This window comes from Kitasatospora sp. NPDC056446 (genome assembly GCF_042796115.1).
Lineage (GTDB): Bacteria > Actinomycetota > Actinomycetes > Streptomycetales > Streptomycetaceae > Kitasatospora.
The window spans coordinates 1-53,173 of record NZ_JBHTRF010000061.1; the positions used below are offsets into that span (position 1 = coordinate 1).

Genomic DNA, 53,173 nt, shown 5'->3' on the forward strand with positions numbered 1-53,173 from the left:
GGCCAGCGCCGGGCCGGGCGCGGCGGCCCGCGGCCGGGCGGCGACGGGCGGCCGGGCCCGGCCGCCCGTCACACCGCGCTCCCCTGGAGCAGCGCGGGGATGTCCTGCGGCAGCAGCAGGCTCAGCTCCGACACGTCGCCGATGTCGAGCCGGGCCAGCCGCCCGGCCTGCCGGGTGACCATCGCCTCCAGGGTCTGGCGGGCGAAGCGGCCGTTGCCGAAGTTGCGGTCGCGCGGGACGGCCTCGCACAGCTGCGCCAGGGCGGCGAGGGTCTCGGGGGCGCAGACGTAGCCGGCCTCCTCGGCCTGCATCCGCACGATGGTGACGAGTTCCTCCGCGCTGTAGTGGCCGAAGGCGATCTGCTGGGAGAAGCGGGAGGCCAGGCCCGGGTTGGAGGCGAGGAAGCCCTGCATCTCCTCCTGGTAGCCGGCCACGATCACCACGACCTCGTCGCGGTGGTCCTCCATCAGCTTCATCAGGGTGTCGACGGCCTCCTGGCCGAAGTCGCCGCCGGCCGAGCCGCCGCGCGGGGTGAGGGTGTAGGCCTCGTCGATGAACAGCACGCCGCCCCGGGCGCGTTCGAAGGCGTCGCGGGTGAGCTGGGCGGTGTGGCCGATGTAGCGGCCGACCAGGTCGGCGCGGGCGGTCTCGACGAGCTGGCCGCCGGGCAGGACGCCGAGTTCGGCGAGCAGGGCGCCGTAGAGGCGGGCGACGGTGGTCTTGCCGGTGCCGGGCGGCCCGGCGAAGACCAGGTGGTGGCTGATCTTCGCGGTGGGCAGGCCGGCCTCCTCGCGGCGGCGGACCTGGGTGATCAGGTTGACCAGGTTCTCGACCTGCTCCTTGGCGGCGGACAGGCCCACCATCGAGCGCAGCTGCTCCAGCAGTTCGCTGCTGCCGGAGCCGTCCGCGCCGGCCTCCGCCCGGGCCGCGGCGGCGGCCTCGGCGCCGAGGTCCTCGGGCAGCAGCAGCGGCAGGTCCGCGTCGGTGACCTCGGCGAGTTCGGCCAGCCGGGACGCCTGGCGGTCCACCATCTCCTCGAACACCTTGCGGGCGGAGCGGCCGTTGCCGAAGTCCGCGCCCCTGGGCATGCGGGTGAAGTGCGTCCCGAGGGCCTCGACGGTGGCGTCGGCGAGCTCGTAGCCGTGCGCGCCGGCGGCCCGCTCGACGATGGTGACCAGTTCCTCGGGCGAGTAGTTGCGGAAATCCACGGTGCGGCTGAACCGGGAGGCCAGGCCCGGGTTGGAGGCGAGGAAGTCGCGCATCTCGTCCGAGTACCCGGCGACGATCACCACCACGTCGTCGCGGTGGTCCTCCATCAGCTTCACCAGGGTGTCGATCGCCTCGCGGCCGAAGTCGGGCCCGGTGCCGCCGGATCCGGCGGACAGCGCGTACGCCTCGTCGACGAACAGCACGCCGCCGAGCGCCGACTGGAACACCTCGGTGGTCTTGATGGCCGTGCCGCCGACGATCGAGGCCACCAGGTCGGCGCGGGCGACCTCGACCAGGTGGCCGCTGCGCAGCACGCCCAGTTCGGCCAGGATGGCGCCGTAGAGGCGGGCGACGGTGGTCTTTCCGGTGCCGGGCGGCCCGGCGAAGATCAGGTGGCGGCCCATCGGCAGGGCGGGCATCCCGGCCTGTTCGCGGCGCCGGGCCAGCTTGTTGAGGTTGACCAGGGTGGCCACCTGGTCCTTGACGCCCTCCAGGCCGACCAGGGCCTGGAGGGCCGCCTGCGGCCCCTCGGGCTCGGGCGGCGGCAGGGCGGCGTCCGGGTGCCGGTCCGCTCCGGCGTCCTCGGCGCGGCCGTCGGGGCCGGTGCCGTCGGCGCCGGGCGCGCCGGCCGGGCGCAGGGCCGCGGGGCCGTCCTCGGCGCCGGCGCTGGCGCTGCCGTGGCTGTCGGCGCGGCCGTTGTCCCGGCTGGTCAGGTCCTGGACGGCCAGCCGGCTGCCGGCCCTGGTCTGGCGCAGTCCGGAGCCGCGGTTGCCGGCGGTGGTGCACCCGGTGACCCGGACCGGTTCGTCGGAGTCGACGCGCAGTCCGTCACCGGCGTTGTCGTTGAGTTCGCAGCCGGTCAGCGCGGCCCGGCCGCCCGCTGCCAGCAGGACGCCGTGGCGGCGGTTGCCGTGCACCCGGACGCGGGCCATGGTGAGTTCGCCGCCGTCCTCGACCAGGACGCCCTCGCCGCTCCATTCGGCGACGTCGCAGTCGCGCAGCGAGGCGACGCCGCCGGGGCCGATCTCGACCCCGGTGACGGGGGCGGCCTTGGCGGGGCCGGCGGCCGGGGCGGTGCCGCGCAGGGTGGTGCCGCCGACCTGGGTGTTGCCGCCGTCGGCGACGTGCAGCGCGGCCCGGCCGGTGGCGGACAGCACGCAGGACTCCAGCCGCCCGCGGCCCTCCCGCAGCACCTCGACGCCGTGGCCGCGCACCTCGGCGACGTCCAGGCGGCGCAGCAGCGGGTTGGCGCCGTCGCGCACGCTCACCCCGGCGCCGGCCGCGCCGCGTACTTCCAGCCGGTCGAACTCGGCGGCGCTCTCGCCGGTCAGTTCCACCGCGGTGCCGGCGCTGTCGCCGACGGCGGTGCGGGTCAGGACGGGGCTGGAGGACTCGTCCACCAGGATGGCGGTGGCTTCGGCGCCGGCCACCTCGCACTCCTCGAAGCGGCCCCGGGAGCGGCCGGTGACGTGGATGCCGTGGCCCTTGGTGCGCAGGGTGCGGCAGCGCCGGACCAGGGGGTCGGTGCCGCCGGCCAGGACCACGCCGTGGCCGCGGGTGGCGCTGACGGTGCAGTCCTCCAGCAGGACCTGGGCGGCGGAGCTGACGTAGATGCCGATCGAGGCGTCGCGCACGGTGGTGCGCAGCACCCGGGTGGAGCTGTTCTCCTCCAGGGCGATGCCGGGCTTGTCGGTGGCGGAGATCTCGCAGTCCTCGATGGAGCCGCGGCCTTCGCCGTTGGCGCACACGCCGTTGCCCCGGGCGTCGCGCAGCACGCAGCCGCGCACGACGGGGTTGGAGCGTTCGCCGATCACCACGGCGGAGCTGCCGAGGTGTTCGATGACGCAGTCCTCGATGACGCTGGTGCCGGTGGAGGTCTCGACGATGCCGGCTCCGGCGGGGTTGACGACGCGGCAGCCGCGCATCGCCAGCGAGCCCTGCTGGCGGGTCAGGACGGCCGTCCAGGAGCTGCCGGCGACCTCGCAGTCCTCCAGGGCGGCCTGGCCGCGGGGGACGTCGACGGTGGGCAGTTCCTCGTCCTGGCCCTGGAGGACCAGTCCGGTGAGCTGGACGGCCTCGGCCACGACCTGCACGACGGCGCCGCGCCGGGGGGAGATGCGGACGCTGCCGCGGGCCTCCTCGGCGGTGATGGTCACCATCTTGGTGATCACCAGGTTCTCCTCGTAACGGCCCGGGCGGACGCTGATCACCGCTCCGCTGCGGGCCGCCTCCAGGGCGGCGCCGATCGTGCGGTAGCCGCCGTCACGCGGCTCCGCACAGACCGTCAGCACATGGCGGGTCATGGGGCGTTCTCCTCCGTCGTTCGTTGCTGTGGTGCTGGTGGGGCTGTGCTGCTGGTGGGGCTGTGCTGCTGGTGGGGCCGCGGGGCGGGTCGGGGCGGGGTCGGGCTGCCGGACGGTTCGGGGTCCGGCAGCCGGGCCGGGGTGGTCGGGGCGGGGTCAGCCGGTGCAGTTGGCCTTGACGGCGGAGGCGGCGTGGTGGGCGAAGGTCTTGGTGCCGCCGTTCCAGTCCTCGCCGCGGCTGTGCATCACCACGGAGATCCTGCCGCCGCTGAGCGGGAAGGTGCCGGCCGCGGTGACCCACTGGCCCCGGCTGGCGACCTGGTTCACCACGAAGGACTTGTTCTGCACGGTGTAGTAGGTCGGGGCGCCGCCGACGGCCTTGAGGTCGCCGTTGGGCACGTACACCGACAGGGTGCAGGTGCCGGTGGCGAGCGAGCCGGTGTTGAACGTCCACACCACGGAGTTGCTGGTGTCGTCCGCGTTGGCGCCGCCGGACATCGGCACCGAGGTGAAGCCGCCGCCGCAGCCGTCGCCGGTGTAGCCGCCGGAGTTCTTGCGCCAGCCCTCCTGGCCCTTGTCGTACCAGCCGATCTGCTGCATCGACGTGGAGCCGCCGCAGCCCGGGCCCGCCACGCCGTTGTAGGTGGGCTTGGGCGGCGGCGGGGGCGGCGGGGCCGGCTGGGTGGGCTTGGTCACGGGCGGGGCCGGCTGCTGGGCGGGCGGGGGCTGCTGGGCGGCGGGCGGCTGCGGCTGGGTCTGCGGCGCGCCCGCGCCCTGGCCGCCGCCCTGGCCGGTGCCCTGCCCGCCGCCCTGGGGCGCGCCGGCGGTGCCCGGACCGGCCGGGGTGCCGCCGCCGCTGCGGCTGGTGCCCTGGCCGCTGCCCTGGCCGCCCTGGTCCTGGACGGGCAGGGCGGCGGCGGCCCCGGCGGCAGCGGCGGGGACGATGCCCTCGCCGGGCGCGCCGCCGGCCGGCTGGCCCGGCTCGACGGGCTGGCCGGGCTGGCCCGGCTGCTGGGGCTGGCCCGCGGGCGGGTTGCCGGGCCCGTCGGCGCCCGGGACGTAGCCGTCGCCGCCGCCGTCCGGCTGGGAGTACCCGGCGGGCGGCGGGCCGTCGGCACCGGGGGTGCCGGGGCCGTCCCCGCCGAACCCGGAGATGCCCAGCGGCACGCCGACCAGCACCAGGCCGGTGATCACCGCGGCGGCCACCATCGGCTTGGGGATGCGGCGCCGGGCGGCCTCCTCCTCGGCCGCTGCCGCCGGGGCGGGCACGGCACTCACCCCGGCGCGGGCCTGCTGCGCGGTGGCGGCGGCCTGCCCGGCCGCCGGATTCCCGATCGCGGGCACCGCACCGGCGGCGCCCACCCCGGCGGGCGCCGTCACGGCGGCACCGGCCGCGGCCGTGCCCGTGCCGGACTGCCCGGCGGTTCCCGACTCCTGAGCGCGCTCGGGGACGGCCCAGGCCACGGCGGGCAGCTGGATGCCCCCGCCCGACGGCCGACTCTCCCGCGCGCTGCGTTCCTTGCCCACCCAGGCTCCCTGGCCCTCGACGACGACGCCCGACGGGGACGGCCCGCACCGACCTCACCGGTCGCGCGACGGAACAGCCCCTCCCCTACTCACGGACGGCGGGGCTCGCCGGGTTCAGCCGGCCGCGCGCAGGAGGTCGGGTTCCAGCCGCATCGCCACCGGCGCGCCCGGGTTCAGCACGATCCGGTGGCCCGGCGGGAGCAGGTCCGCCAGCTCGGCGGCGCCCAGGACGAGATGCAGCGGGTCGCCCGCCGCCGCCAGCCAGGACCGGTCGGAGAAGACCGGCACCACCCACTGCCCGTCCGGCAGTCCCACGCTCCCCGGGCCGCCGTCCCCGTCCGCCGCCACCGCGAGCGGCCCGGCCGCCAGCGCCCGGTAGACGTCCTCGGGCGGCCCGTACCCGGTCGCCGACAGCTGCACCGCGGCGTCGACCGGGTCGGTCGGCGGCGGCCAGCCGTGCGCGGTCGGCGACGGCCGGTACTCCTCGTTCGGCTCGAACTCCTCGACGACGCCCGCCTCGCCCGCACGCCACGATCCGACCACCGCCCACGGCGGCGGCGCGCCCTCGCCCGCCCAGTGCGGGTCCACCAGGGAGATCCACTGCCCCGGCGCCGCCGCGGCGGCCGCCCGTACCTGCTCGGGCACCTGCGCCGCGCCGACCGGCGCGGGCACGGGGCCGCCGGTCACGGGGCCGCCGGTCCGGCGACGGTGGGGATGGCGAACGCGGAGGCCACCGCGGCCTCGACCGGCGGCGGCACGTCCGCTGCCTCGGCGGGAGCGGGGTCGGCGGCTTCGGCGGGCTCGGCGGGCTCGGCAGCGGGAGCCGGGTCCGGGTCCGCACCGTCCGCCTCGGCATCGGCGTCGGTCTCGGCCTCGGTCTCGGCCTCGGCGGCTTCGACGGCGGGAGCGGGAACTTCGGGAGCGGCCGGGGTGGCTTCGACGGTCGCGCGCAGGGCGTCGGGGTCGACGGTCAGCATGGCCTCGGCGGTGGGGTTGAGCAGGATGCCGTGCCCCTCGGGCAGGCGCTCCAGCAGTTCGCGGGCGTCGAGGACGAGGTGGCCCAGGCGGCCTCCGGCGGCCCAGTGGCCGCCGGCGGTGAAGGCCAGGACGACGGGCCCGCCGGCGGGGTCGACGGCGGCCAGCGGCTCGCCGCCGGGGGTGACGGGCACGGCCACCCGGGCGGTGGCCAGGCGGTCGAGCACGTCCTGGCCCGGGCCGTAGCCGGTCGCGGCGAGCTGGACGGCCTCGTCGACCGGGTCGGTCGGCTCGGCCCAGCCGAGGGCCCTCGGGGAGGGCCGGTAGTCGGGGTTGGGGCGGAACTCCTCCGTCGCGCCGGCCTCGTCCGAGCGCCAGTGGCCGGCCACCGCCCACTCCGGCGGCGCGCTGCCGTCCGCCCAGGCCGGGTCGACCACGCCGATCCAGTGGTCGGGGGCCAGCCGGGCCGTCTCGCGGACGTGCTCGGGCACGGGGACGTCCGCTGCGGCGGCGGGCCCGGCGGTGTCAGCTGTCATGGTCGTTTCCCCCAGGGGGTGGTGACGGTGCGGTGAGGTGGTCGGCGGGCCGGGGTGCCCGTCCTCCCTTGGGTCCACGGAGGGCCGCACCGGCGGCGTTCACTCACGGCTGCACCACCGGCTTCCGAGGCCGCCGGGGGGCGGGGTTCAGGACGTCCAGGATGTCGTCGGCGATCGGGCGGGGGGCGGTGGGCCGGGGGGCTTCGACGTCGGTGTCGGTGTCGCCGTCGGTTCCGGTGTCGGTGTCGGTGTCGACGATGGTGTCGCCGTCGACGATGGTCGGGGTGTCGGGTGCGGGGGTGATCTCGTCGCCGCCGACGCCGGCGTACGGATGCGGCACGGGGACGGGAGCGGGGGCGGGGACGGGCGCAGGAACAGGAGCAGGGGCGGGGGCCGGGTGGGGAGCCGGGTGGGCGGCGAAGACCCCGGCCAGGCGGCGCAGGACCGGCGGCGCGTCGGCCCGGCGCAGTTCCACCGTGAAGGTGTGCCCCTTCTCCTGGGCGAACGCGCGCAGCCGGTCCGCGATCTGCTCGGCCTGCTGCCGGGTGGGCAGCGGGTCCTGGCCCGTCGGGGCGGGCTGGATCTCGCCGTCCGGGGCCGGGTCCTCGTGGCTGATGACGACGCGGGCGAGGTCGGACCAGGCCAGCGGGCCGTGGATCTGGGTCTCGAAGTAGCTCTCGGTGGTCATGCCCCGGGTCCGCAGACCCTCGACCGCTCCCGGGTCGTACCGGAACCCGGTCGCCTCGCCGAAGACCCGCTCGGTGAGGGCCGAGTCGCCCCACAGCAGCAGCGGCAGCAGGTGGGAGTCGGAGGTCACCGATCGCGCCCCCGCGGCCCCCGTGGTCCAGGAGTCGCTGGGCGTGTGGGAGGCACGGCCGCGGACCGCGGCGGACCACTGCAGCGAGAACGCGCCGTAGCGCGGTGCCACGCCGAAGGGCTGGAGCTCCGAGACCAGGGCCCCGTACTTGGGCAGCAGGGCGCGGTTGTCCTCGGTCGGCTCGATCCTGCTCCCACTGGTGAGGGTGTCCTGGTAGAGGTCGCGGCTCTCGTGGGCGCGGCCCACGGCGGGCGCGTAGCCGAAGTGCTCCTCCACTCCGCCGCGGCGTGACGGGATGATCGCGGCCTGCGAGGCGCCCGTCTCCCAGACGTTGCGGAAGAGGCCGTCCGGGTCGGCGAGCAGCCGGTCCAGGAGGGTCTCCACCTGCTGCTGGGTGCCGGCTTCGTGGTGCTCGCCGGGCGTGCCGACGCTGGTCTGGCGGTTGGCGTTGAGCGCCTTGTCGAGGTGGAGGTTGGTGGCGATGAACATGGTGTCGCGCATGTGCCGCTCGACGGCGGTGATCAGCTCACCGACCTGCTCGGGGGTGTCCCGGGGGTAGGCCGCCGCCCACGCCCACTTGTCGGTGGCGGCGGTCAGCTTCTCGGTGAGCAGGTCGCGGTGGCGCTGCTCGAAGAACATGCCCTTGCGTTCGACCATGACCAGGGCGGCTGCCTGGACCGGGGCCAGGGAGTCCCAGCGCACGTCCTTGGCTTCGAGACGCTCCAGCAGTTGTCGGTAGTCGTCCGTCAGTATCGGCAGCCGTGTGTCGAGTTCCCGCAGAGCCTGGGCCCGCTCCTCCTGTGTTCCCTCGTGCTCTGCGACGAGGGCGGCCCTCTTCCCGAGGTGGTCCACGACTTCGAGGTCCTTGAGGCCGGGGACCATCTGCTGGGTGGCCTCGGCGGCGAGGGTGCGGCGTTCGATCTCGTTGCGCAGTTCCCGGGTCTCGTACTCCAGGGCGTCCCGGTGGGCCCGGCGGTGCTCGGCCTGCCAGTCCTGGGCGGCGGGCGAGGACTCGTCCTGTCGAACGAGCCGCTCGATCTCCCGCTCACGCTGCCGCAGCGAGGCGCCGAGGTCGCTGTCCTCGCCGCCGAGGTAGCGCTGGAAGTCCGGGCGCAGGTTGTCCTGCCGGCGCTGGATGCGCCGCTCCAGCTCCTGGCGGGCCGGGGTCCCGGGCGGCAGGGCGGCCGCGTCGCGTCGCAGGTCCGCCAGGTCCTGCCACTTCTCCCTCGCCGGGAACGGGTCCTCGGCCCTGGACCCGGGGATGCGCAGCGGATCGTCCGACGGGTGGCCGACCAGCCGCATCTCGCCGGCATTCGTGACCGCCTGCCGGCTGTTGCTGTTCCCGTCGAGGACGTCGGTGCCGCCGTCCTGGGTGACGACGCGGGTGTCCGTGGTCTCGGTGGCGGTGGCGGGTTCGTGCTTGGGGGTGGGGTGGACGGTGACGAACTCCGGGCGTTCCTGGCCCGCTTCGTGGAGCAGGACGAGCCTGGAGCTGCCGTCGGCTTCCTTGGCGACGTACGTCTTGCCGGTGGTGGCGTGCACGGTGCGGCCGGTGGCGTCGGCGATCTGCCGCAGACCGTCCTGGGACAGCCCGGCGTTGCACGCCTCCAGGACGATCGGCGACTCCTCGGAGCGCGCGATCAGGCTGGGGCGGCGGCTCAGCACACGAGCGAACGTGTCGTAGGAGAGCGGCTTGTGGCCCTCCTTGCCGTCGGGGGTGCGCACGGCGACCTTCAGCTGGTCGCCGGTGCCGTGCAGGTTGGCGAAGTACGGCTTGGACTTCGGGTCCCAGGGGACCAGGACGTCCGCGTCGGCGCCGTCCCGTACGCCCGGCTTGTTCTCGCCGCGCCCGTAGGCCTCCCAGTCGAAGCCGCCGTCGGCGCGCACGGCCTTCTTCGGCACGAAGTCCGGGTTGACGACCTGGTGTTCGGCCGTCGCCCGCTGCGACGGGAAGTTCAGGTGCGTCTCCCGGCGCAGGGTGAAATCGGCGGTGGTGTGGAAGGCGCGGCCGACGTTCGCGCCGTCCTCCCCCACGATCGCGTGGCTGACCAACTCGCCGCCGGTGGAGTGCTGGTGGCCGCCGCCGTTGTCCTCGATAGTGGCGTTGGCCAGCGTCAGGCCGAGCCCGCCGACGCCGCCGTCACCCTCGTGGTCCTGGTCGTGTCCGTACTGGTCGTACTGGTCCCAGTGCTGGTCGTACTGCTCGTGCTGCTCGTGCTGCTCGTGCTGTTCCTGGGCAACGGGGCGGTGGTCCGGGCGGTAGCCGGGGTTGGGGATGAAGGTCACCGTGTGCTCGTACACCCCGGTGTCGCCGTCCAGGTGCGTGTGGTTGACCAGTTCGACGCCGACGATGAACTCGGGCCGGATGCCGCCGGGGAAGGACACCTCCTGCTCGATGTCGGCGAGTTGGCGGTTCGGGAACGTGGCACGGACGTCGATTCCGCCGGGGGCGTCGATCAGGTAGCGGTGGACGGTGCCCCAGCCGGGGCTCTGGTGGGTCGCCGAGCGCGTGGTGCTGACGAAGACGGAGTCGGGGTTGTCGTAGAGGTAGGTCTCCAGGTTCGGGTAGTACTCCTCGTTGCGGGGCCGGAACCCGTACTCGAACACGTGGAGGTAGTCCCGGGCGCCGTTGTCCCAGCGGAACAGCAGGCTGGTGTCCCAGCGCCAGTGCAGCGGGGTCACCTGGGCCCCGGCGCCCCCGGCGTCGGAGTCCGAGTCGGAGTCGTACCCGTGGGCGGCCTCCTCGGCGGCCAGCTGCGAGTGGAGGTCGGCGAAGATCCGGTCGCGGTCGAACCCGTTGATCGACGCGTCCCAGTACTCCCCCGCCTCGGGGTGCCAGGGACCGGCCGCCAGCAGGGGCTGCTCCGACTCGGGCACGAACCAACGGCCCGCCCAACCGGCCTGGTAGTCGACCGCGACGTTGCGCTCTCCGAGCACGGCGAGGGCGTGGTCGTCCAGCCAGAAGCCCTGCGGCTGCTCCTGCTCCTCGTTGTGCGAGACCTCGTCGTGCCAGGTCTCGCCGTGCTGGTCGCCGACGGGGCCGGCACCGCCCGCGTCGGAGTCGGAGTCGCTCCAGTAGTCGTTGCCGCTGTCGATGATGTTCGGGACGTTCTCGTGCTGCTGCGGCTGCTGGGCGGGGGGCAGGACGTCCGCCAGGCGGTCGAGCACCGGCGGCGCGTCGGCCCGGCGCAGTTCCACCGTGAAGGGGTGGCCCTTGTCCTGGGCGAACGCGCGCAGCCGGTCCGCGATCAGCTCGGCCTGCTGCCGGGTGGGCAGCGGGTTCTCGTCGGGCGCGGCGGGCCGGATCTCGCTGCCCGGGGCCGGGTCCTCGTGGCTGATGACGACGCGGGCGAGGTCGGACCAGGCCAGCGGGCCGTGGATCTGGGTCTCGAAGTAGCTCTCGGTGGTCATGCCCCGGGTCCGCAGGCCCTCGACCGCTCCCGGGTCGTACTGGAACCCGGTGGCCTCGCCGAAGATCCGCTGGACCAGGTCCGGTTCGCCCCACAGCAGCAGCGGCAGCGGGTGGGAGTCGGAGGTCACCGAGCGGGCCCCGGCCGCGCCCAGGGACCAGGAGTCGTTGGGGGTGTGGGAGGAGCGGTCGCGGACGGCGTCGGACCAGTGCAGCGAGAACGCGCCGTAGCGGCGTGCCACGCCGAAGGGCTGGAGTTCCGAGACCAGGGCCCCGTACTTGGGCAGCAGGCCGCGGTTGTCCTCGGACGGCTCGATCCGGCTGCGCTCGGTGACGGTGTCCTGGAAGAGGTCGCGGCTCTCATGGGCGCGGCCCACGGCGGGCGCGTAGCCGAAGTGCTCCTCCACGCCGCCGCGGCGCGAGGGGACGATCGCGGCCTGCGAGGCGCCCGTCTCCCAGACGTTGCGGAAGAGGCCGTCCGGGTCGGCGAGCAGCCGGTCCAGGAGGGTCTCCACCTGCTGCTGGGTGCCGGCCTCCTGGTGTTCGCCTGCCGTGCCGACGCTGGTCTGCCGGTTGGCGTTGAGCGCCTTGTCGAAGTGGAGGTTGGTGGCGACGAACATGGTGTCGCGCATGTGCCGCTCGACGGCGGTGATCAGCTCACCGACCTGCTCGGGGGTGTCCCGGGGGTAGGCCGCCGCCCACGCCCACTTGTCGGTGGCGGCGGTCAGCTTCTGCGTGAGCAGGTCGCGGTGGCGCTGGTCGAAGAACATGCCCTTGCGTTCGACCATGACCAGGGCAGCCGCCTGGACCGGGGCCAGGGACGACCAGTCCACCCGCTTGTCGGCGAGACGGTCCAGCAGTGTGGTCTGTTCGGGTGTCAGGTTCTCGCGCTGGGCGGCGTGCCTGGCCGGGTCCTGGAGGTGCGCCACGACTTCGAGGTCCTTGGGGCCGGCGACCATCTGCTGGGTGGCCTCGGCGTCCAGGGTGCGGCGTTCGATCTCGTCGCGCAGCTCCCGGGCCTCGTACTCCAGGGCGTCCCGGTGGGCCCGGCGGTGCTCGGCCTGCCAGTCCTGGGCAGCGGGCGAGGACTCGTCCTGGCTGCGGAGCCGCTCGATCTCCTGCTCCCGCTGCCGGAGCGAGGCGGCGAGGTCGCTGCCCTCGCTGCCGAGGTAACGCTGGAAGTCCGGGCGCAGGTTGTCCTGCCTGCGCTGGATCTGCCGTTCCAGCGCCTGGCGGTTGGGGTCGCCGGGCGGCAGGGCGGCCGCGTCGCGCCGCAGGTCCGCGAGGCCCTGCCACTTCTCCTTCGCCGGGAACGGGTCCTCGGCCTTGGCGCCGGGGGCGCGCAGCGGGTCGTCGAGCGGGTGGTCGACCAGCCGCATCACGGTGGCGTCGGTGGCCGCCGGCCGGCTGTGGCGGTTGCCGTCGAGGACGGAGGTGTCGTGCGGGGGCGTGTCGGAGGACCGGTTGCCGCCGGTCGTGGTGTCGGTGACGGTGGCGGGGTCGTGCTTGGGGGTGGGGTGGACGGTGACGAACTCCGGGCGTTCCCGGCCCGCTTCGTGCAGCAGGACGAGCTTGGAACTGCCGTCGGCCTCCTTGGCGACGTAGGTCTTGCCGGTGGTGGCGTGCACGGTACGGCCGGTGGCGTCGGCGATCTGCCGCAGGCCCTCGTGGGACAGGCCGGCGTTGCACGCCTCCAGCACGATCGGCGACTCCTCCGACAGCGCGCTCAGGCTCGGCCGGCGGCGCAGCACACCGCCGAACTCGCCATAGGAGACGGCCTTGTGCCCCTCCTTGCCGTCCGGGGTGCGCACGGCGACCTTCAACTGCTCGCCGGTGCCGTGCAGGTTCGCGAAGTACGGCTTGGACTTCGGGTCCCACGGGACCAGGACGTCCGCGTCGGCGCCGTCGCGTACGCCCGGCTTGTTCTCGCCCCGCCCGTAGGCCTCCCAGTCGAAGCCGCCGTCGGCGCGCACGGCCTTCTTCGGCGCGAAGTCCGGGTTGACGACCTGGTGTTCGGCCGTCGCCCGCTCGGAGGGGAAGTTCAGGTGCGTCTCGCGGCGCAGGGCGAAGTCGGCGGTGGTGTGGAAGGCGCGGCCGACCTTGGCGCCGTCCTCGCCGACGAGCTCGTGGCTGACCAACTCGCCGTCGGTGAGGGGCTGGTGGCCGCCGCCGCCGTTGTCCTCGATGGTGGCGTTGGCCAGGGTCAGGCCGAGCCCGCCGACACCGCCGTCGTGGTCCTGGTCGTGCTGGTCCCACTGGTCCCAGTGCTGCTCGTGCTGGTCGAACTGCCCCTGGTGTTCCTGTGCTTCGGCGAAGCGGTGGGCGGGCTGGTAGCCGGGGTTGGGGACGAAGGTCACCGGGTGCTCGTACCAGGTGACGTCCGGGTTCTGCTCGTCGTGCATCAGCGTGATGTCGTTGACGATCTCGACGCCGACGATGAACTCGGGGCGGATGCCGCCGGGGAAGGCCACTTCCTGCTCGATGTCGGCGAGTTGGCGGTGCGGGAGGGTGGCGCGGACGTCGATGCCGCCGGGGGCGTCGATCAGGTAGCGGTGGACGGTGCCCCAGCCGGGGCTCTGGTGGGTCGCCGAGCGCGTGGTGCTGACGAACACCGACGCGGGGTTGTCGAAGACGTACCTCTCCAGGTCCGGGTAGCGTTCGGCGTCGCGGGGCGGGAAGCCCTGGTCGAACACGTCCAGGTAGTGCCGGGTGCCGTGGTCCCAGCGGTACAGCAGGCCGGTGTCCCCGCGCCAGGTGACCCCGTTCTCGTCCGGGTCGGCGAAGATCCGGTCGCGGTCGTATCCGGTGGCCGACGCGTCCCAGCCGGGGAAGCCTTCGAGCTCCCACGGCCCGGCCAGCAGCTCGGGCTCCTCCCGGCCGGGCACGAACTCCTGGCCGGCGGGCCCGGCCTGGTAGTCGACCACCACGTTCCGGTGCTCGAACGCGGCAACGGTGTGGCCGTTGAGCGCGAAGCCCTGCGGCTGCTGCTCCTGCTGCTCGCCGTGCCAGGCCTGGACGGGCGCCTCGTCCCCGTGGCCGGCCCCGCCCCCGTCGGAGCCGGAGCCCGTGTCGGAGTCGGAGTCGGAGTCGGAGTCGGAGTCGCTCCAGTGGTCGTAGGCGCCGCTGTCGATGATGCTCGGGACGTTCTCGTGCTGCTGCCCCGGGTGCGGCTGCTGCGACTGGGCGGGGGTCAGGACGTCGGCCAGGCGGTTGAGCACCGGCGGCGCGTCGGCCCGGCGCAGCTCGACCGTGAACTCGTGGCCCTTCTTGGCGGCGAACGCGCGGAGCTCGGCGGCGATCTCCTCGGCCCGTTCCAGGGTGGGCAGCGGGTCCTCGCGCCGGGTGCCGGACCGGGTGCCCGGCCCCTGCGGCTGCGCCGGGGCGTCCGGGTTCTTGTGGCTGATGACGACGCGTCGCAGGTCGGACCAGGTCAGCGGGCCGTGGATCTGGGTCTCGAAGTAGCTCTCGGTGGCCATGCCGCGGGTGAGCATCTCGTCGCCGAGGTGCGAGTCGTGTTCGAACCCGGTCACCTCGCCGAAGACCCGGCGGACCATGTGCGGGTCGCCCCAGATGAGCAGCGGCAGCAGGTGGGAGTCGGAGGTCACCGAGCGGGCCCCGGCCGCCCCCATCGACCAGGAGTCGTTGGGCGTGTGGGTGACCCGGCCGCGGATGTCGTCGGACCAGTGCAGCGCGTACGCGCCGTAGCGCAGTGCCACGCCGAAGGGCTGGAGTTCCGAGACCAGCGCCCCGTACTTGGGCAGCAGGGCGCGGTCCTCCTTCGAGGGCGCGACCCGGCTGTCGTCGGTCTCGGTGTCCTGGAAGAGCTTGCGGCTCTCGAACTTGCGGCCCAGGGCGGGCGCGTAGCCCATGTGCTCCTCGATGCCGGCGCGGCGCGAGGGCTGGACGGCGGCCTGGGAGGCCCCGGTCTCCCAGGTGTTCCTGAAGCTCCCGTCCTTGTCCGCCACCAGCCGGTCCAGGAGGGTCTTGGGCTTCCTGCCCCAGGTGCCCGGGCTCCAGGCGGCCTTGCCGAAGGTGGTCTGGCGGTTGGCGTTGAGCGGCTTGTCGAGGTGGAAGTTGGTGGCGATGCTCATCGTCGTGGCCATGTGGCGCTCGACGGCGGTGATCAGCTCACCGACCTGCTCGGGGGTGTCCCGGGGGTAGCGCGCGGCCCAGGCCCATTCGCCGGTGGCGGCGGTCAGCTTCTCGGTGAGCAGGTCGCGGTGGCGCTGGTCGAAGAGCATGCCCTTGCGCTCGGCGAGGACCAGGGCGGCGGCCTGGACCGGGGCCAGGGAGTCCCAGCGCACGTCCTTGGCTTCGAGCCGGTCCAGCAGGGTGGTCTGTTCGGGTGTCAGGTTCTCGCGCTCGGCGGCGTGCCTGGCCGGGTCCTGGAGGTGCGCCACCACTTCGAGGTCCTTCGGGCCGGCGATCATCCGCTGCTTGAACTCGGCGTCGAGCTCGCGGCGGTGGAGTTCGGCCTGGAGCTCCCGGGTCTCGTACGCCAGGACGTCCTGGCGGGTGCGGCGGTGCTCGGCCTCCCATTCGTGGGTGTCGGGCGCGGCCTCGTGCTCCTCGCGGAGTCGGACGCTCTCCTGTTCCCGGTGCCGCAGTGAGGCGGCGAGGTTGCCGTTCTCGCTGCCGAGGTAGCGCTGGAAGCCCGTGCGCAGGGCGTCCTGACCCTGCCGGATCTGCCGTTCCAGTCGGGTGCGGGCGGGGTCGCCGGGCGGCAGGGCGGCCGCGTCGCGTCGCAGGTCGGCGAGGTTCTGCCAGCGGTCGGCGGCGGGGAAGGGGTCCTCGGCGGTGACGCCGGGGAAGCGCAGCGGGGCGTCGTCGGGGTGGTCGACCAGGCGGATCTCCTGGACGGTGGGCGGCTCTCCCCCGGTGTTCTCCCCGTTGTTCGCCTCGGTGTTCACCTCGGTGAGCGCCTGGGTGTGGTCCTGGACCGGTGCCTCGGTGATCTCGTCGCCGTTGTCGAGGATGGTCGGGACGTGCCCGTCCGTCACCTCGCCGGGGTGCTCGGTGACGGAGGGGTGCGGGACGATCCGCTCCAGCACCGGCGCGTGGTCGTGCCGGCGCAGGTGAACGGTGAAGTCGTAACCGCCCGCCTGCTGGTGGGCGAGGAGGCGGTCGTGCATCTGCCGGGCGGCCTCCGCCGTGGGCAGCGGCCCGGTGCGCAGGTCGGCCCGGCGGCCTTCGGGGAGGTGGACGATGGTGACGCTGCTCAGGTCGCGCCAGTGCAGGTCTCCGTGGATCTGGGTCTCGAAGTAGTCGAAGCTCTCCATGCCCTCGGCCAGCATCTTGCGGCCGAAGTCGGCGTCGTGCTCGAAGCCGGTGGCCTCGCCGAAGACCCGGCGCACCAGGGCGGCGTTGCCGTGGTTGAGCAGTGGCAGCAGGTGGGAGTCGGAGGTCACCGAGCGGGCGCCCATCGCGTCCCCGGCGAAGGAGTCCTTGGGGGTGTGGGTGGCGCGGGCGCGGACGTCGTCCTTCCAGCGCATGATGCCGCTGCCGTAGCGCACGGCCACGCCGCGCGGCTGGAGTTCGGAGACCAGGGCCCCGTACTTGGGCAGCCGGGCCGCCGCCTTCTCGTCCGGGCGGAAGACGCTCTCCTCGGTGCGGGTGTCCTGGAAGCGGTCCCGGGTGGAGGGGTCGCGGCGCAGTGTGGCGGAGTAGCTGAGGTGTTCCTCGGTGCCGCCCCGCAGCGAGGTGTTGCCGTCGCCCTGGGAGGTGCCGGTCTGCCAGGAGTTCTTGAACGTCTGCTTGGGGTCGGTCTCCTGGATCAGCAGGTCCAGGAGGGTCCTGGGCGCGGGCCCGGTCCGGGGGGCGTCGCCGCCCGTGGTGCCGAAGGCGTGCTCGCGCGGGCCGGTGCCGGGCGCTCGCTCCAGGGGCAGGTTGGTGACGACGAACATGCTGTCGCGCATGTGGTTCTCGACGGCGGTGATCAGGGTGTCGAGGGCCTGTTCGGTGTCGCGGGGGTAGCTTTGCGCCCACGCCCAGTCGCCCTGGGCGTCGCGCAGGTTCTGCTTGAGTTCGGCGCGTTCGCGGGCGTCGAACTCCAGGCCCTTGCGTTCGGCGAGGACGAGGGCGGCCGCCTGGTCCTCGCCGAGCTTCTTCCAGAAGTCGAAGGGGCGGCGGGGGTCGGCCGTGAGCTGGTCGTACAGGGCGTGGTCGCGCTCGCTCCACTCGCTCGGCCGGTCGTCGCGCAGCACGGCGTTGCGGCGCAGGTGCTCGATCATCTCCAGGTCGCGGGCGCCGGGCACCATGTCCTGGCGGGCGGTCGGCGCCAGCGGGTCGGCGGCGCCGTCGGTGTCGCGGGGGTGGCGCACCAGCGGCATCGGGGCGCCGGTGACCGGTCCCTCGCCGACGTCGAGGACGTGGGCGTCGTCCTCCTGGGTGACGACGCGGGTGTCCTTGGCCTCGGTCTCGGTGACGGTGACGGTGGCGGGGTCGTGCTTGCCGGTGGGGTGGACGGTGACGAACTCCGGCCGCTCCTGGCCCGCTTCGTGGAGCAGGACGAGCTTGGAGCTGCCGTCCGCCTCCTTGGCGACGTACGTCTTGCCCGTCATCGCGTGCACGGTACGGCCGGTGGCGTCCGCGATCTGCCGCAGGCCCTCGTGGGACAGGCCGGCGTTGCACGCCTCCAGCACGATCGGCGACTTCTCCGGCAGCGCAATCACGCTGTCGCGCCGGCGCAGCATCCCGCCGAACTCCCCGTAGGAGACGGCCTTGTAGCCCTCCTTGCCGCCGGGGGTGCGGACGGCGACCTTCAGCTGTTCGCCGGTGCCGTGCAGGTTCGCGAAGTATGGCTTGGACTTCGGGTCCCAGGACACCAGGACGTCCGCGTCGGCGCCGTCGCGTACGCCCGGCTTGTTCTCCCCGCGCCCGTAGGCCTCCCAGTCGAAGCCGCCGTCGGCGCGCACGGCCTTCTTCGGCGCGAAGTCCGGGTTGACGACCTGGTGTTCGGCCGTCGACCGCTCGGAGGGGAAGTTCTGGTGCGTCTCGCGGCGCAGGGCGAAGTCCGTCTCCGTATGGAAGGACCGCCCGACCTTCTCCCCGTTCTCTCCCACCAGGGCGTGCGTCACCAACTCGCCGTCGGTGAGGGGCTGGTGGCCGCCGTTGTCGTGGATGGTGGCGTTGGCCAGGGTCAGGCCGAGCGCGCCGACGCCGCCGTCGCCCTCGTGGTCCTGGTCGTGCTGGTCCCACTGGTCCCAGTGCTGCTCGTGCTGCTCGTGCTGCTCGTGCTGTTCCTGGGCAACGACGCGGTGGTCCGGGCGGTAGCCGGGGTTGGGGACGAAGGTCACCGTGTGCTCGTACACTCCGGTACCGCCGTCCAGCGGGGTGTGGTTGACGATCTCGACGCCGACGATGAACTCCGGGCGGATGCCGCCGGGGAAGGACACTTCCTGCTCGATGTCGGCGAGTTGCCGGTGCGGGAACGTCTCGCGCACGTCGATGCCGCCGGGGGCGTCGATCAGGTAGCGGTGGACGGTGCCCCAGCCGGGGCTCTGGTGGGTCGCCGAGCGCGTGGTGCTCACGAAGATGGAGTCGGGGTTGTCGAAGAGGTACCTCTCCAGGTTCGGGTAGTACTCCTCGTTGCGGGGCCGGAACCCGTGCTCGAACACGTCCAGGTAGTCCCGGGCGCCGTTGTCCCAGCGGAACAGCAGGCTGGTGTCCCAGCGCCAGCGCAGCGGGGTCGCCTGGGCCCCGGCGCCCTCGCCGTCGGAGTCGGAGTCCGAGGCGTTGGCGGCCTCCTCGGCGGCCAGCTGCGAGTCGAGGTCGGCGAAGATCCGGTCACGGTCGAACCCGGTGACCGACGCGTCCCAGTACTCCCCCGTCTCGGGGTGCCAGGGGCCGGCCCCGTGCTCGGGGTGCTCCGGGCCGGGCACGAACCACTGGCCCGCCCCACCGGCCCGGTAGTCGACCACGACGTTGCGCGCCCAGAGCATGTCGTGGAATTCCTGGCCGAGTTCGAAGCCCTGCGGCTCGTCGACGACCTCGCCGCCCTGCTCCTCGTGTTCCTCCCCGTGCTGCGACCAGGAGCTGTCCGAGTCGCTGTCACTGCCGCTGTCGATGATGTTCGGGACGTTCTCGTGCTGCTGCTGCGGGTGCGGCTGCTGCGCGACGGGCACGGGGGCCAGGCCGTCCTGCGGGCGGTTGCGCGACGGCAGGGTGCCGGCCGGGCGCAGTTCCACCGTGAAGGTGTGCTGCTCCTTCGCCGCGAACGCGCGGAGTTTGGCGGCGAGCTTCTCGGCCCGCTGCTCGGTGGGCAGGTGTGCCTGGCCCCGGGCGGCGGGCTGGTCGCTGTTCTCCCGGTGGCTGATGACGATGTGCCGCAGGTCGGACCAGGCCAGCGGGCCGTGGATCTGCGTCTCGAAGTAGCTGTTGGTGTCCATGCCTTCGGTGAGCATCCGCTCGCCGAACTGTGGGTCGTGCTCGAAGCCGGTGGCCTCGCCGAAGACCCGGCGCACCATGGGCTGTTCGCCCCACAGCAGGAGCGGCAGCATGTGGGTGTCGGAGGTCACCGACAGGGCGCCCTTCTCCCGGGGCGTCCAGGAGTCGTTGGGCGTGTGGGTGACCCGGCCGCGGATGTCGTCGGACCAGTGCAGCGCGAACGCGCCGTAGCGCTGCGCCACGCCGTAGGGCTGGAGGTCGGAGACCAGAGCCCCGTACTTGGGCAGCAGGGCGCGGTCCTCCTTCGAGGGGGCGAACTTGCTGTCCTCGCTGCCGGTGTCCTGGAAGAGGTCGCGGGTGTCGTGGCTGCGCTTCAGAGCGGGCGCGTAGCCCATCTGCTCCTCCACGGCGCCGCGGCGCGAGGGGACGACGGCGGCCTGGGAGGCGCCGGTCTCCCAGGCGTTGCGGAACAGGCCCTGCCGGTCGGCCATCAGCTTGTCCAGCAGGGTCTTCGGCTTCCAGCCCCACCCGCCGAGGTTGCGGCCGGGCCCTTCGGGGCCGGCCTGGCGGTTGGCGTTGAGCGGCCGGTCGAAGTGGAAGTTCGTGGCGACGTACATGCCGGTACGCATGTGGCCCTCGACGGCGGTGATCAGCTCCCCGACCTGCTCGGGGGTGTCCCGGGGGTAGTTCGCGGCCCAGGCCCACTCGCCGGTGGCGGCGGTCAGCTTCTCGGTGAGCAGCGCGCGGTCACGCTGCTCGAAGGCCATCGCCTTGCGTTCGACCATGACCAGGGCTGCCGCCTGGACGGGGTGCAGGGAACTCCAGTCGACGCCGGAGCCGTTGAGGCGGTCCAGGAGCGCCTGCTCGTGCTCCGCCTCGTTCAGCGGGTTGTTCGGCGGGTCCTGGAGGTGCTTGACGACGGCGAGGTCCCGCGCGCCCGGGACCATCCGCTGCTTGGACTCGGCGTCCAGGGCGTGGCGGTCGATCTCGGCGTGGAGTTCGCGTACCTCCAGTTCCAGGGTGTCCAGGGTCCGGCGGTGGTGCTCCTCCTGCCACGTTCCCGGTTCCGGTGTCTGCGTGCGCAGTTCGGTGATCCGCTGCTCGCGCGTCTCGGCCGCGGCGGTGAGGTCGCTGCCGTCGTGGTCGAGGAAGGTCGTGAAGTCCGACCGCAGCCTGCCCTGGGCGCGGTCGATCTCGCGCTGCAGCGCGGCGCGGTCGGGGCTGTCCTCGGGCAGGGCGGCCATCCGCTCGCGCAGGGTGGTCAGGTTGCCCCACCCGGTGTGGAACGGGTCGGTGGCGTCCGGGCCGGGCATCCGCCGGGGGACGTCGAGCGGGTGGTCGGCCACCCTCATCGGCCCGCCCTCCGGGGGCGGGGTCACGCCCTCGTCGTGCCCGGCGTCGTGGGCGTCCTCGACGATCTCCGTGATCTCGCCGTCGTTGTCGAGGATGGTGGGGTGCTCGTCCGTCGCCTGGACGGGGTGCTCGGCGGCGGGGGGCTGGGTGACGGAGGGGTGCGGGACGATCCGCTCCAGCACCGGCGGCTGTCCCTGCTCGCGCAGGTGGACGGTGAACTCGTAACCGTTCGCCTGCTGGTGGGCGAGGAGGCGGTCGCGCATCTGCCGGGCGGCCTCCGCCGTGGGCAGGGCGCCGGCCGGCCGGCCCTCGGGGACGTGGACGAGGGTGACGCTGTGCAGGTCGCGCCAGTGCAGGTCGCCGTGGATCTGGGTCTCGAAGTAGTCGTAGGTGTCCATGCCCTCGCGCAGCAGCTGCCGGCCGAACTCGACGTCGTGCTCGAAGCCGGTGGCCTCGCCGAAGACCCGGCGCACCATGAAGCCGACGCCGTAGTTGAGCAGCGGCAGCAGATGGGAGTCCGAGGTGAAGGAGCGGGCGCCCATCGGGCCGCCCGACCAGGAGTCCTTGGGGGTGTGGGTGACGCGGGCGCGGATGTCGTCCTTCCAGCGCATGATCGCGTTGCCGTAGCGCTCGGCCACGCCGCGCGGCTGGAGTTCGGAGACCAGCGCCCCGTACTTGGGCAGCCGGGCGGCGCCCTTGTCGTCCGGGTGGAACACGCTGGTCCGGGCCCAGTCGTCCTGGAAGAGCTCCCGGGTGGCGGGGTCGCGGCGCAGCGTGGCGGCGTAGCCGAAGTGCTCCTCGACGCCGCCTCGGCGCGAGTCGTCGACGGCGGCCTGGGAGCCGCGGGTCTGCCAGGCGTTCTTGAAGGTCTGGTCGGGGTCCTCGATCATCAGGTCGAGGACGGTCTTCCGGGCCGGCTCGGGCCGGGCGGGGGCGCCGCCGGACGGCCCCAGGTCGTTCCTGCGGCTGGCGTTGAGCGCCTTGTCGAGGACGAAGTTGGTGGCGACGAACATGCCGGAGTGCATGTGGTCCTCGACGGCGGTGATCAGGGTGTCGAGGGCCTGCTCGGTGTCGCGGGGGTAGCTTTGCGCCCACGCCCAGTCGCCCTGGGCGTTCCTCAGCCGGTCCTTGAGCATGGCGCGTTCGCGGGCGTCGAACTCCAGGCCCTTGCGTTCGGCGAGGACGAGGGCGGCGGCCTGGTCCTCGCCCAGCTTCTTCCAGAAGTCGAGGGAACGGCGGGGGCCGGGCGCGCTGAGCGCCTCGTACAGGGCGTGGTCGTTCTCGCTCCACTCGCTCGGCCGGTCGTCGCGCAGCACGGCGTTGCGCCGCAGGTGCTCGACCATCTCCAGGTCGCGGGCGCCGGGCACCATGTCCTGGCGGGCGGTGGGCGCGAGCGGGTCGGCGTCGGTGTCGCGGGGGTGGCGCGCCAGCGGCATCGGGCCGCCGGGGATCCTCTCCTCGCCCACGTCGAGGACATGGGCGCCGTCCTCCTGGGGGACGACGCGGTTTTCCGTGCCCTCGGCGACGGGTTCGTGCTTGCCGGTGGGGTGGACGGTGACGAACTCCGGGCGTTCCTGGCCCGCTTCGTGCAGCAGGACGAGCTTGGAGCTGCCGTCGGCCTCCTTGGCGACGTACGTCTTGCCGGTCATCGCGTGCACGGTACGGCCGGTGGCGTCCGCGATCTGCCGCAGGCCCTCGTGGGACAGGCCCGCGTTGCACGCCTCCAGCACGATCGGCGACTTCTCCGGCAGCGCGATCACACTGTCGCGCCGGCGCAGCATCCCGCCGAACTCCCCGTAGGAGACGGCCTTGTAGCCCTCCTTGCCGTCGGGGGTGCGCACGGCGACCTTCAGCTGTTCGCCGGTGCCGTGCAGGTTCGCGAAGTACGGCTTCGACTTCGGGTCCCAGGAGACCAGCACGTCCGCGTCCGCGCCGTCCCGTACGCCCGGCTTGTTCTCCCCGCGCCCGTAGGCCTCCCAGTCGAAGCCGCCGTCGGCGCGCACGGCCTTCTTCGGCGCGAAGTCCGGGTTGACGACCTGGTGTTCGGCCGTCGACCGCTCGGAGGGGAAGTTCTGGTGCGTCTCGCGGCGCAGGGCGAAGTCCGTGCTCGTGTGGAAGGACCGGCCGACCTTGGCGCCGTCCTCCCCGACGAGTTCATGCGTGACCAACTCGCCGCCGGTGAAGGGCTGGTGGCCGCTGTTGCCGGTGGTGTCGTGGATGGAGGCGTTGGCCAGGGCCAGGCCGAGCCCGCCGATGCCGCCGTCGCCCTCGTGGTCCTGGTTCCCGTGGTCCCAGTACTGCTCGTGCTGGTCGAACTGTCCGTGGTGCTCCTGCGGTTCGGCGAAGCGGTGGGCGGGCTGGTAGCCGGGGTTGGGGACGAAGGCCACCGGGTGCTCGTACCAGGTGACGTCCGGGTTCTGCTCGTCGTGCATCAGCGTGATGTCGTTGACGATCTCGACGCCGACGATGAACTCGGGGCGGATTCCGCCGGGGAAGGCCACTTCCTGTTCCGCGTCCGCGAGTTGGCGGTGCGGGAGGGTGGCGCGGACGTCGATGCCGCCGGGGGCGTCGATCAGGTAGCGGTAGCGGGTGCCCCAGCCGGGGCTCTGGTGGGTCGCCGAGCGCGTGGTGCTGACGAACACCGACGCGGGGTTGTCGACGAGGTAGGTCTCCAGCGGCATGTACGTGTCCTCGGCCCGGGGGGCGAACCCCTCGGCGAACACGTCCAGGTAGTGCCGGGTGCCGTTCTCCCAGCGGTACAGCACGCTGTGGTCCCAGCGCCAGTGCAGCGGGGTCGCCTGGGCGCCGGCGCCCCCGGCGTCGGAGTCCGAGTCGGAGTCGTACCCGTGGGCGGCCTGCTCCTCGGCGGCCAACTGCGAGTCGAGGTCGGCGAAGAGACGGTCGCGGTCGAACCCGGTGACGGACGCGTCCCAGTACTCCCCCGCTTCGGGGTGCCAGGGACCGGCCCCGAGCAGGGGCTGCTCCCGGCCGGGGACGAACGGCTGGCCCGCCCAGCCGGCGTCGTAGCTGACCTCGGTGTTGCGCATCGCGAACTCGTCGACGAGCTGGTGCGGGAGCTCGTAGCCCTGCGGCTGCTCGAAGCCCTGGGCGTGGTCGAGGCCCTGCACCTGGTCGTCGCCGTGCTGCGACCAGGAGGAGTCCGAGCCGCTGTCGCTGTCGATGATGTTCGGGACGTTCTCGTGCTGCTGCTGCGGGTGCGGCTGCTGCACGACGGGCACGGGGGTGTGGACGGGCACGGGGGTGTGGACGGGCACGGGCGCGGGGGCCAGGCCGTCGTGCGGGCGGTTGATCCACGGCAGGGTGCCGGCCGGGCGCAGTTCCACCGTGAAGGGGTGGCCCTTCTTCGCCGCGAACGCTTCGAGCTTGGCGGCGAGCTTCTCGGCCCGCCGCTGGGTGGGCAGGTGCTCCTGGCCCCGGGCGGGGGGCGCGTCGCTGTTCTCCCGGTGGCTGATGACGACCTGCCGCAGGTCGGACCAGGCCAGCGGGCCGTGGATCTGCGTCTCGAAGTAGCTGTTGGTGTCCATCCCCTCGCGGAGCATCCGCTCCCCGAAGTCCGGGTCGTGCCGGAAGCCGGTCGCCTCGCCGAAGACCCGTTCGACCATGGGCCGTTCGCCCCACAGCAGCAGCGGCAGCATGTGGGAGTCGGAGGTCACCGACAGGGCGCCCTTCTCCCGGGGCGTCCAGGAGTCGTTGGGCGTGTGGGTGACCCGGCCGCGGATCGTGTCGGACCAGTGCAGCGCGAACGCGCCGTAACGCTGGGCCACGCCGTACGGCTGCAGGTCCGAGACCAGCGCCCCGTACTTGGGCAGCAGGGCGCGGTCCTCCTTCGAGGGGGCGAACTTACTGTCCTCGCTGCCGGTGTCCTGGAAGAGGTCGCGGGTGTCGTGGCTGCGCTTCAGGGCCGGCGCGTAGCCGAAGTGCTCCTCCACGCCGCCGCGGCGCGAGGGGACGACGGCGGCCTGGGAGGCGCCGGTCTCCCAGGCGTTGCGGAACAGGCCCTGCCGGTCGGCCATCAGCTTGTCCAGCAGGGTCTTCGGCTTCCAGCCCCACCCGCCGAGGTTGCGGCCGGGCCCTTCGGGGCCGGCCTGGCGGTTGGCGTTGAGCGGCCGGTCGAAGTGGAAGTTCGTGGCGACGTACATGGTGCCGCGCATGTGCTGCTCGGCGGCGGTGATCAGTTGCTCGACCTGCTCGGGGGTGTCCCGGGGGTACCGGGCCGCCCACGCCCATTCGCCGGTGGCGGCGGTCAGCTTCTCGGTGAGCAGCGCGCGGTCACGCTGTTCGAAGGCCATCGCCTTGCGTTCGACCATGACCAGGGCGGCCGCCTGGACGGGGTGCAGGGCGCTCCAGTCGACGCCGGAGTCGTTGAGGCGGTCCAGGAGCGCCTGCGGGTGTTCCTGCGGGTTCAGCGGGTTGTTCGGCGGGTCCTGGAGGTGCTTGACGACGGCGAGGTCCTTGGCGCCGGGGACCATGCGCTGCTTGGACTCGGCGTCCAGGGCGTGGCGGTCGATCTCGGCGTGGAGTTCACGCACCTCCAGTTCCAGGGTGTCCAAGTGCTGCCGGTGGTGGTCCTCCTGCCACGTTCCGGGTGCCGGCGTCTGGGTGCGCAGCTCGGTGATCCGCTGCTCGCGGTTGCGGGCGGCGGTGGCGAGGTCGCTGCGCTCGTGGTCGAGGAAGGTCGTGAAGTCCGACCGCAGCCTGCTCTGGGCGCGGTCGATCTGCCGTTGCAGCGCCCCGCGTTCGGGACTGTCCGCGGGCAGGGCGGCCATCTGCTCGCGCAGGCCGGACAGGTGGGTCCACCCGGTGGGGAGCGGGTCGGTGGCGTCCGGGCCGGGCATCCGCCGGGGGACGTCGAGCGGGTGGTCGGCCATCCTCATCGGCCCGCCCTCCGGGGGCGGGGTCACGCCCTGGTCGTGCCCGGCGTCCTGGAGCGTGAGGTCCTGGAGTGTGAGGTCGTGGGGCGCGGCGTCGTGGATCGGCGCCTCGGTGATCTCGTCGCCGTTGTCGAGGATGGTCGGGACGTGCCCGTCCGTCACCTGGACGGGGTGCTCGGCGGGGGGCGCGGTGACGGAGGGGTGCAGGAGGGGGACGAGCCGCTCCAGCACCGGCGGCTGCCCCTGCAGGCGCAGGTCGACGGTGAAGTCGTAGCCCTTGTCCTGCCCGTGGGCGAGGAGGCGGTCGCGCATCTGCCGGGCGGCCTCCGCCGTGGGAATCGGCCCGGTGCGCAGGTCGGCCGTGCCGCCCTCGGGGAGGTGGACGATGGTGACGTTGCCCAGGTCGCGCCAGTGCAGGTCGCCGTGGACCTGGGTCTCGAAGTACTCGGGGGTCTCCATGCCCTCGCGCAGCAGGCGCCGGCCGAAGTCGACGTCGTGCTGGAAGCCGGTGGCCTCACCGAAGACCCGGCGGACCATGAAGTCGGTGCCGTAGTTGAGCAGCGGCAGCAGGTGGGCGTCGGAGGTGAAGGAGCGGGCGCCCATCGGGCCCGCCGACCAGGAGTCCTTGGGGGTGTGGGTGACGCGGGCGCGGACGTCGTCCTTCCAGCGCAGGATCGCGCTGCCGTAGCGCACGGCCACGCCGCGCGGCTGGAGTTCGGAGACCAGCGCCCCGTACTTGGGCAGCCGGGCCGCCGCCTTCTCGTCCGGGTGGAACTCGCTCTTGTCGGTCGCGGTGTCCTGGAAGAGCTCACGGCTGCCGGGGTCGCGGTGCAGCGTGGCGGCGTAGCCGAAGTGCTCCTCGACGCCGCCTCGACGCGAGCCAGCCGCGGCGGCCTGGGAGGCACCGGTCTGCCAGGCGTTCTTGAACGTCTGGTCGGGGTCCTCGATCATCAGGTCGAGGACGGTCTTCCGCACGGGTTCGGGCCGGGCGGGGGCGCCGTTGCCTCCGGACGTGCCCAGGGTGATCTGGCGGTTGGCGTTGAGCGGCCGGTCGAGGAAGAAGTTGGTGGCGACGAACATGTTGTCGCGCATGTGGTTCTCGACGGCGGTGATCAGAGTGTCGAGGGCCTGTTCGGTGTCGCGGGGGTAGTTCTGTGCCCAGGACCAGGTGCCGGTGGCCTCCCGCAGCCGGTCCTTGAGGAGGGCGCGCTCGCGGGCGTCGAACTCCAGACCCTTGCGTTCGGCCAGGACGAGGGCCGCGGCCTGGTCCTCCCCCAGCTTCTTCCAGAAGTCGAAGGGGCGGCGGGGGTCGGCCGTGAGGTGGTCGTAGAGGGCGTGGTCGTGCTCGCTCCACTCGCGCGGACGGTCGTCGCGCACCACCGCGTTGCGGCGCAGGTGCTCGACCATCTCCAGGTCGCGGGCACCGGGCACCATGTCCTGGCGGGCGGTCGGCGCCAGCGGGTCGGCGGTGGCATCGGTGTCGCGCGGGTGGCGCACCAGCGGCATCGGGGCGCCGGTGACCGGCTCCTCACCGACGTCGAGCAGGTGGGCGCCGTCCTCCTGGGTGACGACGCGGCCGTCCGCGGCCTCGGTGACGGTGGCGGGGTCGTGCCTGCCGGTGGGGTGGACGGTGACGAACTCCGCGCGCTCCTGGCCGGGTTCGTGCAGCAGGACGAGCTTGGAGCTGCCGTCGGCCTCCTTGGCGACGTACGTCTTTCCGGTGGTGGCGTGCACGGTACGGCCGGTGGCGTCCGCGATCTGCCGCAGGCCCTCGTGGGACAGGCCGGCGTTGCACGCCTCCAGCACGATCGGGGACTCCCTGGGCAGCTCCGCCACGCTGTCGCGCCGGCGCAGCATCCCTCCGAACTCCCCGTAGGAGACGGCCTTGTGCCCTTCCTTGCCGTCGGGGGTGCGCACGGCGACCTTCAGCTGTTCGCCGGTGCCGTGCAGGTTCGCGAAGTACGGCTTGGACTTCGGGTCCCAGGGGACCAGGACGTCCGCGTCGGCGCCGTCGCGTATACCCGGCTTGTTCTCGCCGCGCCCGTAGGCCTCCCAGTCGAAGCCGCCGTCGGCGCGCACGGCCTTCTTCGGCGCGAAGTCCGGGTTGGCGACCTGGTGTTCGGCCGTCGACCGCTCGGAGGGGAAGTTCTGGTGCGTCTCGCGGCGCAGGGCGAAGTCGGCGGTGGTGTGGAAGGCGCGGCCGACCTTGGCGCCGTCCTCGCCGACGAGCTCGTGGGTGACCAACTCGCCGTCGGTGAGGGGCTGGTGGCCGCCGTCGCCGTTGTCGAAGACGTTGGGGTCGTGCTCGTGCTCGGGCTGGTGACCGGCCTGGGGCAGGTACTGCTCGGGGCTGCGGTGGGTGGGCCAGTGGTTGGGGTTGGGGATGAACTCCACCGGCTGGACGTACCGGCCGTGCTCGTCCACGCCGGTGTTGTGGACGACCTCGACGCCGACGATGAACTCCGGGCGGATGCCGCCGGGGAAGGCGACCTCGCCCTCGGCCCCGGCCAGTCCGCCGTGGGGCAGCGACTGCTCGACGTCGATGCCGCCGGGGGCGTCGATCAGGTAGCGGTAGGTGGTGCCCCATTCGTCGTGCCGGGCGTTCGCCAGACGGGTGGTGCTGACGTACGACGAGGGCTCGTTGGCGGTGACGTAGGTGTGCAGGGGCGGGGTGTGGGCGGGGTTGTGCGGCACGAACCCGTTCTGGAACACCTCCTCCGGGTGGCGGTTGCCGTTCTCCCAGCGGTACAGCCGGCTGAAGTCCTGGCGCCACTGGACGGCGTCGCCGTCGGCGATCTCGTCGCGGTCGTAGTGGGTGAGTGCCCAGGTCAGGCCGGGGTGGTCCTCGCTCTCCCAGGGGGCGGCGAGGACGTCGACGGCTTCGTGCTCGGGCAGGTGCGGGGGCAGGTAGGGGAACAGCGTGGCGGCGTCGGCGTCGACGAAGACGTTGCGGGCGTCGAGTTCGTCGACGGCGGACTGGTCCAGCAGGTAGTACGTCGGCTGGACGTCCAACTGCTGGAATCCGTCGGCCAGTTCGTCGACCTCGTCGTGGTGTGCGTTCTGGCCGCCCGCGTCCGATTCGTCGTCGCTGCTGTCGAAGTAGTCGCTGCTGTTGTCGGTCGGGCTGGGCTCGGGGCGGCGTACCGGCGCGGCGGGCGGCGCGACCGGGGTGACGGCCCGGACGGGCCCGGGGGCGCTCTCGGTGTCCGGGTGGAAGGTCTGGAAGTCCCCCCGGTCGCCCGTCGCCGTGTCGCGCACGTAGAGCTTCGGCCCCGCCTCGGACCCGGCCACGCCGGTGCGGCCGGTGGGGGCGTGCACCTTCATGCCGGTCGCGTTGGCGATCTCCTTGGCGTGCACGGCCGACTCGCAGCCCAGCACCACGATCGACGCCTGCTTGCCCTGCCCGGCCGCGTCCTTCAGCGCCACGAGGCTGGGGCGGCGGTTCAGCAGCCCGCCGACCTGCTGCCCGCTGACGGCCTTGGCCGTCCCGCCGTCGGCCAGCGGCAGGTGGAACCCCTCCCGGTCGGAGTGGCCGGCGAAGAAGTAGGTGTGGCGCGGGTCCCACGGCACCTGCTTGGCGCCGCCGGAGCCGGAGTCGCGGTCCGCGTCCCACTGGTGGAAGGCGGTCAGGTCGGAGAGCGAGCGGTAGAGCGTCTCGCGCGAGGCCAGGTCGCCGTCGTGGAAGGCGACCCGCACGGTCGAGGCGCCGTTGCCGCCCTCGATCCGGTCGGTGCGGACCTGCGTGTCCGGGACGGAGCCGCCGTCCGGCAGGTGCACGGCGGCGTCCCGGTCGCGGTCGCCGCCCTGGTTACGGTCGCCGCCCTGGTCGCGGTCGCGGTTGCGGCCCTGGTCCCCGGCGGGGTGGACGGCGCCGGCGGGCGCGAGCGGGCCCGCCGGGGCGTCGGGCCCGGGCTTGGCCGCGGTCTCGCTCTCGTTCCCGGGCTTGCCCTCGTTCCCGGGCTTGACCTCGTTCTCGGCCTCGGGCTTGGGCCCGGTCTCGGCCTCGTTCTCGGGCTTGGGCCCGGCCTCGGGCTGCTCCTCGGACGGGCGGCGGCCGAAGACGTTCTCGTTGACCGCCTCGTGGCCGCGCCAGCGCTCGCCGTCCAGGTCCTCGGGGCCCCAGTGGTCCTTGTAGGCATCGAAGAACTCGCCGCCGTACTGGTTCTTGAGGTCCCGGATCTCCTCCTCCGACACCCGGCGGCCCTCGGCGAGGCGGTCGTAGCCCTCGGCGGCCCGCTCGCGGGCGGGCAGGACGTCGCGTTCGAAGGCGACGTGCCGGTCCAGGCCCTCGGTCAGCCGCTCGCGCTCGCCGCGCCACTTCCCCAACTGCTCGCTCAGGCCCGCCTTGTGGTCGGCGCCCGGGTCGCGCAGCAGGGAGCGGAAGCTCTCCTCGAAGGCGGCGCGGACGCGCTCGGTGTAGCCCTCGCGCACCCGCCGGGCCGCGCTGGAGGCCGGCGGCTCGTAGCGGTCGGAGCGGCCGCCGCGCACCGGCCCCAGGGCCATCTCGACGGAGGCGGCCGTCCCCGCCCGGCGGTCGCCGGACTGCGGGACGGGCTCGACGCCGTCCGGGCCGCCCAGGTCGTGCGGGACCTTCGTCCGGGCGGTGTCCTCGGCGACGCGCAGCGCCGCCTCCCGGGCCCCGTGCAGGGCCAGCAGGCGGTTGGCCTCGGCCTGGGAGGTCAGCCGCTCCAGCTCCGTCTTGAGCAGGGCCGGGTCACGGTCGGCGGCGGTGTGCTCGGCGACCAGGCGGTCGGTGCGGCGGGCGAGGTCCGCGCGGGCGGCGGCCACCGCGCGCGGGGACGGGGCCTCGGCCAGGCCGAGTTCGCGCAGCGCCTCGGGGCCGAACTGCTCGGGGGCGGTGTCCTTCCACGCCGCGGCCGCGTCGTCCACCGCGTCGACGGAGCGCTTCAGCACGGCCTCGCGGACCGCCTGGACGGCGAAGTCGTGGGCCAGCCCGTCCCGGTGGCGTTCCAGGGCCTCCTGGAACTCCGTCTCCAGCCGGGCCCGGCCCAGCCGCGTCGGGTCGACGGGGGCGAGCGCCTCGGCCTTGCCGTCCTTGCCCTCCTTGCCGTCCCCGTTCTCCTTGCCGTCCCCGTTCTCCTCCTCGATCCGCAGGAAGGAGTCCTCGCCGTCGCGGTCGCCGCCGTGCAGGTCCTCCATCCGCTCCCGCAGGGTGTCCGCCATCAGGTCGCGGGCCTCCGGCGACAGCCGGACGTCCTTGGGCACGCCGGCCGCTTCCAGCAGCGCGCGGTCCCGCTCGGGGAGCTTGTCCGCGGACCAGTCGGCGTGGGCCTCGTCGACGACCCGCTCGATCTGCTCGTTCGCCCCGGCGCGCGCCTGACGCACGTCCAGGTCGCGGGCGGCGTGGTCCAGTCGGCGCTCCAGCGCCCGGGCGGCCTGGGCGTTGCGCTCGGGGGTGATGTCGGTGCGGGCGGTGAACAGCTGGGCGATGTCCTGCTCGGCGTCGGCCCGGAACTTCTCCGAGGCCTCGCGGCGGATCTCGGAGCGGGCGTGGTCGCCGGAGTGCTCCGGCCCGAGGCCGCGGTCGGCGAGCATCCGGTCGAAGCGGTTCGTCGCGAAGGTGAGCGCGAGTTCGCGGGCGCCGGCCAGTTCCAGGCGGTCCGCGGCGCCGGCCAGGATCTCCTCCCGCTCGTGCGGGCGCGCCTCGATGTCGGCCCGCATGGCGTCGCCGGCCCGGCGCCACACCGGGGTGTCCGGGCCCGCGAGGGTGCGCAGTTCCCGGGGCAGGCGCCCGGCGCCCTCGGCCAGGCGGACCTCGACCTCGCGGTGCGTCGCCTCCTTCGCCTCGATCGCGGCGAGCCTGGCGTCGTGGTCCTCGGCGATCGACTGCTGCTTGTCCTGCCAGGCCGTGCGGCGGGCGTCGCCGGCGGGCGCCTTCACGTGCTCGGGCGCGTCGACCCGGTGGTAGAGGTGGCCGGAGGCGGTGGCCGCGGGCACGGCCGGGGCGGGCGCGACCGGGCCCTCGGGGACGTGCGGGCCGGGCGCGTCGAGCTTCGGGTCGCGCGGCGGGGTCGCGGGCGGGGTGGCGGGCGGCACCGGCTGCTGAGGGTCCGGGCGGTTCGGGTCCGGGCGGGGCGGCTCGGGACGGTCCGGGTCGGGGCGGTTGGGGTCCGGACGGCTCGGGTCGGGCCGGTTCGGGTCCGGGTGGCCGGGCGCGGCCGGCCCGGGGACGTCGCCGGGGCCGCCGCCGCTGGTGCGCACCGGCGGCACCGGGGCCGTGCTCCGGTCGTTGCCGTTGCCGTTCGCGTTCCCGTTCCCGTTCGGGTGCGACTGCGACTGCGACTGCGGGCTGTTGTCGCTGCTCTGCCGTCCGGCCGACCCGGCGGGGCCGCCGTTCGTGGCGGTCCTGGAGTCGTCGTTGTGCAGGGGCGGTTCGTTGTGCTCGTCGACGACGGTGCTGCGGCGCGCCGGGTCGGGCCTGGACTGCTGCGGCTCCGGCTGCGGCGGCTTCACGGCGCTGTTGCCGCCGTTCGCGTCGGCGGACGCGGTCGCGGTGCTGCCGCGCTCCCCGCTGTTCGCCTGGTTGCCGCCCTGGTTGCCGTTCTGGTTGCCGGTCCTGGAGTTCCCGGCGCCCTGGTTCCCGGCGCCCTGCTTCTCGGCCCCGGGCACCTCGGGCGTGCCCTCGGTCTTCCTGGGCACCGGCGGGGGCACGGCGGCGCCGTCCTTGCCGACCGGTCCGGTCGTGGACTTGGGCGGGCCGGAGGCGGAGTTGCGCTCGTCGCCGCGGGACTGCGTCTCGACGGGCCGCGCGGGGGCCTTCGGGTCCCAGCCGCCGTCGACCGAGGAGTCGAAGCTGGTCTTGCCGTGGGGGTCGGCGAGGACGCCCTCGCCGTTGTCCGCCGGGTGGTGGCTGCCGGAGCCGAGGACGGTCGAGCCGGACAGCTCGGAGCCGCCCGACCTGATCGAGGCGCCGTCGCCGCCGGACAGCCGCGGCGCGTTGATCTGGTCGATGTGCCCGGGCCGGGGCACCGGGAACGGCGCCGAGTGCCCGCCCATGTTGCTGATCACCGAGAGGAAGGTCAGCGGGTGGGTCATGGGGTAGTTGGGGCCGGAGTCCGCGGTGATCCGGGAACTCTCCAGGTTGCGGACGAAGTCCGCGTAGTGGATGGTCAGCGGCGAGGCGAGGCCCATGAGCATGTGCCGCATGCCGGCCATCATGAAGCCGCCGACGAAGCTCATCCCGCTGGCTTGCCACTCGCCGTTGTAGATCGTGTTGTAGATGCCCTCGGTGAGGTACTGGTTGATGCCCGACTCGAACTGGCTTCCCAGCACGGCCCCGAGGTGGAACATCTTGTTCATCTTGTTGACGCCGCCCGCGAGTTCGGGCATCTTCTCGGCCAGCAGCTTGAGTTCGGGGGTGAGCGCGACCCGGCCGCCGTCCTTGGCGATGTTCTCCAGGGACTCGATGAGCGCTTCCTTGCTGCCCTCCTTCATCACCGTCTTGAGGGAGTGCTGGGCGAACTGCTTGCCGATGTGCTCGCCCATCTCCCGGGCGAACTTGTCACCGATCTCCTTGCCGAGCTCCTTCTCGAAGAGTTCCCCGAGCTCGCGCACGAACTTCTCGCCGGTCGCGGCGCCGACCTTGCCGCCCTTCTTGAAGCCCTTGGCCAGGTACTGGGCGTTCTCCTTCAGGAGGTTGGAGATGCTCTGGGCGAACTTCTCGGCCGCCTCGTTGCCGAGCAGCCGGCCCAGGCCCTCGCCGGCCTCCTTGCCCGCGCCCTTGAGGGAGCCCTTGAGGGAGCCCTCCCCCAGCTCCTTGGCCACCGACTTGATCGACCCGCCGGCGACGCTCCCGGCCACGCTGCCGGCCAGGTCCTTGCCCACGCCCTTGAGGGCGTTCTCGCCGACCTCCTTGCCGACCCCCTTGAGGGTGACCCCGGTCAGCCCCTTGATGACGTCCTTGAGGGCGCTCTCCACGAACAGCTTGGCCAGCTTGGGGCCGAGCAGCTTGCCCAGTCCCTCGCCCAGCAGGCTGAGCGGCCCGCCGATCGCGCCGCTGATCGCGCCGAAGATCGCCGCCTGCTTGGTGAGGTCCTTGTCCCACTCGTGCCGGTCGCCGTGGCCGAACTGGATGCCCTGGATGATCGCGTCCAGCATCAGGCCGCCGACGATGCCGCCGAAGGTGTGCATGACGATCAGCTGGACGAGCTTCTTCAGCAGCGCCAGGAGGAACTGCCTCGTCAGGATCTTCTTCCACACCAGCGCCGTGAGCGAGGCGCCGCCGGTGAAGACGGCCCAGGCGATGGCGAGGGCGATCTCGAAGAGCAGCTGGACGAGCTGGCCGATCGCCATCCACTTGGTGTACTCGACGGTGTTGGCGACCTTGCCGGCCAGCTCGGCCAGCTGGGTGCAGAGTTCACCGGCCTTGCGCAGCGGGTCGCTGGTGGGGTCCTGGCTGACGAACGGCGCCCACTCCCTCTGGAAGGCCTTGGCGGCCTCGCCTTCGAGCCGCTGGGAGCAGTTCTGCACCGCGTCCAGGATGTACTCGCTCAGCTTCGGCAGGTCCTGGGCCAGCGCGAGGTAGTCGTCCCGTACGTCGCGCAGCAGCCCCTCGTCGGACTCCGGCCACGGCATGCCGCTGATGACGTGGAAGAACTGCCCCACACCCGGGGAGACGTGGATCGAGGAGTGGGGCATGGCGCGGGGGCCTCCGGCTGCGGGGCTGGCGGTACGGGGGTGCGGGGGCGGGCGGACGGGGGCCCGGACTCAGGGGCTAGCGGCGGGAGTTCACGTCAGGCCCACGTTGTGCTCGTCGGTGGCGTCGAAGAGGTCGGCGGTGTCCTGGCCGTGCTGGGACATCGCCTTGAACTTGTTGCTGATCTGCAGGGTCAGCGCGAAGAGGTCGGCGCTGGGCTTGTCGATCTTCTCGTGGTACTGCTTGCCGATGTCGTCGCCGCCGCCGGCCTTGACGTTCTTCTCCTTGATGTCGTCCATCTCGCCGTTGATCTTCTTGACGAGGGCGGACACCGCCTCGAAGTCGGAGAACGCCTTCTTGGCGCCCTCCTCCTTGCGCAGGGTCTTAGCCATTGAACTCCTCCTGCTTGTGGGACTTGCCCGTCCGGTCGGCGCCGGGGCGCATCGCGGTGAGCGGGGCCAGCAGCGCCTCCAGGTCGAGGCCGCCGTCGGCCCCGAACGGGTCCTCGTCCTCGCGTTCGCCGGTGAAGCCCATCCGCAGCGCATCCCCGACGCCCTCGAAGCCGCGCATCTCGGCGGTGATCTGGTCGCCCATCCGGGCCTTGGCCTCGTTGAGGACGTCCTTGAGGACGGTGCTCAGCTCGGCCGGCGCCATGGACTGGTAGGCGGTGGTGTGGAAGCTCAGCGCGAGCAGCTCGCCCTGGGGGCCGACCTTCGCGGTGACCATCCGGTCCTTGCTGGTCGCCGCGGCGGTCATCGCCTGCATCCGGCGCGTCGACTCGGCCAGCTTCTCCTGCTGCTCCGCCAACGAGGCCATGGCCTGGTTGAGTTGATCCTCGAACGAGTACGACATGCCTTCTTCTTCCGTTCCTTGTCCCGGGGCGGCGTCCCGTGCCGGGACGCCGCCCGCTGCCCTGGGTAGCGCGCCGCTCAGCGGCCGATCACGCCGCCGACCGCGCCGGTGTCGGTGCCCCACACCTCTTCGTCCTCGGCGAGCCAGGTGGTGCGCTGGCGGTCCTTCTCGCCCTGGCCCATGCCGCCGCCCATGCCGCCGCCCATCGGCGGCATCATCGGCATGCCGCCGCCGCTGGTGGACACCGACCGGCCGCGCATCGCGGCCGCCTCCTCGGCGGCCAGCGCGGCGGCCTTCTGGGTCGCGGCCTTCTCGGCGGCGGCGGACTCGGCGCTCAGGGCGGCGGCCGTCTTGCCGCCGGGGCCCAGGCCGCCGCTGTTCTCGATGGCCTGCGGGCTCATCCCGCCGCCGGAGCCGATCAGCTTGGGCCCCGAGCCGCCGCCGGAGGACAGGCCGGAGCCGGAGCCGCCCGCGCCGCCGAGGAGGCTCGCGTACGAGGGCAGGGAGCCGGAGCCCGACCCGGAGCCGGAGCCGGACAGCCAGTCGGTGCCGCCGCCGTGGTCGCCGAAGGAGGAGCCGAGGTCGAGCTTCCAGTCGGTGCCGGTGGACGGCGGGCGGATGCCGCCGCCCCCTCCCCCGCCGCCACCGCCGCTGCCCCCGCTGCCGACCAGTTGGTCGATCGCGTGCTGGCGGTCGGTGTAGCGCTGGGAGATGTCGGAGATCGGGCGGCCGGTGGAGTCGAGCAGCGTGCCGTCCCCGGCGATGGAGGCGCCCTTGGGCAGCACCACCGGGTTGCCGTCGCGGTCCAGCACCTCCTTGTCGTCGGGGCCGATGACCGTCCCGTCCTCGCGGATCCTGGACCCCTTGGGCACCTTGGCGTTCTGCCCGTAGATGCCGCCGCCGGTGCCCGGCGGGATGTCCGAGCCCGGCGGGACGATGACCGGCTTGCCGTCCTTGCCCATGACCTTCTGGCCGTTGGCGTCGTACACCTGGCCGTCCTTGCCGATGTAGCCGCCCGGGGGCAGCATGACCGGCTTCTTGTCGGGGCCCAGGACGGGTTTGTGGTCCTTGTCGAGGATGGGCGTGCCCGCGCCGTTGCCGCCGATGCCGTCGCCGCCGCTGCCGCCGCCGGGCCCGATGACCGGGGGCGGCGGGGGCAGGTGGGTCTTGTTGCCGGCGCCCTTGCCGTCGCCGCCGCCGGCGCCGCCTCCCCCGGCCCCGCCGCCCAGGTCGAACTTGTTGCCGTCGCCGCCCCCGGCGCCGCCCCCGGCGCCGCCCTTGCCGTCGCCGCCGCCGGCCCCGCCGCTGCCGTCACCCGTGCCCGGGCCGGGCGGTGCCTGGCTGGGCAGGTCGAGGCTGATGTTGACGTAGCCGCGGCCGAAGTCCGCGACCAGCGTGGCGTAGTCGGCCTCCAGGGGGGCCGTCGGGTCGCCCGTCCTGCGCACGCTCACCGCGGCTGTCTGGGGATCCTCCACCTGGTAGGGGAAGGTCCTGTCGTCGAGGTACTTCTGGACGTTGCCCAGCCAGATCCCCTTCGCCTTCTGCTCCAGCGCGGTGTAGAAGGCGTCCTGCATGGCGTCGCCCAGCGAATTGGAGATGATGGACTTCACCTGGCCGTTCTCGCCGAAGGTCGGCGTGACGCCCACCATCTCCTGCGCCAGGGCCTCGTAGACGGCGCGCGAGGGCCACAACGTCCCGGAGTCCCACCACTTCGAGTGGACGCCTCGCAGGCCGGCGACCGTGACCGGGATCTGGTCGGCCGCCTTGTCGAGGTCCTTGGGGTGGTTCGTGGTGTCCAGCTGGAGGCGGATGCTCTCGAATTCCAGCGCGTACCGCTTGAGCAGCATCTTGAACTCGCCGGCCGCGTCACCCTGCCAGTTGCTGTCCGGGCCGTCGATCAGGTCGGCCCACTTGTTCACCCTCGGCTGCCACTCGTCCAGCCACTTGCCCACGTCCCGCAGGCCCTGCGCGGCGACCCGCAGCGTCCGCGGGTCGATCCCGGCGTTGCCGCCCCCGTTCGACAGCGGTGCGAAGATCCCCTCGTGCTGGTGGATGAACTGGGACAGCGGCTTGTCCGCGTCGTTGCCCCAGTCCGTGTAGTTGATCGGGATCCCGATCAGGATGTAGTGGTTCACCTTGTTGTAGGTGTAGTTCCACGCCCACCACACGTCGGGCTTGCTCTCGCCCTCCTTGGCCATGTCCGTGTGGCCGGTGTCGACCGTGTTCCCGAAGTAGAACTGGTAGCCCGTCGTGCCTTTCGAGACCTTGTCCGGCCTGATCCAGGACTTGGCCCCGGTGGGCAACTCCGCGACCGTGCCCCGTTGGACGATCTTCTGGTCCGGGCCGGAGAAGAACGCGAGAACCTGCTCCCAGGTCGCGGCCATCAGTCCCCCTGCATGTTCGTTACGGTCAACTCTTGTACGGTCACTTGGACTTGGGCGGAGCCGCGCTCGACACCTTGGTGAGGACCTCCATCATCTCGGCCGCCGTCATGGCGTCCTCGTGGGCCTGTTCCATGATCGTCAGCGTCAGCTGGATCTTGATCTGGGCCTGGCGCATCTGGGCCTTGAGGGTGCCGAGGTCGGTGGCCAGACCGGTGGCCAGCTCCTTGAAGTCGATCACGATCGAGTCCGCGAGGAACAGCTTGCTCCCCACCAGCAGCGAGTTGCCCGTCCCGTCCAGGATCCCGGCGTAGCGCTGCATCACCTCGTAGCCGGGGTTCTTGTTGAGGCTGTCCAGCAGTCCGCCGATCTCCTTGTCGGCGAAGTACTGGAGGTCGTCCTTGTTGACGCTGAGCGTGTGCCCGTAGTCGGGCTCCGTGGGCGTGCCCATCAGCTGACGCCGGCTGCGGCGCGCTTGTCGGCGTCGCGCAGCAGGCCGTGCATCTCGCGCAGGATGCCGGCGCCCACCTTGATGTCGTCGGTCATGCTGCCGTCCTGGCCGGCGAGGACCTGGTAGAAGGCCGCGGCGGCGGTGGCGAGGTCGCCGGAGAGCTCGGCCTGGGCGGTGCGGATGGCCGTCATGCAGTTCTCCATGGCGGTGTGCATGCCCTGGCCGGCCTGGTCCAGGGCGTCGGCGGCGTCGTCGATGTTGGCGTGGTTGAGCAGGATGTTGGCCATGGGGGGTCCTCTCGGTCGGGGCGTCGGCGGGCTGGGGCGGGGGCCTGGGTCAGGGGTTGAGGCCGTTGTAGACGTCGGCGGAGGGGCCGGAGCCCCAGCTGCCGCCGATTCCCAGGGCCTCGTCGTGGGCGTGGCTGACCTGGCGGTGGCCGGCGCCGAAGGTGCCGTGGAAGGTCTGGTAGGCGTTCTTGAGCTGCTGGTAGCGGCCCTGCCAGTCCTGGATCTTGCCCTGGTAGGCCGTGCTGCAGGCGGCGCGGAAGTGCTGCTGGACCTCGGAGTTGACGTTCTCGACCTGGGCGCCGGCGCGCATCATCGCCTCGATGTGGGTCTCCAGGGTCGTCAGGACGCGCTGGATCGCGGCATCGTCTGTCTGCAGGTTGGGGGCCATCGGGAGGGGCTCCTTCTCGGTCGGGGACCCGGGGTTCGGGCCGCCGGGTTCATCTCAGGTCAACGGCGCTGCGGGGTGCGGTGGTTCACCGTGTGCAGGCCGGGGCCTGCGGGTCGGCCGCGGCGGGGGCGGCGGCGCCGGTGAGCGCGGCCGGGTCGAGGCTGGGGCCGGTGGGCAGCAGGGTCAGCAGCGGCCCGGGCAGGCCCGCGGGGGCGGTCTCGCCGTAGCCGAGCTGTTTGGCGACGGCGGGCGAGGCGAGCGGGTACTTCACCCCGTTGTCGGTGACCAGGTAGAGGGTGGTGCCGGTGCCGGCGGTGGACAGGGCGCGCACCAGGGCGCCGCCGCCGGGGCGCACCGCGATGGTGTCGGCGGTGGCGCAGGCGGGCTCGATGCCGGGCTGGGCGGTGGGGGCGGGGCCCTGGACGGCGGTGTCGTCGACGAGGGTGACGGCGGTGGTGGGCGCGGGGTCGCCGGGGCGCAGTTCGGCGCAGACGTCGCGGCCCTGGGGGGCGGTGAGCAGGTCGGGCGGGGCGGTGGGCAGGGCGCCGGCCTGGGCGGCGGGGGCGGGGGGCGCGCTGTGGGCGGCGAGGTCGCCGGCGCCGACGGCGACGGGGGTGACGGCGGCGTTCTGGTAGGCGCTCTGCTGGGTGCGCTGGTCGTTGCGCAGCAGTTCGAAGGCCATGGTGGTGAGGGGGGTGAGTCCGGCGGTGGTGAGGAGGTAGGGGTCGCCGTTGGGGCCGGTGAAGAGCTGTCCGACGCGGGTGGGCTTGGTGGCGAGGTCGGGGCCGGGGGTGCCGCGCTGGTCGGTGTCGGGGGCGGCGAGGTCGGGGCCGGCGGGCAGGGCGTTGAGGAAGGCCTGGGTGACGGGGCGGGCGGTGGCGGCGCTCTGGCCGAGGGCCTGGCGGGCGCCGTTGCGGGTGTCCAGGCGCAGGCGGCGGCCGTGCCACAGCAGGTGGGTGGTGCCGTCGGGGGCGGTGACGAGGAGGCCCTGGTTGTCGGTGAGGGCGGTGCCGTGGGTGGCGGGGTCGATGGCCAGGGCGAGTTGGGGGCGGCGGTCGCCGGAGGGGCCGGGGCGCAGGGCGGCGCAGGCGAGCCAGGGGGCGGTGGCGAGGCGGTCGGGTCCGGGCAGGCCGTCGGGGGCGCCGAGGATGCCGAGGGGGGCGCCGCGGGGGGTGTCGGCCAGGGAGTTGGCGCTGACCTGGTCGACGGTGAGCTGGTCGCCGGCGATGAGGCGGGCGGTGGTCTCGTTGAGGAGGGGGTGCAGGGCGCCGTCGAGGTAGAGGTAGCGGGCGCCGCTCTCCTTGACCAGGACGAGGGTGCCGGGTTTCTTCCAGGCGGTGGCGCCGCCGGGGACGACGATGCCGTAGACGGCGGCGATGAGGCAGGCGAGGGCGGCGATGATGATGCCGGTGGTCATGCCCCGGGAGGTGCGTCCGGTGGGGGCGTCGGGGGCGTCGGGTTCGCCGCGGAGCATGCCGGTGGCGAGGCGGCCCATCACGAACAGGTGGGCCTGCACCTGGTCGCGCTTCGACTGCATGGCGTGGTTCTCCTCGGGGGCGGGGTGCGGGGTGCGCGGCGGGGTGCGCGGCGGGGGCCGGGTCAGCCGGCCGGGGCTGGGGGCGGGTCAGCCGGCGATGGCGCGCAGTCCGTGGTAGGTGCCGGCGGCGGCGAGGGCGAGCGGCAGGAGGGCGACGGCGGCGAGGGTGTGCAGGAGGTCGGCGGCGCGTCCCCAGTAGGGCAGCAGGCGGCGGCCGGGGATGGTCCAGGAGACGGTGGCCAGGACGGCGGCGGTGGCGAGCAGGGCGGCGAGCAGGCCGAGGCGTTCGGCGGTGGACCGGCCGAGGGCGAGGTGGGTGGTGAGCAGGACGGGGCCCAGGGCGCCGGGGACGAGGACGGCCAGGCGCTGGGGGATGCTGCCGATGCCGCGGGAGTGCAGCAGGAGCAGCAGGGACAGGGCGCAGGTCAGGGCGGTGGGGGCCCAGCCGTCCTGGCCGGTGAGGACGGTCAGGCACAGGGCGAGGACGGGTGCGAGGGCGAGGTGGAAGGCCGTCAGGAAGCCGTCGGCGACGGCGCTGCGGGTGCGCACGGAGGCGGCCGGGACGGCTTCGATGCCTTCCTGGAGTTCTTCGGCGTTGCGGGGCAGGGCGGGCAGGCGCAGTCCGGACAGGCGGAAGCACAGGCCGGGCAGGAAGGCGGCGGTGACGACGGGAACGACGGCGAGGGCGGCGGCGGTGGCGGGCGGGGTGAGTCCGGTGAGCAGCAGGGCGCCGGCGGCGGTGACGTGCAGGGCGAGCAGGACCAGGCCGAGGAAGAGCGGGGCGGAGCAGCCGACGGCGGCCATGGCGAGGACGGCGGCTCCGGCGGCGGCGCAGCCGCCGGCGAGCAGGCGGGCTCCGGTGGCGGAGGGTGCGGTGCCGGTGGTGAGCAGGGCGCCGGCGAGGGCGAGGTAGGGGACGGCGGTGGCGCCGAGCGCGGTGCCGGCGGCGGCGTCGCCGACGGCGCGGGAGGCGCTGAGGGCGCCGAGGAGCAGGAACAGGCCGGTGGCGGCGGCGGCGCCGGCCCGCAGGTGGTCGGGGCCGGGCAGCAGGAGCAGGGCGAGGCCGCCGGCGAGGGCGGTGAGGGCCAGGGCCAGGGCGGTGTGGTGGGTGAGGGCGGGGCGCCAGGTGTCGGGGCGTTCGCGCATGCCGGTGGCGAGGCCGTCGGCGAGGTCGTCGTAGTGGACTTCGGGCAGGGGGTCGCGGCGGGGGCGCAGGTAGAGGTCCTCGCCGTCGTGCAGGTCGAGGGCGTCGGCGTCGAGTTCCTCGTCGAGTGGGGGGTGGCCGAGGCGTTGGAGGATCCAGCCGTCGTGTTCGGCGCCCTGTTCGGCGAGGTCGTCGCCGGCGTGGGCGAGGACGGCGGGCAGCAGGTCGCCGATCGGTACGTCGGCGGGGATGGCGAGGTCGAACACCGCCTCGGGTGCGTGGAACCTCAGTCGGCACAGTGCGGCCAGGGCGGTCCCGTTGGCGCTCCCGTTCAAGGCTCTCCTCGCGTGTGTGCGGCCGTGGCCGTCCCGCCCGGGGGGCGGTGCTCCGTCACCTTGGGGCACGGGCGGCGGGGGTCGCGGGGTTCACCGGGTGGCCGGTTCTCGTGGGTGGGGTGAACCACGGACGGGGCGCCGTCCGTGGTCCTGGGCGGACGGCGCCCCGGACCACGGGGGCTTCGCGGACCGTCCCCCCTGGGTGCGAGGAGCCGTTTCGTTGAGTGTGGTGCTGGTCGACCGTCCGCCTCGGCGCCCCGGGCCGGCGATGCCCGACGGCGAGATCCAGTTGCAGGAGCCGCCGGTCCTGCCGGAGTCGCAGAGCGGCATGTCGAGCATGATCACGATGGCGCCGATGGCGCTGAGCTCGCTGTCGATGGTGTTCATGTTCCTGCGCCCGGGTGAGAGCGGGGGGCTGCTCAGCTACGTGGCGATGGGCATGATGGGCCTGTCGGCGGTGGGCATGCTGGTGACCTCGCTGATCCGGGGTTCCAGTGACCGCAAGCGGGAGCTGCGGGCGGAGCGGCGGGACTACCTGCGGTACCTGTCGCAGATGCGCCGTCAGGTGCGCGGGCACATCGTGCGCCAGCAGGAGGCGCTGGCGTGGCGGCACCCGGCGCCGGAGGCGGTGGCGTCGCTGGTGCGCACCTCGCGGCTGTGGGAGCGGCGCAGCGCGCACCCGGACTTCGGTGACGTGCGGGTCGGGGTGGGGCACCAGCGGCTGGCGGTGCGGCTGGCGCCGTTGTCGACCAAGCCGGTGGAGGACCTGGAGCCGTTGTGCGCGCACGCGCTGCGGCGGTTCATCCACGCGTACGGGACGGTCGCCGACCAGCCGATCGCGGTGTACGTGCGCGGGTACGCCCAGGTGCTGGTGCGCGGTGACGACCGGGAGGCGGCGCGGGCGCTGGCGCGGGCGATGCTGGCGCAGCTGGCGCTGTTCCACGCGCCGGACGAGCTGCGGATCGCGGTGGTGTGCGACGCGGAGCAGCGGGGGCAGTGGGAGTGGGCGAAGTGGCTGCCGCACGCGCTGCACCCGGTGGACACCGACGCGCTGGGGCCGGTGCGGCTGGTGGCGGGGTCGGTGGCGGAGCTGGAGCAGGTGATGGGGGCGGAGTTCGCGGGGCGCGGGCCGTGGGAGCCGGATGCGCAGCCGAGCCGGGACGAGCCGTTGACGGTGGTCGTGCTGGACGGGGTGCAGGTCGGTCCGGGGTCGCGGGCGGCGCTGGCGGGGTGGCGCAACGCGGTGCTGCTGGACCTGGGCGACACGCTGGAGTGGAAGCCGTTGCGGCACCGGTTGCGGCTGCGGATCGAGGAGGGCCGGCTGGCGATGGTGGGGGCCGACCGCAACCACCGGGACGAGGTGACCGAGCTGGGCCGGCCGGACGCGCTGGGTCTGGCGGCGGCGCGGCGGCTGGCCGGGCTGATGGCGCCGTACCGGATCGGGGACCAGTCGGAGGGCGCGGAGCCGTTGGCGGGCGACTTCGACCTGGTGTCGCTGCTGGGCATCCGTGACCTGCACCGGCACGACGTGGCGGAGAACTGGGCGCGGCGCGGGATCGCGGACCGGTTGCGGGTGCCGCTGGGGGTCGCGGCGGACGGCAGTCCGGTGGAGCTGGACATCAAGGAGTCGGCGCAGGGCGGCATGGGTCCGCACGGGATGCTGATCGGGGCGACCGGGTCGGGCAAGTCGGAGCTGCTGCGCACGCTGGTGATGGCGCTGGCGATGACGCACTCCTCCGAGGTGCTGAACTTCGTGCTGGTGGACTTCAAGGGCGGGGCGACGTTCCTGGGGCTGGACCGGCTGCCGCACACCTCGGCGGTGATCACCAACCTGGCCGACGAGGCGGCGCTGGTGGACCGGATGCGCGACGCGCTGCACGGGGAGCTGGTGCGCCGTCAGGAGCTGCTGCGGGCGGCGGGCAACTACAGCTCGCTGCTGGACTACGAGACGGCGCGGGCGGGCGGGGTGGCGCTGGAGCCGCTGCCGACGCTGTTCGTGGTGGTCGACGAGTTCAGTGAACTGCTGGCCGCGCACCGGGACTTCATGGACCTGTTCATCATGATCGGCCGGTTGGGGCGGTCGCTGGGCGTGCACCTGCTGCTGGCCTCGCAGCGCCTGGACGAGGGGCGGATGCACGCGCTGGAGTCGCACCTGTCGTACCGGATCGGTCTGCGGACGTTCTCGGCGATGGAGAGCCGGGGGGTGCTGGGGGTGCCGGACGCGTACCAGCTGCCGTCCCAGCCGGGCAACGGGTTCCTGCGCAGCGACATCGCCACGCTGACCCGGTTCAAGGCCGCGTACGTGTCGGGGCCCTACCGGGCGCCGCGTCCGGCCGAGGCGCGTCAGCGGGCCGCGGCCGGGCAGGTCGCGGCGTACGGGACCGGGTACGTGGCGCCGCGTCAGCCGGTCGCGGTGCCGGCGGAGCCGGAGCCGCAGGAGGAGCAGGACGGCCGCAGCCTTTTGGCGATCGCGGCGGAGAAGCTGGTGGACGCCGGCCCCCCGGCGCACCAGGTGTGGCTGCCGCCGCTGGGTGTGCCGCCGACCCTGGACCAGCTGCTGCCGCCGCTGGCGCCGCACCCGCGGTACGGGCTGACCACGGAGACGGACGCGGGGCGGGGCACCCTCCAGGTGCCGGTGGGCGTGGTGGACCGCCCGTACCAGCAGGTGCGCGACCTGCTGACCGCCGACCTGTCGGGCGCGGGCGGGCACGTGGGCATCGCGGGCGGGCCGCAGAGCGGCAAGAGCACGCTGCTGCGCACCCTGGTGACCGCGCTGGCGCTCACCCACACGCCGCGCGAGGTGCAGTTCTACTGCCTGGACTTCGGCGGTGGCACGCTGTCCTCGCTGCGCGGCCTGCCGCACATGGGCGGGGTGACCGGGCGGCACGACCCGGAGCGGGTGGTGCGCACGGTGGCGGAGGTCAACAGCATCCTGGCGCGGCGCGAGCAGCGGTTCGCGGAGCTGGGCATCGACTCGGTGGCGGCGTTCCGGCGGATGCTGGCGGCCGGTGATTTGGCCGACGAGCCGCACGGCGACGTGTTCCTGGTCGTCGACGGCTGGAACACGGTGCGCCAGGAGTTCGCGGACCTGGCGCCGGCGCTGACCCTGATCGCCCAGCGGGGCCTCAACTACGGCATCCACCTGATCGTGGGCACCACCCGCTGGGGCGAGGTGACCGGTGCGCTGCGCGACCTGCTGGGCACCCGGTTCGAGCTGCGGCTGGGCGACCCGGTCGACTCCTCGATCGGGATGCGGATCGCGGCGACGGTGCCCAAGGTCCCCGGGCGCGGCCTGACCCCCGAGGAGCTGCACTTCCTGACCGCGCTGCCGCGGATGGACGGCAGCGGCAGTACCGAGGACCTCGGCGACGGGGTCGCGGACCTGGTCGACGCGGTCGCCGAGCACTGGACGGGCCCGCGCGCCCCGGAGGTGCGGATGCTGCCGCTGCACCTGCCGGCGGCGGCGCTGCCCGCCCCGGAGGGCCGGCTGCGGGTGCCGCTGGGCCTCCAGGACGTGTCGATGGCCCCGCTGTGGCACGACTTCGAGGAGTCGGCGCACCTGGTGGTGGTCGGTGACAGCGAGTCGGGCAAGACCAACCTGCTGAAGCTGGTCGCGGCCGGGATCACCGGCGCCTACCGGCCCGACGAGGCCCGGATCATGCTGGTCGACTACCGCCGGGTGCTCCAGGGCGCGGTGCCGGAGGAGTACCGGCTGGGGCACGCGGTCGCGGTGGACGTGCTGCGCCAGATCGTGGACGGCGCGGCACGGGCGATGGCCAACCGGCTGCCCGGCGCGGAGATCCCGCCGGAGCGGCTGCGGCTGCGGGACTGGTGGGAGGGGCCCGAGCTGTTCATCCTGGTCGACGACTACGAGCTGGTCGCGGGCTCCCCGGGCGGGATGGGCGCCCACCCGTTCGCGCCGCTGCTGGACTGCCTGGCGCAGGGCGTCGAGCTGGGCCTGCACCTGATCGTGGCGCGCAGCGCCAACGGCATCGGGCGGGCCTCCTCGGACCAGCTGCTGCGCAAGCTGGAGGAGGTCAACACCCCGGCGCTGCTGCTGTCCTGCCCGCCGAGCGAGGGCTTCCTGTTCGGCAACACCAAGCCGCGCACCTTCCCGCCCGGGCGGGCCCTGCACATCACCCGGCGCCGTACGGTGCAGGTGCAGACCGCGGTACTGGACGACGAGGGTACGGAGGCGCAGCGGTGAGCGCGGAGGCCGCGCCGGTACGGCGCTGGCTGAACCGGCACCGCCCGGCCGCCGCCCCGGCCCCGGAGCCGGCGGCGCTGCACGAGGTCGGCCCGCACTTCGTCATCGCGCCCGGCGCGGGCGGGGGGACGGGGGCGGCGGTGCTGCCCGCCGAACTGACCGACGCGCTGGCCGAACTGCCGGCCGTGGTCGGGACCGTCACCGTGCTGGCGGCCGCCGCCGACGCGCAGCCCGTGCTGCTCGGCAGCCTGGAGGAACTGGCGCGCACCGCCGCCGCCCGCCGGGCCGCGACCCTGGTGCTGGCCGCCTCCGGGCTGGCCGCCGCAGCGCCGGACGGCAGCAGGCCCGCCCAGCGGATCGCCGAACTGGCCGACACCAGCATCGTCGCCCCGGACGGCCTGGTCACCCTGGAACCGGACGGGACGCTGGCGACCACCTCGGCCGGGGACGGGGCGCCGGGCTCGTGGTGGCTGTGCACCCCGGCGGGGCGCACCCGCCGGCTCGGGCCGGTGTGGCCGCTGCCGGAGACGGCGGCGGCCCTGCGGGCGCGGGCGGGGGCGGGCGTCGCGGGGGCGGCGGTGGCGGGGGCGGCTGTCGCGGAGGCGGCTCAGGCCGTCGAGGCGGCTCCTGCTCCTGCGGAACTGCCCGCTCCGGCACCGGTTCCGGCCGTGTCCGTTCCTGTTCCTGTTCCTGTTCCTGCCGAACTGCCCGCCCCCACGGCGGGCACGGCGGTGCCGACGGCCCCTCAGCTGCCGCCGCCCACCACGGCACCCGTCCCCGTACCGGCACCGCCCGCACCGGCACCGCCCGTCCCCTCGGCGGACGGCGAGGGCGACCCGTTCGACGGGGACCCCTTGGTCACCGTGCTGCCCTGCGGCTACTGGTTCCGCGACCAACCCGCCCCCGACAGCCGCCCCGGCCCGCTGACCCTGGCCACCGCCGCGCCGGGCACCCTGGTCGTGGTCGTCGGCCGCCCCGGCGCTCCCCTGCCCGGGGCCGCCGACATCGCCGCCCGGCTGCGCCGTACCCGGCCCGCCCCGGCCGGCCTGCTGGTCAGCGCGCCTTGGGCCGCCACCACGGCGCTGGTCGCCCTGGCCGGCGCCCTCGCGGCCGACCTGGGCCTGGACGTACGGGCCGCCGTCGGCCTGCCGATGCGCACCGCGGACGGGTTCTCCTCCCGGGTGCTGGCCCCGGACGGCACCCCGTCCTGGGAGCCGTGGCTGACCGAGCTGACCGCCTCCCCCGGCCTGGGCCGCGTCGTCGCCTCCGCCTGGCGCCCCCTGCCCGACGGCACCGCGCCGTGCGGCCCCGCGCTCTACCGCGCACCGGTGGCGGGCTGGCAGCTGGAGGCGGTCCCCGCCGGGCTGTGGCTGCGCCCCGAGGGCCCGCCGCAGGACCCCGGCGCGCGGCTGCTCGACCCCGACCCGGCCCGTCCACTGCTCATCGCGGGCTCGGCCGAGCACGCGGTGCCCACCGAGGTCCTCGCCGTCCTGGACGGCCTGCTGGCCTCGCTCACCGCCCCGGGCGCGGCGGCCCCGGAGCTGCTCCTGCACCCCGGGACCGACCCGCAGTCCTTCCCCCCGCCCGTGGCCTCACCCGTACCCGCACCTGCGCCCGTACCTGCGCCTGTGCCGAGCTTCCCCGCACCGGTCACCGGGCCCGTCAGCCCCCGTGTCCCGCCGGCCCGACCGGCCGTCACAACGGGCGAGCCGCCCGCCGCGCCCGCGCCCGTACCCGAGGAGCCCGCCGCCGAGGAGCCCACCGCCGTCCTGCCCGTCGTCCCCGCACCCGAGGAACCCGCCGCCGAACCGGCCCCCGAACCGGCTCCCGCCCCCGCCCCCGTGCCTGCGGAGCCCGCCGGGCCCCGGCTGATCCCGCCGGTCGGCGTCCTGGCCGCCGGCCGGCCGTCCACCCCCGAGGAGCGCGCCGCCTTCCGGGTGCTGCTCGGCGCGCGCTTCCACCGCTACGCCAGCCGCGCCGAGCAGGTCGCCCTGCGGCTGCCGGCGCTGCGCTCGCAGTCCCGCGACGACCTCAAGGACGACCTCGCGGCGGTCTACCTGCACCACGCGGACACCGGGTTCCCGGTGTCCCGGGCCGAGTTGGTGGAGGCCGCCCGCCGGCCCGGCCCCGGCCCGCTGGACCCGTACCTGGCCTGCCTGGGGTCGGGGCTGCGCCGGCTGCCCAACCACCGGGGCGCCGTGCTGCTGGGCGCGGACGCGGGCGAGGAGGTGATGCGCCACTACGTGCGGGGCGCGCTGCTGACGGAGCCCGCCGCGCTGGTGGGCACCGCGGAGTCCGACCTGGTGACGGGGACGGATGTGGAGTTCCTGGTCTGGTCCGCGACCGGGCGCCGCACGTCGGTGATCGCCGAGGACGGTGACCCGGAGGTGGTCTTCCCGCCCGGTTCGCGCTTCCGCGTCCTGGACGTCCTGCCCGGCGGGGAGGACCCGGTGCGGGTCCTGCTGCGCGAGACCGGCCCCTCCCCCGCGACCGACGGGACGGCCGACGAGCGGGACGAGCAGGCCCGGTCCCGGCTGCTGTCCTGGCAGGCCCGCCGCGACCTGCTGACGGCCGATCAGCTGCGCGTGCCGGCCCGCCCCGAGCGGCTGCGCCTGACGCCGGGGGTGGCCGCCGGGTAGGCCCCGTCCGGCCGGGCGGGACCCGGGCACACGGGAGGGCCCGGGCGGGGCAGGCGCGCCCCTGTCAGGCGTCAGGGACCGCCGCCGGGGCCGCGTTCCTAGGCTGACGGGCACCGGTCCGGCCGACCCGCCGGGCCCCGTACCAGCCAAGGGAGAACCACCCATGCGCAGGACCCTCCACGCCCTGGCCGCCCTCGCCCTCGCCACCGCCGCCCTGACCGCGATGGGTACCGGCAACGCCGGTGCCGCCGACGGCTCCTGGGCGGGCTGTCCGTCGGGCGCGGTCTGCGTCTACCCGCAGAACCAGAACCCGGCGGTCTCGCCGAGCGACGTCTACTGGAGCTACGGCGCCCACAACCTGAGCAACCAGTACGGCAATCACTGGGTGCTCAACAACCAGACCGGCGGCGCGCACGCGCACCTGTGCCGGGGTTCGGGCGGCGCGGACTGCGGCTACGACATCGCGGCCCAGAACGGTGTGTACGCCGACCTGGGGCCGATCAACTCCATCACCCTCGACCGTCCCTGACGGTCGGTCGGCCGTGTGCCCGTCGCACGGCCCGGGGGGTGCCCGCCGCACGGGGGAGCGGCGGGCATTCCCCTTTTCCGCGTCTCCGAACCGTCCCCGAAGCATCCTCAACCGCCCGGAATCCCCCGGGAATCCCCCGGGCGCGTTCACGAAGATAACGAGTGGAGGTGGATTGCGGGCAGTCTGGTTTTACTTATTGACGTCATGTACGCGCTCAGGTTTTACTCCCCCCACCCCGCCGTGAAGCCGCGCGGCGACCACAGGGAGAGGCACACCGGAAATGAACGCCGTACTGCGTCGCGTCCTCGTCTCCACCGCCGGCCTCGCGCTGGCCCTGTCCACGACCGCCGCCTGCGGGAAGGCCGGCGCCTCCAAGGCCGAAGCCACCGCCGCGGGCGACTCCACCTCCATCGGCCTGCTGCTGCCCGAGAACGCCTCCTCCACCCGCTACGAGTCCTTCGACCGGCCGTTCATCGAGGCCAAGGTCAAGTCCCTGTGCGCGCAGTGCAAGGTGCTCTACAACAACGCCGAGGGCAGCGCGGCCAAGCAGAAGCAGCAGTTCGACACCCTGCTCACCCAGGGCGTCAAGGTGATCGTCCTGGACCCCTACGACGCCAAGTCCACCCAGGGCTGGGTCGAGGAGGCCGCCGCCAAGGGCGTCAAGGTCCTCGCCTACGACCGCCTCGCCGCCGGCCCGATCGCCGCCTACACCTCCTTCGACAACGAGAAGGTCGGCGAACTCCAGGGCCAGGCCCTGCTCGACGCCCTCGGCCCGCGCGCCGCCGACGCCAATGTCGTCATGATCGACGGCGACGAGGCCGACCCGAACGCCGCCCAGTTCAAGTCCGGCGCCCACAAGGTCCTCGACGGCAAGATCAAGAAGGTCGTCTACGAGCAGTCCGGCCAGTGGAACCCCACCGTCGCCGGGCAGAAGATCTCCGCCGCCGTCACCGAACTCGGCAAGAACGGCTTCCAGGCCGTCTACTCCGCCAACGACGGCATGGCCGGGGCCATCATCACCCAGCTCCAGGGCGCCGGCATCAAGGTCCCCGTCGGCGGCCAGGACGCCGGCCTCGACGCCGTCCAGCGCATCGTCAACGGCGACCAGGCGTACACCATCTACAAGGCCTACCGCCCGCTCGCCGAGACCGCCGCCGAACTGGCCGTCGCCCTCCTCCAGGGCAAGGACGTCAAGACCGTCGCCACCGCGAGCGTCGACAGCGCCACCGCCAAGAACATCCCGGCCAAGCTGCTGGACGCCAAGATCGTCACCAAGGACGACATCGCCGCCACCCTCCTGGCCGACGGCATCTACAAGGTCTCCGACATCTGCACCGCCGACTACGCCGCCGCCTGCGCCGCCGCGGGCCTCAAGTAGCCCCGGGCACCCGCCCCTCCCACGACCCGACCCGCCCCTCCACCAAGGTGGTTCACGTGACAGGCGCACCCGTCCTCCGACTGCGCGCGGTCTCCAAGCGCTTCGGCGCCGTCCAGGCCCTCACCGACGTCGACCTCGACGTCCACGCCGGCGAGGTCCTCGCCCTCGTCGGCGACAACGGCGCCGGCAAGTCCACCCTCGTCAAGACCATCGCCGGCGTCCACCCCGTCGACGAGGGCACCGTCACCTGGCACGGCGAGCCCGTCCGCCTCACCCGCCCCCAGGACGCCGCCGCCCTCGGCATCGCGACCGTCTACCAGGACCTCGCGCTGTGCGACAACCTCGACGTCATCGCCAACCTCTTCCTCGGCCACGAGAAACGCCGCCGCGGCCTGCTCGACGAGGTCGCCATGGAGCAGCACGCCCGCCTCCTCCTGGACACCCTGGCCATCCGCATCCCCGAGGTGCGCACCCCCGTCGCGGCCCTGTCCGGCGGGCAGCGCCAGGTCGTCGCCATCGCCCGCGCGCTGGTCGGCGAACCGTCCCTGGTCATCCTGGACGAGCCCACCGCGGCGCTCGGCGTCGAGCAGACCGCCCAGGTCCTGGACCTGGTGGAACGGCTGCGCGAACGCGGCCTGGCAGTCGTCCTGGTCAGCCACAACATGGCCGACGTGCGGGCGGTCGCCGACACCGTCGCCGTGCTGCGCCTGGGCCGCAACAACGGCGTCTTCGCGGTCGCCGACACCACCCAGGAGCAGATCGTCGCCGCCATCACCGGCGCCACCGACAACGCCCACGCCCGCCGCCGGGCCCGCCGCAGCGAGGAGGCCGACGCCGTATGAGCGCCCCCGAAGCCCCCGCCCCTTCCGCCTCCTCCCCCTCCTCCCCCGGTTCCCCCGGCTCCCCGGCCTCGCCCGGCGCGTCGGCCGCGCCGCCCGGCGCCGACCCGCGGCTGCACGCCCCCGCACAGGGGTGGGCCGGGCACGCCCGGGCCGTCCGGCGGCGGCTGGCCTCCGGCGAACTGGGCTCCCTGCCCGTCGTCGTGGGCCTGGTCGTCATCGCCGTCGTCTTCCAGTCCGTCACCCACCACTTCCTCCAGGCCGACAACCTCACCAACATCACCCGCTTCATCGCCGGGCCCGGCCTGATCGCGGTCGGCGTGGTGTTCGTCCTCATCCTCGGCGAGATCGACCTGTCGCTGGGCTCGGTGGCGGGCGCCAGCGCGGCCGTGGCGGCGGTGCTGACCTCGCGCCAGGGCTTCGGCGAGGGCGTCGCGATCCTCGTCGCCCTGGCCGCGGCCTGCGCCATGGGCCTGCTGCACGGCCTCTTCTTCGCCCGCGTCGGCGTGCCCGCCTTCGTCGTCACCCTGGCCGGGATGCTCACCTGGAGCGGCCTCCAGGAATGGGTCCTCGGCGACGGCGGCACCGTCAACAACCGGCACGGCGGCATCATCGCGAGCCTGGACACCACCTTCCTCGGCGACGGCGACATCGCCTACGCCTGGGCGCTGGCCGTCCTCGCCCCCGCGCTCTACCTGCTGGCCCGACTGCGCACCGCCCGCCGCCGCCGCGCCGCCGGCCTCACCGCCCCCTCCACCGCCGACACCGCGATCCGCGCCGCGGCCCTCGCCGCCCTCACCCTCGCCACCGCCTACACCCTCAACCAGGACCGCGGCCTGCCGCTGTCCCTGGTCGTCCTGCTCGGCGCCGTCCTGGCCACCGACTTCGTACTGCGCCGCACCCGGTACGGGCGGCAGGTCTTCGCGGTGGGCGGCGGCGTGGAGGCGGCCCGGCGGGCGGGCGTCAACGTCGCCCGGGTCCGGATCTCGGTGTTCGTGCTGTCGGCGTTCCTGGCCGGCCTCGGCGGGCTGTTCTACGCCTCCCAGCAGGGCTCCGCCGACAAGCAACTCGGCGGCGGGAACGTGCTGATGAGCGCGATCGCCGCAGCCGTCATCGGCGGGACCAGCCTGTTCGGCGGGCGCGGCAAGACCTGGTCGGCGCTGCTGGGCATCCTGGTCATCCAGTCCATCACCACCGGCCTGGACATGGTCCACGCCGCCCAGGCCATCCAGTACATGATCACCGGCGCCGTGCTGCTCGCCGCCGTCGTCCTGGACTCCGTCACCCGCCGCACCCGCAGCAGCACCGGGCGCAGGTAGCGGACTCGGCCCCCTCCCCCGCTCCCCCTACTCGCCCTAGGGTTCCCCCATGGACGACGAGATCACGACCACGGTCGGCAGGGACTTCTACACGTTCGACGGCCGGGTCCTGGAGGTCTTCGGCGGGAATCCCATCCGCTTCCACGTCCGGCACCTGCACCTCAGCGTCACCGGCCCCGACCGGAAGGGAAGGCGGGTCGTCACGATCACCCACGGCCGGCCCGAACTCCCGGGCGGGAGCCACATCTGGAGGTACACGGCCGAGGAATGGGAGCGGGCCAGCGGCCTGGCCGCACTGCTGGAGACGGTACAGGCGGCCATCCAGTCAGCGGCGGAACACCACCCCGCATAACCCGGTCCGGGCCCGGGGCCGGCAGCTCCCCCGCCCCACCCCGGGCCCGCCGAGCACACCAACCCCCAACTCCCCAGCCCCAGGGGGAAAAGCTCACCGCAACCCGCCGACTCGCCCCACCCCGGGCCCCCGGGGCCGCGCCGCCAACGTGCCCCCCACCCCAGGCGGAAAAGCTCACCACGACCCGCCAACTCCGCCCCGCCCCGGGCCCCCGAGGCCGGGCCGGGCCGCGCCGCCAACGTGCCCCCACCCCAGACGGCAAAGCTCACCGCCACCCACCAACTCCACCCCGCCCCGCCCCGCCCCGCGAGCGCGACTCCCCACCCGAACCCGCCGAGAGCACCAACCCCCCAACTCCCCCACCCCAGGTGGCGAGGCCACTCCACGGCGGCCTGGACCGCGCTGCGCAGGAAGTCGGCGGAGCCGACTTCCTGCGCAGCGCTCGGGGTTCAGGTGTGTTTCGCCGCGTGGGT

Annotated in this window: 20 protein-coding genes; 7 read left to right on the forward strand and 13 right to left on the reverse strand. The window is 73.9% G+C overall.

Annotated elements, in window-relative coordinates:
* Window positions 1-68: 68 nt before the first annotated feature.
* The 13 genes from ACFQ6N_RS29695 to eccD form a co-directional block, all read right to left on the reverse strand.
* Window positions 69-3,512, reverse strand: coding sequence for a right-handed parallel beta-helix repeat-containing protein (locus ACFQ6N_RS29695; protein ID WP_380655519.1), 3,444 nt, complete (start codon window positions 3,510-3,512; stop codon window positions 69-71).
* Window positions 3,513-3,668: 156 nt separating this feature from the next.
* Window positions 3,669-5,039: a hypothetical protein gene (locus ACFQ6N_RS29700; protein ID WP_380655522.1), complete on the reverse strand. Its 1,371-nt coding sequence runs from the start codon at window positions 5,037-5,039 to the stop codon at window positions 3,669-3,671.
* Between the two features lie 114 nt (window positions 5,040-5,153).
* A complete protein-coding gene (locus ACFQ6N_RS29705; RefSeq protein WP_380655524.1) occupies window positions 5,154-5,726 on the reverse strand; it encodes a type VII secretion system-associated protein in 573 nt (190 codons plus the stop codon).
* Window positions 5,723-6,550 (reverse strand): type VII secretion system-associated protein, encoded by an 828-nt coding sequence (locus ACFQ6N_RS29710; protein WP_380655527.1) that lies wholly within the window; start codon window positions 6,548-6,550, stop codon window positions 5,723-5,725. Before ACFQ6N_RS29710 ends, ACFQ6N_RS29705 begins: the two co-directional genes overlap by 4 nt.
* 103 nt (window positions 6,551-6,653) lie before the next feature.
* Window positions 6,654-34,064 (reverse strand): hypothetical protein, encoded by a 27,411-nt coding sequence (locus ACFQ6N_RS29715; RefSeq protein ID WP_380655530.1) that lies wholly within the window; start codon window positions 34,062-34,064, stop codon window positions 6,654-6,656.
* A gap of 90 nt (window positions 34,065-34,154) precedes the next feature.
* Window positions 34,155-34,454 carry a hypothetical protein gene (locus ACFQ6N_RS29720; protein ID WP_380655533.1) on the reverse strand — a complete coding sequence of 100 codons (300 nt, stop codon included), beginning with the start codon at window positions 34,452-34,454 and terminating at the stop codon, window positions 34,155-34,157.
* Window positions 34,447-34,914, reverse strand: coding sequence for a YbaB/EbfC family nucleoid-associated protein (locus ACFQ6N_RS29725; protein ID WP_380655535.1), 468 nt, complete (start codon window positions 34,912-34,914; stop codon window positions 34,447-34,449). Before ACFQ6N_RS29725 ends, ACFQ6N_RS29720 begins: the two co-directional genes overlap by 8 nt.
* Before the next feature lie 77 nt (window positions 34,915-34,991).
* The gene (locus tag ACFQ6N_RS29730; RefSeq protein WP_380655538.1) at window positions 34,992-37,298 is read right to left on the reverse strand and encodes a hypothetical protein; all 2,307 of its coding nucleotides are present in this window, start codon (window positions 37,296-37,298) and stop codon (window positions 34,992-34,994) included.
* Window positions 37,299-37,338: 40 nt separating this feature from the next.
* Entirely contained in the window at window positions 37,339-37,746 is a 408-nt protein-coding gene (locus ACFQ6N_RS29735) for a hypothetical protein (protein WP_380655541.1), read from the reverse strand.
* Entirely contained in the window at window positions 37,746-38,033 is a 288-nt protein-coding gene (locus tag ACFQ6N_RS29740; protein ID WP_380655543.1) for a hypothetical protein, read from the reverse strand. The genes ACFQ6N_RS29735 and ACFQ6N_RS29740 overlap by 1 nt, the downstream gene beginning before the upstream one ends.
* A 49-nt stretch (window positions 38,034-38,082) precedes the next feature.
* Window positions 38,083-38,421, reverse strand: coding sequence for a hypothetical protein (locus ACFQ6N_RS29745; RefSeq protein ID WP_380655546.1), 339 nt, complete (start codon window positions 38,419-38,421; stop codon window positions 38,083-38,085).
* Window positions 38,422-38,506: 85 nt separating this feature from the next.
* Entirely contained in the window at window positions 38,507-39,958 is a 1,452-nt protein-coding gene (gene eccB / locus ACFQ6N_RS29750) for a type VII secretion protein EccB (protein WP_380655547.1), read from the reverse strand.
* A gap of 87 nt (window positions 39,959-40,045) precedes the next feature.
* The gene (eccD, locus tag ACFQ6N_RS29755) at window positions 40,046-41,437 is read right to left on the reverse strand and encodes a type VII secretion integral membrane protein EccD (protein WP_380655550.1); all 1,392 of its coding nucleotides are present in this window, start codon (window positions 41,435-41,437) and stop codon (window positions 40,046-40,048) included.
* A 220-nt stretch (window positions 41,438-41,657) separates the two neighbouring features.
* On the opposite strand from eccD, the gene eccCa reads away from it, so the two are divergent.
* The 7 genes from eccCa (at window position 41,658) to ACFQ6N_RS29790 (ending at window position 52,700) form a co-directional block, all read left to right on the forward strand.
* Window positions 41,658-45,644: a type VII secretion protein EccCa gene (gene eccCa, locus ACFQ6N_RS29760; protein ID WP_380655552.1), complete on the forward strand. Its 3,987-nt coding sequence runs from the start codon at window positions 41,658-41,660 to the stop codon at window positions 45,642-45,644.
* Entirely contained in the window at window positions 45,641-48,283 is a 2,643-nt protein-coding gene (locus ACFQ6N_RS29765; RefSeq protein ID WP_380655554.1) for a hypothetical protein, read from the forward strand. The genes eccCa and ACFQ6N_RS29765 overlap by 4 nt, the downstream gene beginning before the upstream one ends.
* Window positions 48,284-48,446: 163 nt before the next feature.
* Window positions 48,447-48,812 carry a hypothetical protein gene (locus ACFQ6N_RS29770; RefSeq protein WP_380655556.1) on the forward strand — a complete coding sequence of 122 codons (366 nt, stop codon included), beginning with the start codon at window positions 48,447-48,449 and terminating at the stop codon, window positions 48,810-48,812.
* A 280-nt stretch (window positions 48,813-49,092) separates the two neighbouring features.
* Window positions 49,093-50,190, forward strand: a complete 1,098-nt coding sequence (locus tag ACFQ6N_RS29775) for a sugar ABC transporter substrate-binding protein (protein WP_380655559.1) — start codon at window positions 49,093-49,095, stop codon at window positions 50,188-50,190.
* 56 nt (window positions 50,191-50,246) lie between these two features.
* The gene (locus ACFQ6N_RS29780; RefSeq protein ID WP_380655562.1) at window positions 50,247-51,032 is read left to right on the forward strand and encodes an ATP-binding cassette domain-containing protein; all 786 of its coding nucleotides are present in this window, start codon (window positions 50,247-50,249) and stop codon (window positions 51,030-51,032) included.
* Entirely contained in the window at window positions 51,029-52,348 is a 1,320-nt protein-coding gene (locus ACFQ6N_RS29785) for a sugar ABC transporter permease (protein ID WP_380655564.1), read from the forward strand. The genes ACFQ6N_RS29780 and ACFQ6N_RS29785 overlap by 4 nt, the downstream gene beginning before the upstream one ends.
* A gap of 49 nt (window positions 52,349-52,397) precedes the next feature.
* Window positions 52,398-52,700 carry a hypothetical protein gene (locus ACFQ6N_RS29790; RefSeq protein WP_380655567.1) on the forward strand — a complete coding sequence of 101 codons (303 nt, stop codon included), beginning with the start codon at window positions 52,398-52,400 and terminating at the stop codon, window positions 52,698-52,700.
* Window positions 52,701-53,173 lie beyond the last annotated feature (473 nt).

Excerpts from the sequence above, each read along its gene's own strand:
- ACFQ6N_RS29695 (WP_380655519.1), bottom strand. The coding sequence starts at position 3,512 with ATGACCCGCCATGTGCTGACGGTCTGTGCGGAGCCGCGTGACGGCGGC.
- ACFQ6N_RS29710 (WP_380655527.1), bottom strand. The coding sequence starts at position 6,550 with ATGACAGCTGACACCGCCGGGCCCGCCGCCGCAGCGGACGTCCCCGTG.
- ACFQ6N_RS29715 (WP_380655530.1), bottom strand. The coding sequence starts at position 34,064 with ATGCCCCACTCCTCGATCCACGTCTCCCCGGGTGTGGGGCAGTTCTTC.
- ACFQ6N_RS29720 (WP_380655533.1), bottom strand. The coding sequence starts at position 34,454 with ATGGCTAAGACCCTGCGCAAGGAGGAGGGCGCCAAGAAGGCGTTCTCC.
- ACFQ6N_RS29725 (WP_380655535.1), bottom strand. The coding sequence starts at position 34,914 with ATGTCGTACTCGTTCGAGGATCAACTCAACCAGGCCATGGCCTCGTTG.
- ACFQ6N_RS29730 (WP_380655538.1), bottom strand. The coding sequence starts at position 37,298 with ATGGCCGCGACCTGGGAGCAGGTTCTCGCGTTCTTCTCCGGCCCGGAC.
- ACFQ6N_RS29735 (WP_380655541.1), bottom strand. The coding sequence starts at position 37,746 with ATGGGCACGCCCACGGAGCCCGACTACGGGCACACGCTCAGCGTCAAC.
- ACFQ6N_RS29740 (WP_380655543.1), bottom strand. The coding sequence starts at position 38,033 with ATGGCCAACATCCTGCTCAACCACGCCAACATCGACGACGCCGCCGAC.
- ACFQ6N_RS29745 (WP_380655546.1), bottom strand. The coding sequence starts at position 38,421 with ATGGCCCCCAACCTGCAGACAGACGATGCCGCGATCCAGCGCGTCCTG.
- eccB (WP_380655547.1), bottom strand. The coding sequence starts at position 39,958 with ATGCAGTCGAAGCGCGACCAGGTGCAGGCCCACCTGTTCGTGATGGGC.
- ACFQ6N_RS29770 (WP_380655556.1), top strand. The coding sequence starts at position 48,447 with ATGCGCAGGACCCTCCACGCCCTGGCCGCCCTCGCCCTCGCCACCGCC.
- ACFQ6N_RS29775 (WP_380655559.1), top strand. The coding sequence starts at position 49,093 with ATGAACGCCGTACTGCGTCGCGTCCTCGTCTCCACCGCCGGCCTCGCG.
- ACFQ6N_RS29785 (WP_380655564.1), top strand. The coding sequence starts at position 51,029 with ATGAGCGCCCCCGAAGCCCCCGCCCCTTCCGCCTCCTCCCCCTCCTCC.
- ACFQ6N_RS29790 (WP_380655567.1), top strand. The coding sequence starts at position 52,398 with ATGGACGACGAGATCACGACCACGGTCGGCAGGGACTTCTACACGTTC.